Source organism: Candidatus Nitrosocosmicus sp. R (assembly GCF_054408505.1).
On sequence record NZ_CP167090.1, the window covers coordinates 3,123,116 to 3,180,786 of the forward strand.

Sequence of the window (57,671 nt, forward strand, 5' to 3'; positions counted from 1 at the left end):
AGGGGAAAAGTCTATTCTCCCAAAAATGAATTATTTGATCAACAAATAGACAATTGGAAGAATCTCCGATCTGATAACGGAGCGCAATACGATAAGACTTTCTCTATTGATATCGATAATCTTGCTCCTCAAGTTACTTGGGGTATTAATCCAGCTATGACTATCGATGTGGACTCTGCAATTCCCTCTCCTGATGAATATTCTAACGGAAATGATGATGAAAAAAAATCTGCTATTAAGGCCCTCGAATACATGAATTTGAAACCCGGTTTACCAATTACTGATATTTCAGTGGATCGAGTTTTTATCGGTTCTTGCACAAATGCAAGATTAGAAGATTTAATCGAAGCTTCTAATGCAGTGAAAGGGAAAAAAGTATCTTCTACTGTTAAAGCAATGGTCGTTCCGGGATCACAACAGGTAAAAATTGCTGCCGAAAAATTGGGATTGGATAAAATTTTTATGAATGCTGGTTTTGAATGGAGAGAGCCTGGCTGCAGTATGTGCTTAGGAATGAATCCTGATATACTTCAAGCAGGTGAAAGGTGTGCTAGCACTTCCAATAGAAATTTCGAAGGACGCCAAGGTACAGGGGGACGTACTCACCTTGTTAGTCCTTTGATGGCTGCGGCCGCTGCAATAGCCGGAAAGTTTGTTGATGTTAGAGAATGGGTTTAAGTTTGATTTATTACAGATAAAAATTATAGGTGTATTTATGGAACCTTTTAAGAATCTGACAAGTAAGGTAGTTCCGCTTGATATTGCGAATATTGATACAGATCAAATTATTCCAAAACAATTCTTAAAACTTTTGGGTAAAACTGGATACGGTGAATATTTATTTTTTAATTGGCGTTATGATAAACAAGGTTTACCATTAAAGGATTTTGTATTGAACTCTCCTCTATATAGTGGAAGACAGATTCTATTAACGCGTGAAAATTTTGGTATAGGAAGCTCAAGAGAACATGCGGTATGGGCACTTAAGGATTATGGCTTCAAAGTAATCCTTGGGGTATCTTTTGCAGATATTTTTTACAATAATTGTTCTAAAAATGGTGTTTTGGTCATCAAAATGGACAAGAATACAATCGAAGATTTCTTTTCCTCCAAAATAAACGACAACTTTGAAATAGATTTGATACAACAACAAATTAAGATAAATTCTCAAGTCTTTGATTTTGATATTGACCCTACATTAAAAAATTATTTGGTAAATGGATTAGATGAAATTTCTAAAACTCTAGAACTGAAAAATCATATCAAGCAATATGAGAATAAAAATAAAGTTTCTGTAGAATCCGAAAGTATGATATAAAAACATTCAGATAAAATACTATAGAAAAAAAAATAGTTGATTTTACAAAGGGTAAATCTAATTAAATTTATTACTGTAACGATTGAAGAGTTTCTTATAAGATATATAACTACTATTTTTTAAGATATGAAAATAATTACATCAAAATTGACTCTTTTAATCATACTGTCGACAATTATTGTTGTTAGTAGTTTGACGATTTCACAGACTAGTATGGCTGCAAATATTGATGAAAATTCTGTATCTTTACATCCTATTTCTGCACAAAATCTTGATACCCATTCTGATTCAAATCAATATCCTACCTCTTTTGTTTGGTCTAACCCCAGTACTTCTAAAATGACTGATGTTTTGACTGCTAGTTTTACAAATATTCTTGATACCCAAATTTATACCGGTTTAGACAAGATTACAAACTAGCAAAACACCCCCTTTTTTTTTAGATTGACAAATGAATGCTCATAAGCATCTTGTCAAAAATCGATGCGTATTTGTCGAATTCCTTTTGCTCAGCTAGAAGGGAAAAAATATAAATATTATTGTTAATAGTCAAAAAAATCTGTTTAGTTTTAAACAAAAAACCTGCATTTTCAAAGCTGTATGTTATGCTATCAGCTGTTTTGTTTATGCTATCAATATGTATAGTGGATATATTGTCAAATCTAAATCCCTGATTCTGGTCTACAAGTTTCTGAACTATATCTTGTGTATTGATGCTTTCGTTGATTGTAAAGTTATTTTTTGGAATCATAATATTCACGACAATGTTTTCTTGAAAGGGATCTTTGGGGCTTTCTTTCGGTGATAGAAATACTATTATGTCATTGGTCTGATTTTCGTTATTCTTTTTATCTTCAACAATCTTCCAATTTGTCGGATATGCTATGCTTAGTGTGTTATCATCAGTTGTATAATTTGACCAGAAAATTTCTTGGGCTAATGCTTTATTCACCGAAAACAATGAGAGATCCTGTGTGGTTTCTATTAGGCTATTGTGGCCGAACCAACTAAACAAAAACAAGAGTAATACACATGGTAATGCGAAAATTATAGTGTTGACCTTCCTAATAGACATGCTAAATTCTATTACCATATTATAAATAGTATTTTTTACATTTCTATTTATTATTATATTAAATTTTAATCAATAGGTTCATATGATAACCTACCTATGTTCTAAATTATTTGGGTATTTTTAGGTATGACTTGTATAAAAGTCCTAATGTAGGTATATTTGCAAAATCTAACGATAAAATAGTATTACTTCCACATGGTTATGCTGAGACGAAGTTAAAGAAAATAACGGATATTTTAGAAGTGGATCCAATTTTTGTTTCTATAGCAGGAAATAGAATAATTGGTCCTATGGTGGTCCTAAATAATAATGGGATGCTACTGCCTTCAACAGCGTCAGAGGATGAGGTACTACATCTAAAACAAGTAACCGGATTGAATGTGTCCAAACTAGAATCAAAATTGACAGCTATAGGCAATCTAATATCCACTAATGATAAAGGAGCAATTGTGTCTCCATTATTTAAGAATGAATTTGACAAACAAATATGTGATGTTTTAGGAATAGAATCTCACACCATGTCTGTTGCTGATTTCAATCAAACTGGTTCGATGATTGTATCAACAAATGATGGTGCTGCGGTACATCCAAAGGCCACAGAGAAAGAGGTTGAAACTATTTCATCAGTTTTAAAGGTAGAGGTAGAGCCTTTAACCATCAATGGCGGTATTCCATATTTATCATCGGGGATTGTTTGGAACACTCGATCTTTGATTGTGGGTAATCTAACAACTGGACCAGAATTAATAATGTTGAGTAGGGCGTTTAAAATGTAGTATTTTTAACGTTAGGTTGACTTGTTCTAATAAATCAAATTTAAAGTAACTCATTTATTTGTAGTTTTAGAAGATGATGAGTAGATACGCTCTGTTAACTTAAGGATGAATCTTCTCCTCGTTATGGTAATTGACAAACAGATTCAACCAGTTCCGTACATGATTTAGTTTGCAATTCTTTATTTTGCATGGAAAGTAATCATCAAAACTTTCAGTTCGATCTTTGATATACTGCATAGTTCTTTCAATTAGACTTTTCTCAAACGAAGAATGGATGCGGTGTTTTAGTTTTAGGAACCCACATGCTTGTGGATACCATGTGCCACCATCTGTGGAAACTGGATGTTTTCCATGATTCTTTATTACATCTGAGATGAGCCTCTCAGCAACAAACATGTTTCTTTCCTTGGATTTATTAGCTAAGAAAGAGTGCGAGAATTTGCCTATTTTCTGGTTCGATTGCTACCCATAACCAGATGAATTCAAATCCAACTTTAAGCAATGTCTCGTCGATGATAAATTCTGAAATCCTTTTTCTCTTTGATAATATCTTTTTAGGATGATACTTTTGAATCCACTTCCAGATTGCAACATGACTTCTCTTGACCTTGCGGAAACAAAACATGGCTTTAGCAACGTTTCTTGTCGACAAACCTAGAAAGTACAAATACAATGCACGACCAATATATGATGAAGATGTTTTATTTCTTGTACTGGACATACTGGAAATAGACCATCTTTAAGCTATAGATTTATCGTTAAGTTAACAGAGCCCGTAGATACCTCGTCATCTTTAAATCTAATTAACTACTGAATTTCTTTATACTTTTGAGGATGTTCTTGGATGCTTTTTTAATACCTTTTAATTCCTTTAGAACTTCTTTTTCGTAATATGAGAGCTGTTCTTTTTCTTTATTGTCTGATTCTGTTAAAATAGAACTTGATAGGCTTATACTATCCTTTTTTGTAGAATCAACTGCATCCTTATTTTCCTTTTTGATTTTACTAGTATCTACATTTTTTTTATTGTTTTTTGTAGAATCAACTGCATCCTTATTTTCCTTTTTGATTTTACTAGTATCTACATTTTTTTTATTATTACTACCATTTGTCATACTAGTGTATAATCCACCCTCATAATAAATATCTTAATTATTTTGGTTTTTATCGAATTTTACAATGATTATTTCAAAAACATATGATTTGAAAATGAAACTAACCATATTCTTCCAAATTAACTTTGTGATTTTAGTACAGGTACTCAATTCATCCTGGTAGCATATTGCAATATTACACATGAACTAAATTTACAAGAAGCGTTCTCAGGATCCATGCGGATGTTTGCACTAGAAAATAATTGAAACATTGACTAAAAGTTAACTATCCAAAGAAGAGGTGGGAATTCTTTGATCTATATGTCAATAGATCAGATATGTAAAATATTGATATAGATATAGACTATATACAACATAACTATAAGAAATGGAAACTATGTATGAACATGAATCCACAAATGCTCATGGACTTTGAACTTGAAAAATTAAGAGAATTAAAAGATAATTACAAATGGATTTATTCAAATTATGAAGTTTTTAAGAGAAATTATAAGAATCAATTTATTGCAATAAAAGATAAAGAACATCTGGATAATGACATTGATCTTGAAACATTATTACAAAGATTAAAAAAGAATAATTTCAATGGACCTATTGCGATTGAGTATATTTACGGTTAATTCCTCTACTTTACTATACTTTACTTTATAAAAGTACAAAGTTAGTTAATAAATCAACAATTTTACATGATCTAAAGTTTTTATGATTATACGTATTTATTATTAGATATCATCAAAGAATAATACCTGTTGTCATATTCCCTATTTATTCTCACATACTAATTACAAATTTGTGTTTTGGGTTTTTGGTTGATACGAGAGTAATAATTATCACTGTATACTACATCTTCTCTTGGAATAATCAGTTCCTTCACTGATACTATGGCTGGTGACAAATCAATAACATATTTTCTATTACAATTAATGTTATATACGGATGTGTATTCAAATTTTCCTGTTTTCTCAAATGTTATTTCATGTCCATGAATATCCATATAACTTTCATTCAGGATTTCGGATATCTTTAGATTTAATCCGTCAGTCATTTTTTTCATTTTTTTTCTCGTCTGATTACTATTTACTTCTGGCATTATTATCATGTTTCAATATAATGTCCGTAGACTAGAAGATGGTAATGGATTTCATTTCAATTTACTTATATACATCTAGTTTCTTAGAAGGATTAGTATCGTTATTTTCTCCTGTTATACTAAGGCCTCTAGTCATTTCTTTCTTTGACCCGCTACTGGCGTAAACCCAATCTACTACTCTCTTTCTGTATTTGGTTGATCCTATTTGTTATACAATTCTTTAGTAGCGGATTATACCTTTGTTTCTAATTTTTATTATTTGTGTTTTATAACGAATGTATATAGATCGACCTTATTAGCTATCGGCTATCAGTTCATCTATTGGTTAATAGAATCATTTACCATGTGATCAATTCATCTAGATTCTTAAAAATGAAAAATAATGAAAATCTGAATTGTTGACGAAATAAGTCATAAAACTTTAAATAAAAATATTATTCGATTTAAATCAAAAACAAGAGTGACTCCAATCCCTTGTAGTCCTATTTTATTTTATACAGAATGGGAGTAGTTTTTAATGATGATGTCTACCACTCTGACATCTCACCCTGTTGTTACTTTGAATTATCAATGCTAAATCCATATTTTCAAGACTTTTCGTTGTGTTTATATAAATATGATAAAGGAACTATATAGATCTATATCAACTATAATGTATAAATATAAGTATTATTACTTAAAAAGATGACAAGCAAATCAACTACATCGTCCTTACAACTTATTCAGCCTTACATGGAAAATTTTCAAGAAAATTTTGCAGACATAAAGAGTAAAAGTAATTCATATTCAAAAACCAATACTGAGAAAGATTTTTTCGATTTAAACCACGATATAAAAAAATTGGAATATAACCAGTTGGTTTTTCCTAAGAAGATTAGAAATCAAAAAAGCCTTAAAACAATGAGGAAGATCTCTAAATCATTATCAAAAATTGAAAGAGAGCTGAGAGCATATGATTTAGTCGACAAGGAGATTTTAAATAAAAAGGGATCAGGGGGGGACCAAAATTATATAAAGTATTTTGAAAATACACTTAAAGTAAGAAAACAAAATCTGTTATCAAAATCAAATAATATAATTCAAAAAATCGAATCTGTTAATCTATCCATAATAGATATACCGTTTGATGACAAATCTTTACATAAAAGAACAAAAAAGTTGTCTTCTAATGTAGATAAACTAACAAAAGGAATTGGAAAGAGAGTCATGAAGTTTGATACGGATAATATTATCGTGCCTAAAAATAATAATATTTCAAAAAATATATTCAAACTACAAAAAAGATGCGAGAAATTAAAATTAACTCTGGACACTTTAACTCATCTCCCACAACAATCTGATATAAGAGGTGGAGGATATCAGGATACCAATAACGTCGTCATAAAGAATTGTAACAAGATACACCGAATACTTCAAGACATTAATAATATTAACTATGCTACAAGTTTACTTAGACAAGCAGGGTCGGAACATTATTTGATGAAGGCGGTTGATAAAATAAATGATGATTTACAAGAGAAGCAAAGACAGTTTATCGATATGTGTAAGCACTTTTCGGAGACTAAAACCACACCCGTTAATGAAACAAAAGTAGATACCCAGCCAAAAAATGCTTAATTCTAACCTTAATTTCAACAATGTTTATTGGAACTTCTAAGGATTGAGAAAGTTTTGCAAAGATGTTTGTCATCTTTACAAGGCCTACAAAGATGAATATTCTAAAGGATATTATTCAGAGGGACATAAAAGATGTATAGAGTGTAATTTATTTTTGGATTGAGGTGGAATGAGGTGTCTTGTTGTGACCATGTTCTTAGGATAAAACCTCATAATAATCGATGTAAATCACGTTTATTAAAACTCGCTACTAGAATGTGATTTGGTAAACAACAACCATGATAAACTAGGGCACCACACTTTTAGTCAATTTAATTAGAAATCATTTCTCTATGTTTCAAAATCATAATTATATAAAGAATCAACTTTTCATTCAGAATTTGAATTATCAGAATGTAGTTGTTATCTCTTCATCAACCTTTCTCATGACTAATAAATAGGAAATATAAAAAGAAAAGGATATCAATGTTGAGAAACATTACATCTTATGCCCTGTAAAGGTAAATGCGCGAAAGAAAAACCTATAAAAGGCTCTTATAAAGATAATAGCGCTAATTCAAAATGTTCCATGTGTGGAATAAGATATTATTCTGATGCCCGTAGATGTTATTGTTGTAATTCATTATTAAGGAAGAGAAAATCAAGACATCATTCTTTAAGACTTAAAGAAGAGGCCAATTTGATAACGCGTTATTGATTAATTTATTTTTTTGACAATTTTTCAAGTTCCCTATGAATCTTGGATCAACTATGATATTCGATGTTAGTATTAATGAAATGAGATTCTATTTTTCCAAGATCTCTTTTAGTTAGAACAGAATTTATATCATAGTCTCAATTTTTTCTATGAAAATCTGGGGGTTGAATTCCGTCTGATTTGAGAGTGAGGTTAGTTTTGGCCGCTTAATGATGTTTTATAGCAGGCTTATTAGGAGAAACTGTAAAACGAATCAAATTATATTTTATTAATAAGAAAACCAGTGCTGTTAATCTAGTTCTGAACCACATCTAAAACATTTGAGATTTCCAACAATGTATTCACACATCTTAAAACCACATTTAATGCAGTCTATTTTATGTCTTCCATGACTTTCCTTTTCCTCTGATGAATCTTCGAGCTCTTCTAATCTGACATATTGAAACAACAAATTAGGAATGACAATGATTTTCATTCTAAAAATACTACTATTGAATGTCTTTTATTATTTGTTAACATGTTTTAGATGTTCTATATAGTTATGCTGTGAACAAAGTTAAGAACATTAGTCTAGTTAAATTCTAATGCCCGCATCCGTTTATGAATACTGCCTAGATACCTATGTCTATCATATTTGTGGTTATTAATACTAGAAAAAAAATCTTTATCTGCTCTTTCTTTGTCCATATATCTGAATAGAACTGAAGATGGTTATCTTAACTTTTTTTGATCAAAAGATAGTGATTTGATTATTACGAGAAATTCAAAGCAGGTATTATTTCCTTTTGAGATACGTACTCAGATTGCGATCGTAATTCAGGACGTCTTGTTTTTCTAAATTCTAAATTACTTTCTTTTGCACGTTCTAATTTTCAATAGAATAACAGTAACTATATATGATTCACTTAGAAAAACTTTGCAAAATATGTTCTATATATAATATTATCAAACACAATAAATACATCCAAAATTATGATAAGTTGAGAAGTAAAACTTTATGAGTATTAAAATGTTTATCGATTTTATGAAATTGTGCATTCGTGGTGATTGTAGTGCAAGTAATTGGAAATAATAATCCTAATAAAGTTAAGAACGACGATTCGGGAGTCCTTATTGTAGTTGAAGGAATTGACGGGTCAGGCAAATCTACGCAAATTCATTTGGTAGATAGATGGTTAAACTCTAAAGGATACGATGTTTTTTTTACAGAATGGAATTCTTCGGAGACCGTGAGAGAAATTACCTCCAAAGGGAAAAAAAAAGCAAGATTGACACCAATGACTTTTTCACTTTTACATTCAACCGATTTTGCTGACCGATATGAAAAAAATATTTATCCATTGTTAAGAGCTGGGTATATCGTTCTTGCAGATAGGTATATCTACACCGCCTTAGCTAGGGATACAGTAAGAGGGTGTGACAAATCTTGGGTGAGGAATATGTACAGTTATGCTCGAAAACCTGATCTAACTTTCTATTTCAGGGTACCAATCGAAACTGCGGTAAATAGAATTATTTCTGGAAGACCAAAGTTGAAACACTATGAAGCTGGGATGGATCTCGGATTGAGTAAAGATGAATATGAAAGCTATAGGATCTTTCAGGGAAGGATTGTTGATGAATATGAATCGATGGTTGACGACGAACATTTTATAGTAATTGACGGGACACTTGATATAGAAAAACAACAAAATAATGTAAGAAGACACGTCTTGAGGACATTGAAATTGAAAAATCAGATTCAAGGTCATATACTTGAATAATATTGGAAAGGGTTACTAGGGAATAGAAAATGGACTCAAGAACATTAATAAAGAAAACATATTCGTCTAATGATAGCGAAGACAGTAATAAAATTAAATTTATTAACCATTCTGGAATAAAATATCTCAAAGACATTGAAATACATGGATCGTTCATAGTAATCGAGGGGCCCGATGCCTCGGGAAGAAATACTCAAATTCAAAAAATAACCGAGAAATTAGAGGCTGATGGACATGCAGTGGTTAATACCGGATTAAAAAGATCTGATCTCATATCAAAGGGAATAATTGAAGCAAAACGAAACTATCAGGTCGGTAGAAGAACTATGGCACTTTATTATGCAGCCGATTTCGCCGATCAATTGGAAAATAAAATAATTCCTGCGCTTAAAGCTGGTTTTGTCGTAATTTCTGATAGATATATCTACACACTTATAGCGAGAAGCTCGGTTAGAGGAATAAATAAAAATTGGTTACATCAATTACATAGTTTTGCGATCAAACCAGATCTTATTTTCTATCTGAATGTGGATCCATATAATCTGATACATAGAGTTTTTAAAAAGAATAAATCCCTAGATTATTATGAATCAGGAGCGGATCTAGGCATATCGGCAGATATTTTTGATTCCTTTATTAAATATCAATATTTGTTGAAGAAAGAGTTTGTTATTATGCAAAAAAAATATGGACTTATTGATATCGATGGTGATAAGCACATTGAAGATATTTATAACCAAATTCAATCAAAAATTAGTGAATTTCTTAATCAAAATAAGAATAATGGTGCCAAAGTTTAATTATAGAATTGAGCACATTTTGAGTAACTGTTCTTTGTCGTGGAACTAATCTATCTACAGCCTTGTTAATAATTTATGATATGGTTTTCAATGATGCTTATTAAACAATCGAATAGATGAAATGCCTTCAGATAAGATAAGCTTGGTACAACGAAAAAGACGGATTTATCTATATGAAGTTAATTTATGTTATCAATTCCATTTGATTTTGAGGAGATGCGAAGCTGATTCTTGAAATTGATATTTTATTACCCCCTTCTTTATTATGAATGCGTACCAATCAACGAAATCAATCATAATCCTTGAAATTCTAGAATGAATATAGATTTTCCGTTTTCTCTTTATAGCGATGAAATTTTTCATAATGATTTTTTCGTATCAAATCAACTTTTATACTTTAATTTACAAAGATTTTGATTTCTATTTTGCTACGATAGTTATTACATACTCTGGTGTAAGTATATCTCTATAAAGTACATGGTAACTATTAGGACAATCGTTAAATCCTTCATCGAGATAGCTTGTTCATGGTGAACAAGAGCACAAATTTATACTCAGAGGAAGGAAAATTATGTATGGGTTGCTTTCATCAAAGATTTAATCATCGATATAACGTGGGAAAACAAAATAATAGTCTTTTATGTGATCACCCAAAATGCAATTGTATCCAGTTTGTGGAATGGATTTGATCTTCATTAATCATAGTTTTTGGTCGTACCATAACAGTCAGTAAACGAAAGTGCATCTGTAAGTTATTGTTTAAATCCTAAAATATATCCACATCTAAATCTATCTTTTTCTTGCACACTGATCCTACTATTAATAATTTCGATAAAATGTTTTGTTACTTTATGAGATAAAAGATAAATGATTCCTTCGCAAAGGATCGTATTTGATTCTTGTCTATCATGTCTACAATGAGATTCACCACTCACTCTTAAGTATAGATTAATTATAGAAAGATGATATATACATTTTATATAATATCATAAGAAGAGTTAGGCATTCTTGCCTTTCCATTTCTTCTTGCCAGGTTCATATTTTTGCTTGATTGTTTATGTTAGACTATTATAAGCCACCATTCACAACCAATGTTCTTGTAGATTTACCGTAATTAATGAAATCATTAAATTTTGTCTTTCGTACCTTTGTAACATTCGCTATTGTACTTGTAATTAGTGGATTGTTGGATGCTTGATGTTGCCTCAAATAATCCAAGGCAATATCATAGTCGTGGATATCGCCAAGCATTCCTTGAATTTTTTCAAGATGTTCGAGGATCTTGTGATTATTATTGCGAATTAATACATTTGTGTCATCATTTATATTCTTTTTACTAGCATCACTCTCCTCTTTATTTGTCACAAGTTCGATTAAATAGCGCAATTTCTTTGAATCTTTTCTTAGTTCATGTAGCTCCATAATTCTACTATCATCGCCGATTACGATTGGGATCCTCGCTTCTATATTCTTCTTTAATTTTCGAGATATTTTTGCTAATCTTTTTATTGAAATCTCTTCAAAATTCTTTTCAGTTTTATTTTTGTCGTATAAACTTGGGACAACTATATCTTTTAAATCTAAAGCAATTGTTCTGGCTTCTTCAAGTTGATTTTCTCTGTTCAGTACCTAAGGGGTTTTCATAATACTCTAATTGTTGTTCAGGCATCTTGCCTTCCTTAGCCAACTTTTCGAGAATTATATCGATATCTCGTATATTACTATTAATTTTGAACAGTCTTTTACCCACACTGGCAAACTCTTTGATTTTCTTTTTCTTCCGAATTTGTTTAGGACTTGACTGGTAGGTCGCTTCGAGTCTTCGTAGTGATGTTCGCATATGGTGAATGTTATCTTCCGTTGGATTTTCCAAATACTTGTCTAATTTAGTATAAACCCTTTTGATGTTTTGAGTACAGTTATCAGCATATGTATTAACATCAAAATGGATGTAGTAATATTCCAACATATAATACTACACTATTACTATACTATTTTAAGTATTATATACATAACTAAGAGACTTACCTCTCATTTCAAAGTTGATATGTAGACTACCTAAATATACCAATTGTCAAAAAGATAGGATGATACATTTAGCAATAATCATTCGTTTACCCTTAAAAGCAATATATAAACAAGACTAAAAATTCACGCAATTTCTATATTTTATTTTCAGTTTCGACAAGTTGGCAAGAACCCAGTATGATTGAATTATTATTCAATTTTTTTAGGTCTCCAAATATCTACAAGTTCAGATTTAAAATTACAATGCAGATCGATAGATTTCCAATTTTCAATACTTAATTTCAATTGAACGAAAGTGCAGGTTGGTATCCTTATTTTTCTGTTGATCAGCATACCTGCCAATTCTTCTAGATCGGGGTTGTGTCCAATGACCATTAATTTTTGTTTGTCATTTGGTACTGTAGATAGTGCGCTTATGTAAGCGTCAATACCACCTCGGTGTAATGAAAAATTGACTTCAATGAGATTTTTATAGCCAGAATGCCTACACAGGTATTTAGTAGTTTCAATAGCCCTAAGCGCTGAGGAGGTTATGATGGTATCCGGAAATATGTTCATTTTTTTTAGATGTTCTCCCATTTTGATGGCTTCTCGTCTGCCTCTATTATTAAGTGGTCTGTCGTGATCATCCACCTTTTTATCCTTCCAACTGGATTTTGCATGTCTGAGTATTAATAAGACTTTGTTAATATCCTCATCTCCATTGACAGGCATGAAAACATTATCGATAACATACTAAAAAAGTATCCTATTATTTAAATCCCATAATTACCTTATGTGGAATCGACTAATCTCTATCTTAATTATTTCTTATATACATTGCTCCTCAGTCAAAATCATTAACAAATGACCAAACAAGGAATATAGTTTAGAAATGAAACTAGAAAACAAAAATGGTACGTAGTACTAGTTTTACTCTTGTCCGGCGACGTTATTTCCTACAATGCCATTAAATTCGAGGACAACTTTATTGCAGGTAGGGCAATAACATTTTCTGATTCGCAAGATGCTGCTTGATTGGATAAGGATGATTAGCAAGGATCGGGCGGCATTGCTCTCTTTTATAGAATGCACATTATCCGTGAGCCTCGTCGTTATCAAACCAATTTACAAGATTTACTATTAAGAGAATTATTAGTTTATTTCATTATAGCGGGTAATTTCCTAATATGTTTATGAATTGTGAAAAATTATTTGATTAAGATTCGATTATCAATGATTAACACGTTATTAGGTATTATCCTTGTATCTCTTAGTTACCAATTGGGTAAATGATTCGTATGACAAAATATTAAATAATATGGAATCGCCCGGATATGATTAATTATAGATGCGTTATTCACAACAAAAGATTTCATTCAATTAGGAATAGATGTGTAGTGGAATTGCAATCAATAAATATTTCAAGAAAAAGATTCACAATAAATTATCTATTCAGTAATTTTAAAGAAGGTACATGGATAGCTACCAACATTAAGTATTGAATATTTGTGAATTGTTGGACCGAAATAAACTAGTTATTTCTATCAAAGATAAAGGCATCAATTGGAAGTCCACCTGGCGTAACTTTCTCATGCTTTTGTGTATCATAATACCGTAAATCATCATCAAGTTGATTGGGATATTGGTATTAACATCCCTGCTTTACTAGTACACCTATGACATGATTGTAGCCTTTACTTTTCATACGAAATCAAATATCTTGTATGTATGGTTATGTCCAGTTCTAATATAAGGTAGTTGTATATTTTGACAATAGAGCATATATTTCAAACTTATAGAATAGATTAGTTTCCACACCCATAATAGTGGACTACTACTTGGTGTCTTTGTTATGGAAAAAGCTTAATTTGCGCAAAGGATTCCACTATGATAATTCAATGATTCAAGAACCTGTATGTGATGAATGTTCCAAAGAGCTAGAAAGTATGAAATCAATTTAAAAGAACCTTATTGTATTGACCCCACCAATACATTTATTAGTTTAGTAACGAAGATAATGGAAATGTGAAAACCACTAATCGTTTTTAATCATAAAGAATTATAGTAATCATGTTAATTCAAAGAAATTAAATTAGAGGTGTTTGAAAGTAACTCATTTGAACTGATTACTATTTTCAATTTATATAATTTGTCTGCACAAATGATCATTCATTTATTAAATGTTAAGTCGTATAAAATAACTACTTTTATTTGTAATCCATAGCTCTGGATTAGTGAATTAATGAATAAAGGGGTAATAAGGATAGATTAGCGCTAAAAACACATTATTGAGTAACTATATTAAATATCTAAATGCTCCATAGTATTCGATAGACAACGAAATTATTATTATGGTTTCAAATGCAATAACTCGTGCGTGTTATTGTGAAAGAATCATAACGATCTCCTATCATTTTTGATAAAGTATGTCCTACTGCAAAAAGATTGAAATTTCAAAAAAAAGTGGTCGTATTTCATAATAATTTATAACGTATCTTGTTATTATTTAAAATATCAATAAAAATTATGGACAATTAATAAATTAAATCGATAATGATAAATAATAACTGTTATTTGTCTATAGATGATAAGAAAATTGAAAATAACTATTCTATTTTATGCTATCTCGTCATCCAAAAATGTCAAGTCATTTCCTTTTATTATTATCCTTAGATTCTTGACTTACTCATTGAAGAGTCAAATAATATGGTGGATGGAAATGGCTCTATGAGCGATAATCCTGGGGGACTTCCGTTAACTAAATCTCATATGGAGCGAATATTTCCTAAATTAACCGATGAACAGATTAGTCGAATGAAAGAGCATGGTCACAAACGTGCAGTAAAACTCGGAGAAGTCCTAGTCGAGCAGGGATATAGTAACGTTCCTTTCTTTGTAGTAATATCGGGCGAAATAGAGATTCTTCGTCCTTCTGGCGACATTGAGACCCTTATTACCGTACATGGCCCAGGTCAGTTTACAGGAGAGATCAACATGCTCTCTGGACGTCGGGCTCTCTTTCGTGCACGTGTAACAAAATCAGGTAACGTAATTGAAATGGATCGTCAAAACATGATGGCTTTGCTCCAAAGCGACGCTGAGATAAGCGATATCTTGATGCGGGCTTTCATTCTCCGCCGAGTGGAATTGGTGGCGGCTGGAGTTGGAGACGTTGTGCTCATTGGTTCATCCAATTCAGCACGCACGTTTCAGATCAAAGAGTTTCTCATGCGTAACGGACATCCATACAACTACATAGACCTTGAAAGCGATTCAGAGGTACAACAACTATTGGATAATTTCCATATTTTAGCCAACGACATACCTGTCCTGATCTGCCAAGGTAAGTTTGTGCTCCGAAATCCCAATAACCAGCAAATCGCTAATTGCTTGGGCTTTAATGAAATAATTAACCAAACCACAGTGAGAGATCTCGTTATCATTGGTGCCGGTCCCTCTGGGTTAGCTGCGGCAGTATATGGGGCGTCTGAAGGACTAGATGTTTTGGTGATGGAAACTAGCTCCCCGGGCGGACAGGCTGGTTCCAGTTCAAGAATCGAAAATTACTTGGGATTTCCAACTGGTATATCAGGTCAGGATCTTGCAGGTAGGGCCTACACCCAAGCGCAAAAGTTTGGTGCGGAGATACTCATCACCAAAGGGTTACGACTCTCCTGTGATGGCAAACCCTACATAGTTGAAAATGAGGATGGATCCAAAATACCGACACGTACAGTCATAATTGCAACGGGGGCTGAGTATAGAAAGCTGCAATTAAAAAACCTGCAACGTTTTGAAGGTATGGGCGTTTATTATGGAGCAACCTTTTTGGAATCACAGTTATGTAAAGGGGAAGAAGTAATTGTTGTTGGCGGAGGAAACTCGGCCGGCCAGGCTGCCGTCTTCTTGGCTGAGTCGGCAAAATGTGTACACGTTCTCATTAGATCTGCCGGCTTGGCAGAAAGCATGTCGCGCTACCTTATCCGCCGGATCGAAGATAATTCCAAGATTGCATTACATACGTACACGGAGATCATAACACTCGAGGGTGATATTCACCTCGAATCTGTACAGTGGCAAAACAGTATAACTAAGGAGATAGAGAAGCATCAAATTAGTAATGTATTTGTTATGGCAGGCGCTGCTCCAAACACTTCATGGCTTGATGGCTGTATTGCTCTTGACTCTAAAGGCTTTATCAAGACCGGTACTGATCTGACACCAGAATATCTGAGGACTATAGATTGGCCCATTGCCCGTCAGCCATACTCATTTGAAACCAGTTTACCTGGAATTTTTGCTGTGGGTGATGTGCGTGCTGGTAGTATCAAGCGAGTTGCATCGGCGGTGGGAGAAGGATCAGTTGCGATCTCATTTATCCATAAAGTACTTCAGGAATGAAAATAAGTTAAGCAAGCACTAGGATAGAGAATTATTTTCTTATTCTTCCTATATGTGTAACATTTTTCACAAAAGGTGGGTCGAATATCATATCGTTATGTCAAATAGTAATATACTAATCAATTAAAATTAGAAATGAACCGAGAAAAAGAAAAGGAGGAAGAGGAACGACATGTTAGCTGGTTAGAACTATTTTATGATTTGGTATATGCTGCTGCAATTGCTCAATTAGGTCAAAGTCTAAGGCGTGATTTATCCATACAAGGCTTTGTTGAATATGTATTACTGTTTATAATCGTATGTTGGGCTTGGACAGGGGCAGCATTCTATGCCAAGAGGTTTGATGTAAATAATCTCGTTCATAGGATATTAGTCCTCTTGCAGATAGCTCAAGCAGTACCTATAACCGTGAATTCCAATCATGCCTTTGATAAAACTTCATGGGTTTCATAATATCTTATGTAGCAATCAGGTCTTCTCTAAACCAGAATAAATAAGAACAGGGAAAAAATGACTATGAATAAAAGTTTCAAGATTAAATTAAATAATTAAAAAAACAGTTCTTGCTGAAGAGACCGCTTAATCTGAAATATTAGATATTGTTACAAAATCATTCAAGGATTGATGATTGGTGATGTAATATTGGTCATTGGTCCTATCCATGGCAGAAACTATCCAACTAGCTCCTTCACTTTCAATAGTTTAAATGACATGACAAAAACCATGAATATTACTGCAGCAGAAATAAGAAAAGTAGTTGGACCAATTAAATTATATAATAATCCACCCAAGATTAGCCCTATAATACTGGCCAGACTTCCCATGCTGCTTCCGACACCTTGAATTACTCCCTGGTGGACAGTTCCAGCACGCTTTGAAAGTAAAGACATAAAAGATGGCCACATAAGACCATTACCGAGTGCAAACAGAACTAACGCCACATAAACTAATACGGTGCTATTAAACATGAACAGTGCAAAATTTACACCTAAAATGAAACTCCCAATTACAACTAGTTTTTCCTCAGAGAATTTTTGTAGAGCTTTTCTAAGTACCGGACCTTGTACTAGAATCATTACGCCACTCAACACAGAATAAAATATACCCATTTCTGTTACCGTCCATTTTAGACCTGATACTGCATGTATTGGAAAGGAGGTGTAATAGATGTTAAATCCAAGAAAGATAAAAAAATACAATACTAACAAAAAGGATATATCTTTTAATCTGAAGACGTCTAAGAATGATAGATTTTTAGGATTTGGAATCTTGTAGCACTCCTTTGGTTCACAAGAAAAGACTTTTCTAATTGATTCTTTTTCTGAAATTTCGACCAATGAGGCGGTGGTTGTCATCGCTGTCGTCGTTACTTTCGATTCCTTTAGCATAAAGGCTATTACAATTAATGAGATTAAAGAAATAAAGACTGCCGCCAACACTGGTAGTATCTCTTCATAAATAGTAGAGCCTAAAATGCCCGCCAACGCCGGTCCAACAATAAAACCCAAATTAGATGATATTGCCATCTTGCCAAAATTTTTACTTCTACTTTTATCTGTTGATATGTCTGCAAGATAAGCATTTGCAACAGAAATATTGCCGCCCGTTATTCCATCTAATGCCCTTGCTAAAAATAATATTATTAGAGGAAGTGTAATAACAAAAGTTCCGAGAATGATCGAATTAACACTGTAAATATTCCAGACAGGTACAAAAAGTGCAATAAGAAAAACTACCCAACCTACGAATGTACCGCCATTACTTATCAGTAAGACCTTTTTTCTTCCGATAGTATCAGACCATCTTCCTAATAGTGGAGCTCCAATGAGTTGAAACGCAGGATAAATTGCCGCCAATATCCCATACACAAGAGAATTGCCTCCAAAATCTATAACTAAAAATACCAAAAAAGGCAAAACTATGCTAAAACCCATAGTTCCAATAAAATTCGATAATAATAATGGAAAAATTGAAACCTGCTTATTTACAATGGCCATTTTGAGTTTAAGACGATAAGAAAGTTGTTGTACTTAAGGTTATGATAGAACCATGAGAAATTATCATATGTCTTTTGAATAATCAATACTTTACCATCATTGAGCATATTTCTTATCCAAAATTAAATACATAAGCTTGAAATCCTTTTCCTTTAACATCTATTATTAATGAATGAAAGTCATCATCATATGATTGATGATTTACTATGTTGTACAACCTAGGGTAATCAATCGCGAATTGAGAATCACTTTCTGTATCTACACCTCTGGAATAATTTGATAACAAGGAATAATCCTCATTAACTATTCCTTGACCTTTGCCTCCTGCTACCAAGTTTACAGACTTTGCAGAATAGAGTAAACCAATGCGGCCTGAGTCACTTTGTAATTCAACATTATCATGATTGATTTTCCATTTTCCTTCGAGATATATTGTATTAGGTTTGATTGATCCATTCAATGATGGTATTGTATAGGTCACCGTTTGTCCAGCATGAACTCCTTCGGAATTTCCTATTGCTGAATTTGACCCTTGATTTCCAAAATACAATTCTGGTGTTTTAATTTTTGAAAATTCAACAGGCTGTTTAAGAAAATTATTAATATTATTGGTAGAATTAAATTGAGATTTGTTCTCATAGGGGAAGGTTGTATTTAGATCGATATTTTCTATTTCTTTGTTACCATTTCTTTCAGCTAAGAGTGATTGAATTACCTTTTCTGTTTGATTGTACTCTCCCTCGCCTATTTTGTTATACACTATATACCCTTGAGGATCGACAATATACATCCTGGGCCAATAATTATTCTCATAGGCATTCCAAATTTTATGGTCATTGTCTTGTATTACTGGATATTTTATGCCGTATTTTTGTAATGAAGTGTTTACATAATCAATATTTTTTTCAAATTCAAACTCTGGTGTATGTACTCCAACTATTACCAGTCCTTTATCCGCATACTTTGTATTCCAATCTATAATATGCGGAACGGTTCTTAGTACATTAATACAACTATAAGTCCAAAAATTGACAAGTACCACTTTTCCTTTTAAACTAGTCATAGTTAGCGGCTTACCATCATTGATATTGATGATATCTATACCTTCACCAGGTTTTTCAAATTCAGGTGCAATTTCATATTGAGATTTATTGCCTGATACTTTCTTTTCGTCAATCTGTGGTATTAATGTAGCATACTTTGGAAAAATTTTTCCATCCGAGTTAGTACCTGCATTAACAGGGAGTAGAAATGGGGAGTATGTCAAATAACTAATAATTAAAGTACATACTATAATTTCAGTTATTAAAATAATGATATTTTGTTTAAATTTTAATCACTTTTTCCTCATTCATTTCATAGTAGTATTTTTTTAAAGGACTTTATCTTGTTTGTTCTTGTCTCAATATAGAGATACTTGCTGTTGACAAACATATTTGTTGATCTAAATCCTATAAATATTATAAAAAAAGTTTGTATAACAATTAAACGTGTTCTACTTTCTCCATAATTTTTCATGTATAATGACCCATTTATCTAATATTTAAGATAGATGAATTCTGTAATTAAGAATTATTCGTTAGACCCTGAATATGGACTTTTTTGATAAAATGACTTTTGTTTTAAGAAAATATGAAACTCAGCCGGGAAATAATATCTTAATAAATGATACTTCATATCAATACATAAAGAATGGAATTGTGGTAAAAATCCATACTAGAGATTAGTATCAAACGCCAAGATCATCCATCTTATATATCCAACTAATTATGAAATTCCATTACCTAAATACAGAAACTATACAAAATTAACATGATGATCAGGAACTAAAAAGAAAGAATTAGATTATAAAAACCTTTTAAGGACAGAAATACAGATTCTTATTATGAGTCTTGAGGGCAACTCACAACCGAGTCAAGAAATACTTGATATATGCAATCAGTTACAAGCGAACTATAATCCTAAAAAGACCCATTGGACTATGGATGAATTATATAATAGAATATTTGACGATACAAGGCTAAAAGAAGGCAGGCTGAGTTCTAAACATTTCGTAAAGGATATGGATTGGATAATAAAACTTGGTTTGATCTCTTTTCATGACGGTATGGTGAAATTGGACGAATTTACTAAAAATAGACTTGTACAATATTTTGATGAACATACAGACACCGTGGAAGACTAAACTTTCCAATACAAGAGGCAATAGTCATAATCTTCTAATCTATTCTAATTTGTATTAAGGATACCATACAAAGCCATATTGTAGACACATTGTTTTAGATGGTTTATCAAACCGTAATAACATAACGCCTACATCACGGATATTATTACTACAATCAACACAATAAACTTTACAAACAAGTCTTTCTCTTACCCTTTTTTCATCCCACTTACTCATGGCATATCTATCGTCTTCATTCAAAGCGGAATACAGGTTCCCGATAGATGCAGGATCTTTTTTAGAAACATAGATCGAAGAATGATCTTATGCAGAATAAAAGATATCTTTCTTCATGACAAACCATGGTAATAACATTATTTGAAGTTTCTCACTAGTTTGACGTTCCTATCAATAGTAGAAAAGGTACCTCTAATATCATACTCAAACCTCACTTCATTTGAGATTTTTCTGTTTACTGCTTTCAATTTGGGTTGTTAATTCTATAATCCCGTAAATTTTATTGTAATCATACTTATTCAAAATAAACTCCTGAATGCGGTTCCACCTACCCGTTTGATATCTCTTACTTTTTAGAACCCTAGTATTAATCTATTCAGATAATGACATACATTTTCTACAACGTCACATTAGCCGGAAAATGATAAACAAAGGACAAGATTATTTTGAAGTTTGAATAACAAAAAATATGATACAATATGTAAAATCTAATAAAATCCTATTAAAACCAGGTAAACGAGATCATAGTACCAAGGCGATTTCAGAATTTTTCAAAAAGCTTCAAATACAAGAAAGTAAAATGAAAGGATTTATAATAATGGATAGTCTAGAAGACCCATCTGAATCCATAATCCTTACTTTTTGGGAAACTAAAGAAGAGATGACTAATTTTTATCAGATAGATAATCACCTTTTATCTGATTTAGTTGAAAAACTTAAACCTATTTTTGAAACATTGCCTGAAAGAAGAGGTTATAAGGTATCTGATCTTCAAATTTAGTTGCCAAGACAATTCGGAAATATTTTTTGCTTATGAAATATGTATAGATTTTATAGATACAGTAGTAAGTCAAACATCAAGTAATAAGATTGTTAATTTTGATTTTACCTAATTTAGCAGATATTTATACTATACTTGGAAAATACTACTATGACTAGGGATAAAAGTCACCAGAGTATTCTTGGAATACACCATATCACGGCTATAGCCGGTAACCCCCAAAAAAATATTGACTTTTACACCGGTTTTTTAGGTTTGCGACTTGTAAAATTAACCGTTAACTTTGATGATCCACAAACATATCATTTCTATTATGGAGATGATATAGGAAGACCAGGTACAATCCTGACATTTTTCCCTTGGCAGAGCATGCCAAGAGGTTTTAGGGGAACGGGCCAAGTAATTACTACATCTTTTTTGATACCTGAAAATTCCATAGAATATTGGGTTAACAGACTAAAAAGTCAAGGGGTTAGTTATACCGGTCCGACCAAGAGGTTCGAAGATGATACTGAACAAGTTATTACACTTTGTGATCCAGATGGTATGGAAATAGAACTCGTTGCACATAAGGACGCTGAGACTAAAAAAGATCATGTTTGGAGAAGGGGCCCCATTCCAGAAGAATATGCGACTAGAGGATTTTATTCAGCAACTCTTTCCTTGGAAGGATATGAACGAACAGCCGATGTCTTAACTGAAAACATGGGTTTCTCAAAAACTAAGACTGAGGGAAGTAGATTCCGGTTTGAAATTAAAGATAAAGAAAAAATAATAGATAATTTCTATGGTAACAAGCAAAAAAGAGAACTTGATCTTTTGAATTCTCCATCTACTGTGGATCTCGTATGCCTACCCTATACTCAACGAGGTTCTATGGGAGTGGGTACTGTCCATCATATTGCATGGCGAACTCCAACTGATGAAAGCCAGTTAGATATGCGAAAAATAATAGTTAATACCGGTTTGGATGCTACCCCTGTAATTGATAGAACATATTTTTATTCAGTATATTTCAGAGAACCTGGCGGTATTCTATTTGAAATAGCAACTGATCCGCCTGGTTTTATGGTAGACCAAAAAGAGGAGGAACTGGGACAAAAGCTCTTACTACCTGAATGGTTAGAACCTGATCGCAAATATCTTGAGAAAGTGCTTCCAAAAATTAGTACACCATCACTTGATAAATTTTCTTCTTCATCTAATCAAACTAGTAATACTCAGAAAGTGAAAGATGATGAGTGAACCTGATTTTAAATACCGCTTTATTCCTTCCCCATCACAGCAGCATGCTGTAGACAATTCTGATCAAGCATATGCACCCAAAGATGATCAATCAGAAACTTTGACTTTATTGCTGCTTCATGGTACAGGTGGAAATGAGGAAGATTTGATACAAGTTGGTCAAATGATATCACCTTCTGCATCATTATTAAGTCCTAGAGGAAAAGTGTTGGAAAATGGAATGCCTCGATTTTTTAAGCGTCTCGGTGAAGGTGTATTTGATTTGGAGGACTTGAAATTTAGGACCAGAGAATTGGCTGATTTTGTTAAGGAGGTATCGAGCTTTTACAGTTTTGATTTAAACAAGATAATTGCAGTAGGCTTTTCTAATGGTGCAAATATAGCAGCAAGTCTCCTTCTTTCTTATCCAGGAACCTTAATGGGTGTGATCCTGTTTAGAGCAATGGTTCCTTTTATACCTGATTCTCCACTCGATCTATCTGATAAAAAGGTACTATTATCTGCAGGAGTGTTTGATCCTATAGTATCAGAAAGACAGACGCGAAGCCTCTTTGATATTCTAGAAAAAAGTAGAGCAAATGTAACTTTGAAATGGCAACAATCAGGTCATAATCTTACAAAGTCAGATATATTAGACGCAAAAGAATGGTTGTCTGAAAACATTCATTAGTATAAACCAAAGTCAATTTAAAAGGAAACATTGGATGCATATTTCTCTTTACGTAGTACTTTGTCAATTAGCCGACCTTAATCTTGTACCGTTAACGATATAAATCTGACCATTGATTTTGAACTTTCCAGAATGAATATTGTTAACTGATGGTTCCGGACGAGTATGATTTATTGTCCTAAAAATATTTTCTACTAATAATGATCATCTAAAATTCTACAATTAAATTATAAAGCTACGAAACTGTCTTTATTATTAGATGAATCACTTATCTTCTACATGTTTTTAAATAACTATGATATTTTAAAAACGGGGAAGATTTAACGATGAGCATAACCGGTATTCAGGAAGTTGATTTTTTAATAAATATTGGCTTGTCATTAATTGCCGGTGTATTAATTGGTGCAGATAGAGAATTGAAGGGGAAAGCCTCTGGAATAGGAACACATTGTTTTGTTATTGGTGGTTCAATGATATTTACTTATCTTTCTGCATTAGTTGATCCAAATTCTACAACAAGGATTGCTGCCCAAATCGTAACAGGAATTGGGTTTCTTGGAGCAGGGATAATACTAAAGGATGAGATTTTTGATAAAAAGGATACGGTTGATTCTAGTCATACTAAAGTATTGAACTTGACTACCGCAGCAAGCATATGGTTTTCTGGTGCAATCGGAATGGCAATAGGGTTTAACTTTTATTTTGTAGCAATAGTTTCAATAGCTTTTGCCGTAGGCGTCCCTCATATTCCTAAAATCAGACGACAAAATTAACATGTTCAAATATGGTACCCATGTGATGTTGACTAGATACCAATAGTCGTGACTGATACTATGAGGAACTATAAATATTATCAATCAGAATTTAGGTAATGATCAGATGATTATATATCGAATGAATTGATACTTTCTATAAACAATTCAGAAATTGTACCTATATTATTATTTAAGCAGAAATAGCCTTGGTTACATCTACAGTAGGAAAGCAATGGTAGAGAATTTAACAATAACTATGGATGACAGTAGTGAGAATAAGATACAACATGCAATGACATAAGGTAACAAGGTAATACAATCTTGATGAATAATAACAACATTACATCTGTATCCCGTAGCACCTATAATTGAAAAAGATAATAAATTAACGAAAATTAATCAATATATGGTTGCAGATAGGAGTGAAATTCAATTCATTTTCTAATTACGTATTGTAACATTTAATCAATGAGTTCTTTTTGATAAATATTATACACGTTTATCTTTACTGGAAATAGATTAATTTACCTCTAAACATTCAGATAAATCAAATGCTAAGGTCCACAGAAATGCGTTGGTTTTTTGAAGGTAAGATACCCATTAGTGTAACTAAAATTTTGGAAGAAACTGGTTTGGATATTTCTGAAAACAGAACTGATCATTATTTACTAGTGCAAACTTGTGACAATATTGGCATAAAAGTAAGAAATTCTAGACTGGAGATTAAGTGGCGTCAAGATGTACAGCCTCATGACATATCCGAATTGAATATTAGTGGCAATATTGAACGGTGGGAAAGTTGGGAGTGGAATGATAAAACAGCGTGCATAGAAATTGAGCAATCAATCTATAGGGATGATGAAAATCCATGGATAAAGGTAGACAAGAAACGATGGCAAAAGAAATTTAGTGTTGTTGATAAAGTCTTGCTCCCTGTTCCTTCTCAATCACTGTACTCTGATCTTGCTATGGAGATTACCGAATTGAAATCAAATGGCAAATCGTGGTGGACCATTGGCTTTGACCTGTTTACCGAACAGGATCATTCTTTTTTTGACCAACTTATTGAAATCTTTCCTGTGCTACAAATTGAAGTAGATTTGAAAAAAGAGTGGTCATATGGATATCCTCGATGGTTATCTCAGGTTGTCATGTATAATAATCAACAAAATATATAATTCATAACAAATACATAACCCAGCCAGCACAGAATAAATTACTCTTTTAAAGTTTCATAATTATAAAAGAATACGAAAGGTAGATGTGATGAATGTGGTATTGAAAATGTAGAAGTAATGAGTATAAAAAAGAACAACAAAGATGAAAAAACCACTTGGAATAGTCAAACAGTTTACTCTAGATGTTTCCACAAATAATTGGCAATACTTTGATCATTGGTATTTGAAGTTCATGATGGAAAAATTTGATATTAGCTTTGATATACTATTTTTGTATTCAAAGATAAAAGTTAGGTTACATCAAGAAATTTTAATGTTAAAAATAATGAGAGATTATGTTACCACCACTTTACCTCCACTTACTAATTCTAAAACATCCAAATGCAATATGAAATAAAGGCGAGAGATGAATTATTACTATAGCTATACCGGTTGTACTTCTATTCCCTCATTTTCATTTAGAATTTTTAGTGTTACTGCTTTGGCACTTGCAAAGCTTGCATCTGCTAGCATTCCCTCTTGTCCAACCCAATCACCAATAATGTATAGATTATTGACTCCTGGAACTTTTATATCGGGTCTTTTTTCCATAACTCCTTTACTATTAGTGAGAACTGTATTAGAAGCTATCATATTTGGCAGAAAGCGATGCCTTACTACCATTTTTCTCCAACCGGGCTGAACCGTATCTAGGCGTCCCTCCAACTCCATTCTATTTCGAACTGGATTTGGTTCGGTAGAATAGTCCAAATACTTCATGGCATGAAATAGAATCCCATTTCCATCAGCCGACAATTTAGCAAAGGCAGAATGTAACGATAGATACAAAGGGGCATCCAACCCATATGCACCATAAACATTGGGATCGGGAAGCCTACTTAATACTAGATCTAAGGTCGCTACCTTTGCGGGTCTATTCATTTTTTCAAGTTGATTAAGAAAAGAGGTTTTGATTAAGGTGTTTTCTTTCAACAGACTATGCACATGAGAAGGATTGGTTGCAATAATCACCTCTTGATATGAAAATGCCGCATTATCAGACAATCCAATTTTCCACAATGGTTGTTTATTTTGTCCATTAGTTTCATGATTCTGCTCGATAGAAACCACACTCTTGCCATATACAAACACTGTTCCATTCCTTTTTGCAATATCAAATATCTGATTTACTAGGGTTTGCCACCCTCATCTATATAAATAACACCTCCCGCAACAGCTTTTTTTATTTGATCTAATGCCAACTTGGCACTCACGTTTTCTGCATTAAAAGTATATGTTGCAATCCTTCCTAGCATTTTTACAAAATCTTTGGAGTCAGAATTTTTAAAATTCTGGTCTAACCAGTCTTGGAAACTTATCTGATGCAGTCTATCAAGATTCATTTTGTTCAACTTTATAAAAAATCTTATAGTCTCAATCTTACTACCTAAACCCTTTAGTAATTTGGTCGTTAAAAGTTGGTTTAACTTTACAAGGGATTGATTCTTTTTTCCTTTTTTTATTATAAAATATTTGGAGTAGTCAACTTTGTTACCTTTATATTTTACATTTAATTCCTCTAAAATCTTAAATCCAATTCCATCAGCATACAAAGCATGAGCTCCTTGATTAAAGTAAAATCCATCCATGACTGTAGTTCTAGCTCTACCACCAAATTCACTAGATTTTTCTATAATAGTAACATTTTTCCCATTTCGAACTAGAAATACAGCGGCAGTAAGACCGGCTAAACCGCCTCCTAATATTGCTATCTCGCCTGTCTTGTTTTTCGATTCATCCCTTGTTACTTTCATAAATTGGTTAGTCATCCAACTTACTAATTAACAAACAAGTTTATTAATGTTTGGTTGGCTGTCCGACTAGATTTATATTAATCGATCATTTATTTACTATTAGATTGAGTGAAAGCAAAGAGCAAAAGATAAATGAAATTTTGAAGAATTCACTTACGGTTCTTGCTAAAAATGGATATGAAAATACAACAATAGCAAACATAGCTAAGGAATCGGGCGTAAGTAGAGGTATATTGCATTACTATTTTTCGGATAAGGAAGATTTAGTTAGCAAAGTCTTGGCATATAGCTCTGAAAATATTATTCAAGCCACCATTAGAGGTATTAGAGGAAAAACCGCAGAAGAACTAGCGGATAATATCATCAAGGACAGTATTGTAAGCTTTAAGGAAAATCCTGACTTTTATGCATTTTTATTTGAAATGTGGTGTGCATCACGGAGAAGCAATAAGATCAAAAATGAGTTAATTATTTGCAGTGCTAAAGTAATAAAATCAATTAAAAAAGTATTGGATGAATCAATTGAAAATGGACGTTTAAAAATTAGTACAAGAAATACCGAGGAAATGTCAAAAGTACTTTTGGCTCTGTTTAATGGGATTGCCTTTGAAATGTTGATGGACCCTGGTCGAAATCTAGAGGATAGGAAGTATTGGATACAGGTTAGGTATACAATATTGTCAATCCTAAAATCACAATAAATTATATGATTGAATGAATACTTGAACATCGTGATTACTAGGAACTTGATCCCGACGGATGAGAACTGTTATCGAAAAACAACACTTGTCCATCAAATTTAGAAAACTAATATAAATGATAGTGATAAGAAATAATCTGCTGTTCCAATTCTACAATTCCCCATTAACTTCAGAAGGCGTTCAAATTTTTAAGAATAAAGCGTTAAGACGTTGATGGTCTTTTTATCTACCCGTCTATTAATGCTAATGCTAGATTATATGATTTTGTTGGTTCATCAACAATTTTTGGTTAGGTATTATATTATTTGATCTACTATAGAGGTTATGCCTGAACAACAGAAAATAGATGAGACAATAGAGACTACAAAGAGCCTAAATAAGAAAAAATTATCAAAGATTGAACAATCATCTACATCTTTGGAAAATCAACAAAATTCTACTTCAGAAGTAAGCTCAGAAGATATTGATAATAATACCACTAGTACTTTAGAAACTCAAGATGACGAATTAAAAACGTAATCAAATAATAATTATTTGAATAATCAAATCGGGGTATAGAATAGACAGGGTACAAAATATTATTACATTTCTTTGCTACTTTGATTAATGAGAACTGTTGCTGACAAATGTTCTTAACCCGTCATAACTCGATAGATAGATAGATGATTATGATTGTCCATGATATAGAAGTAAAGGAATTACCAAATTTATCATTTCTTGTGATGAAAAGTCGTTATAATTACAACCACATAGTATCACTAAACTAATTTGTTTGCCGGGGTTAAACCCTATTATACTTGAAAATCCATCTATCGATCCAGTATGCCAAATAACTTCTTTCCCAAAATCCGTTGTTATAGTCCAGCCTAAACCTATGTAGTCTTTAAGAGATTTATTTTCAGAAGACTGACCAAATGCGTGTCTTATTGAATGAGTTTCTTGTATGGAATCATTAATTTTAGTTTGTATTAGCCCTATATTTGCTGATAGATACTTTAGCAAATCATTGGTCGAAGAGTACATAGCGCCAGCTGACTGAATTGTTTCTGGTATGAATTCCAAGTTAACTTCTTTTCCTGATATATGACCTGTAGCATATCTAGATTTGATATCCTCAGGAACCAAAATTCCTGTAGTATTCATACGCATACCTGTACTATCCATCGCAAGAACATTTAGAATTTTATCATTTACAAGTTGATCAAATGAAACACCGGCCCTCAGAGATAAAATATGGCCTAAAAGACCCATCCCAATGTCAGAATAGTTTGCTTTTGTGCCTGGCTTGTTTGACAAAGTTGTATTTGATACAAAGTCATAGACTTGCTGGGTGGTATAACTGTGGTTTCTAATCCAACCCGTTGGAAAATCAGGTAGGCCCGAAGTATGGGTTGCTAAGTCCTCAAGTGTTATCTTGTGTCCATTATACAATGGGACCGTCACATTATCTACGGGGAGATACTTTTCTATAGAATCATTTAGGTTGACCAATCCTTGATTTACCATATCTGCCAAAATAATTGCCACAAAAGTTTTTGATATGAATGCTATATCAAACACTGTATTTCCATCAACCTTTTGTGGAGTTAAAGTTTGATATGTTTCCATATCCTGCAACCTGAGTGCCTTCTGGAGATAAGATACCAACAACAATTGGTACTGAAATACTTGAATTAGAAACAGCACTATTGTTATACGAGGAAGAATTACTGGATGATGCATGATCGAATACTATCTCCTTAAACTGTTCCAAAAGTGTATTTGATATGCCATTTTCAGCATAACTATGGGAATTATTCAATAGAGGGATTTGATGATGTTGAGCATGGGCCAACTGAAATTGATTCTGAAAAATGTTAGAAGAGGCAAAAAAAGATAAGATAACCAAAGTCGACAAAAACGCACATAAACAAAATTTCCTGTAAATCAAATATCTTTAACATTTCATTTCACATATATAAAAATTCATGATCTCATAAGGATATATTTAGTATCCTTCACAATGAGAAATTGTGAACTTGCATAAATTGTATTAGAACCTGATTATAATTATCCATTCTTCTTGTTTCGTACTGTTATTTCAAAAGATTGAATTTGAATTAGTTGATACAATTTAATGAATAAACATCTACTAGAGTATAAGGATTCGAGAGTAAACGGTTGGAGAACGTTATAAATGTCAGCAAATGAGGATAATTATTATGAGAGCTCTTGTTTTCCAAGGTGGAGGCGCACTGGGCGCTTACGAAGCGGGCACTTACCAACAAATCTATAAAAAAGCAAGGAAGGAGAGTTTGGACGGAAGTCTGTTTGATATTGTAGCGGGGACTTCAATAGGTGCCATAAACTCCAGTGTTTTGATGGGTCATTATTTAAAAAATAACAGTTGGGAGGGTTCTGATGAGACTCTTTTAGAATTCTGGGATGGTCTTATGTGTTCATCAATAGCAGACAGTCTATTTCACAAAAATTCAATCGTTCGTTACTCATGGGATTATATGAAGATATTCAATCAGGATTTGGCAGATACAGAAAATGCAAGGAGATTTTGGTCCATTTTTGAATTTGCTTTTACTCCACGTGGTGTTCCAAATATGTTTAAATCTGTTCCCCATGTTGGTTCAAAATTCTTAAACCCTTTTACAGATTTCTTACCATGGTGGAAATATGATTTTACACCATTAAAGAATTATTTATGCAAGTTTGTAGACTTTCCCATAAAGACTCGACTAGAAGAAGGACAACCAAGGCTCTTACTCACAAGTGTTGATATTCAAGACTTTAGCTCGACTGTAGTGTTTGATAGTTATGAGAAATTACATGATGCACCTATCAAAAATAATAGACTTGAAGACAAAAGCTTGGATAAGATAACGAATAATGGTAACACCAATTTAGAAAAAGAAGATAATAGTAAGAATATTAAAAAAGGGAGATGGTATTCTGAATATGGAAACTCTGACAATAGACACTTGATTTTCTACGATGGGATAGGAGTAGATCAGGTGTTGGCAAGTGCTTTGGGTAAATACGCTATGAATCATCCTCATATTGAGGATTTTACTACTGGGACATTCCGCCAACTTTGGGATGGGGTTATCTTAGTAATACTCCATTAAGGGAACTCTTAACAGCGCATAAAAATTATTGGATAGAATATCTACGAATTGATCAGAATAAGAAAGAGAATGAAAATTGTACTGAATTGATAGCCCGCACACCTGAGCTTGAGGTGTTTATAGTCAACTTGCATCCTCTTACACCAAAAGTTATCCCTACAGACAAGGACCTGGTTGATGATAGAGAAACTGATATCTTTTTTCACGATAGAACTTCATACGATGAGCAGGTAGCATATGCATTTACCGACTTTGTCAACATGACTAGAGATCTAATAGATCTTGCAAGATCCAAAGGTCTTTCTAACGAAATAAATGAGATCCTAAATAAAAAAGCTAAAACAATAGGAAGGATAGATGAGTACAAGTTTATAACTAATAGAGATCTCTTTTTAGGAAAACCTAGAATATCTAGAGTATGGAGAATTGATAGACTAGAAACACCTGAAGCAACATTTGGCAAAGTTACTGACTTTACTCCGGATAGTGTCAGAAAATTGATACGAGCGGGCCAATTTGATGCTAGGATCTCAATTGACAGAATGGAATTAATTTTTGGAATAGAAGAATTAATTTCAGAAGGAATTATGTCTATGGAAGAAGGCGATGAAATCATTAAGGAGGTTAGAGAAGTTATTACAACCGAGAAACTATTGTATAAAATGAAAAAGGAGGAGGTATTAGATGCATACACTGAATACCAAGAGAAGATAAACTCTAAGAATTTACCAATGGCGTGTAAAGAGATATTGTTAAATCCTGGAAGAGATATTGTTAAATTAGTTTATGAGACAAATAATACGCCATAGTATAGCATGATCATAGAAATGTAAATTTCATGAAATCATTCTTCTTTGATGGTTTTATGTAATGTTGTTATGAATGCATTTTTTTGACAATACAATCAACAGATCTAGTAAAAAATCTTACCTATATGTGTTTTTTAGGACTTTTCCAAATATCATCAATAGTAAAAGAACTGTGATATTTGTCTTTTCCTTATACATTACGACAATTCTAGAGACAATGGATAAAAGATATCTAAACAATGTTTAGAACATGCCATTTAGAGAATTGAGTATCAAAATAGGACAGAAAGATGTTCATACAAATGATGAACGATTTCAACTTGATGGGATACGAATTGGTATTCTTGGGAGAGATGATATTAAATGTGATTATCAATTAGCAATGACAATAATAGTCAACGAATCTCCATATACTATTACCATAGAACCTGAAGGAATGGCTTCTGAAACTTTGACCTTATTCATGCATGATTTAGTAAGTAGATATAATCTAACTATTTGGGAGGTTATTGACACTGACCGGGAAGGACATTTTCCTTCTCCAAAGAATCTCATATTCCGATTAAAATATACCCGATATACATAATCAAAAGTAAAAAAATAAACCGGATCTTTGTAGAACTCAAACCTTCAGGTTAAAACGATCAAATGAGAAAAGTAATTCTGAAAAAGAAATATTATGTCATGGAAAAACTCTGATTTCGAAAGTTTCCTCATCTATCCTTCTACTTTCTGTTAGACTTTAATTTTAGGATAAAATCAATGATGATATTTATTAGAAGGTACTACTATTTTCGGTTTTGTTGACATGGATGACAGGAGTGCCACGCAAGTTAGGTCCATAACCTGTAATAACCGTTTGAAATGTTCTCACGCGATCAGTTCATCTCTAGTATAATTCTAGGTAGGTGCCTGATCAAGATTAGTGCATAGAATCTAGATGCTACTAAGATTAACGTAATAATGACTAATCAATTATTTAAGTTGATTCAATTATTCATTCAAAATACTAATATCCGGATTCTTTAAAGCAATATAATCCGGATATTTCTGATCAAAATCTATATGAATTACTTACACACGTTTTATAGATGACTGATTTTTTAGTTCATTGAATGCGATTAAAAATAAAGGTCATAGACGAAAGTGACACATTAACCGAATCCTTTAAAATCGAATTTATCATTGTAGGGTAGGTTCTGAGATATATGAGATGTATGGAATGATTACCTCTTCTGCCCTTGTGTCAGTCATCATGTTAATCTCCTGTTCCACAGTCTACTGACGATAAATAGCAACCCGATTATTATGATTAGAGACATCTCTAATTGTATTAGCTTTAACAAATTTAATTCTCCAAAAATTTGGATCAAAACTATGCCCATTATATTTCCGCCGATAAGCGCGAGAAAGAGAATCTTGATAATATCTCTTTTTTTCATGTCGATATTTCCATCTTGTTTTTATTCAGTCTTTCATTGCTTTTCTTAATACCTAATTAAAATCATCGGTTGTGTTCTCTATTACCAATCACTATGTTAGTATTTCCAATGTATAACTATTTATTTTCTGATCTTGAATATGTTAGCATATTTTTAGATTAAAAAACGATTGATTCTTGACTACAAAAGAAAAAATTGAAAATTGAAAATTTCGAAAGTGCGTTTGAGTTTTAGTTTATGGTGTTATTTTACTATTGTTTACATCTGTAGAATTGTCAGTTTCCATTTCCATGGTCATATTGTCCATTTGATCCATCGACATTGACTTATTGTCCATTTCCATGGTCATGTTTTCTTGAGCCATAACGAATGAGTTTTGTAATCCTCCAGTAGATAATATAGATCCAACCACAAATGCACTAATAATTGCAAACACTAAGTATTTGTCCATCATGAACCATTAAAAAATTCAACTTATAACTATTTCTTATAGTAACTTAGTATGTTCCATATAGTATACCTTATACATATAGTAAATTGATTAATAAGGGTTTTTTAAATAAATAAGAAGAAAGTTTTTCACTAATTTTAATATAAAGTATCTCGATATTGATAATTTTATTATTGGTAACATTCTCTACAACTTCCGCAATTGCTCAACAAGTAGTAATCAATAGGGCTGCAGCCTACTTCTCATTTCCCTTAATTGATGCATGGAGAACAGAGTATCAAAAACTAGTCCCAGAAACAAACATAAATTATCCTTCAATGAGAAGCGGAGGTGGAAATTGTATCGGATCATTTTGTATTTCCATGATTATCAAAATTAAAATTTAGAAAAATCGTATTTCATTTAGATACTTTAGTATAAAGATAAAAGACAAAATTTGTTAAGTAAGATAAGCCTCGGCTTTACCATAGTTGCTCTACTTGACCATGGGATAGGATTGAGGGTTTGCTATGACCTCTACCTAAGATCCTCATAACCTATCCTTTTTCATCATTTAGTAAGGTAGATTTTCGAAGACCAGAATTCAATTATTGATTCATATTATGTATGTAATTGTATCTACATATTTTCAGTCTCTGTTCTAATATCGATACATCAGGAAACATGGTCTCATTGTTGCTAAATTCATAAATTCCCACTACGTATGTATGACATGTTGGACAATATTGATAGTATAACTTGTGCCATAATCGTGTATTAATATTATAAGTTGGTTCGCAACTTAGAAATTGAGGAACAAACTCTACTTCACAATTAAAGCATTGCACAAAGATACAATTACCTTAGGGTTAATAAACCGTATCATGGTATTGGTAAACTCTGAAGATCTTATATTTCATTTAGATTATTTAGAATAATGATAATAGTCTGTATGTATTTATCCACATGGATAGTTCTCTCTCTCTCTGCGGCATTATTACACTTTGGATAAGGATTGGTACTGGGAGACCAATTGGTCTAACCCTAGCCCGTCCAAACTATTTTTATGTTGTGATAAGAACTAAGTAAATATTATAAAATTAATTATATATTTCCAATATCCTATCTTATGTTATAATTTCAAGAAATAGAGGGACAAACCAATAATATAACTTATCAATAGTATTCGTATCTTTTGTTCGTAAGATTATTCTGCTCCCTAATTACACTAGTTTATTATATCAATTAATACACATTTGACGGGTCTCTGACCCAGCTTACTAATAATACTGTTACTTAGAAATATTATGGCCATAGTAAGAGAATAAATGAAATCAATTTTGACTATTATATATGTGACCATGAACCGTACATAAAATCCTTGGCTGATCAAAACCTCAAATCTCGGAAATCTACTCGTCGAGTTGTCCAATTGTTAGAGATTCCAATAGGAATCGTCATAACTATTATATTAGATTGACATCTATCGACATTCTGGTTATCTATATTGATATAGACCATGGCCAGTAGAAGTCGCACAGAACTATATAAACCTGTATGGATTGTTTTCATACAAAAGAAGATCATCTATACTATGAAAGCCAGGATAATAAACACCCATGCATGAAACTTGGATGTAATTGTAATCAGTACAATTATAATCTTAAATAATATTTGATGATTTTCAATCCATCTATTTCTTGACTAAAAAATAAATTCTACGTAAAAGATCGATATAATTAATGTACTACTTTAAGTTAAAACTTAGCTATTGTGGTCAATTTGTATTGCCTCAACTCCTAGTTATTGTACTTGCCTATATTTTCAAATGAATGAATTACTGTCCTAATATTGATATCTGAGGGGTCTTTTAGAGCTGTTTTGCAACTTTGCTTCCCCGAGAACCGGTAGTCCAGGTAAATAGAATCTTTTCACTCATGTACAAATCGTTGTCAAGAATTATTTATTTTTGGCGATAATATATTGTGGAAAATGTAAACATTTTATAGCAAATGAGTAATCACTATCACCCAGTAGATAAAAAATGACGGTGGATATCGTGCAATCTTTAATTTTGGGAATCGTGCAAGGAGTAACTGAGTGGTTGCCAATATCTAGCTCAGGACATCTTGCACTAACCCAATTATTACTAAATATTCATGTGCCTGTTTTCTTTGATTTGATTCTTCATATAGGAACTCTAGCAGGTCTCATAGGGTTTTATCGAACTGATTTGTTAATGATTCTCCGGTCTGTTTTCTATTCTCGCTCCATGTCTTTGCAAGCTGTCAAAGAATATAGAAAACTATTAATGCTTATAATAATTGGAACCATTCCAACTGCAATTATCGCATTTGCACTAAAGTCCTTCTTCGAATTTTCATTTTATGATTTCTTTCTGTTATCTATAGGATTTCTGATAAGCGGTATATTCATTTATATCACTAAATATTTCAAGAAAGGTTCCAGAGATATCAGTAAGATTGATGCTGTTTTGATCGGAATAGCTCAGGGGTTCTCTGTATTCTCAAGCATTTCTCGAAGCGGTATTACAATTTCTTTAGGAATGATAAGACAAATTGATCATACTCAATTGGTCCGGTTTTCATTCCTGTTATCTATTCCAGCCATTGTAGGTGGATCTGTATTTGATTTTGTTCTAATGGATACAGCACAACTATCTGCGATAGGGGAAATCCCCTTTTCTTCTTATATAGTTGGATTTTTATCATCCGCAATAATTGGGTATTTAACAATCAAACTGTTAATAAATATCATAAACAGAGGAAAGCTTTACTATTTCGCATATTACTGTTTAGGACTAGCCGCAATATTATTAATATATTCATTCATGATAGCTTGAAATTCACCTGATGACTTTCAAGAATATTATAATATTTTGAGGTACAATATGACCTTTAATAAGGGATCATTCATATTCAAGTCTGTATTGAATTTTTCATCAACAATAATCCTTGGGTCACATTAATATCGAATGGTAGTCTTCTAGAAGAAAAAAACCGTGAATTTCACTCCGCCTTTGATTTGATCAAGACAAATTATACTTTATAGAGGGGTTGCCTTTTGAACCGATTTCATTTAGATACTATAGTATAAAAATAAAAACAGATTTGCAGAATAGGTGATCTCTGGTTCAACCGGCTCAGACCACCTCCAGTATTAGGATGGGATATAGAGTGATTGTTATCTCAATCTGTCCACACTCTATTTACTATCCTATTTCTAATCTATGATTTCTATCAGATGATATGTCTTATATTCGATTATTCCATATTATTCAATGAATCTTGTTATTATTTCTATTGAGGTTATTTAATAATAAAATACCAAATTCATCATAGTGATGTGGTAACAATATTAAAAAGTAGTATCTGGCAATATTTTATGTAATATAGATGCAATTTTTTTACTACTCCATCGACACGGGGCTAAGAACAAAACCGAAAGGTCATGCGTGTATATGTGTGCAATTGCTGACCTGATTTAGGAATAACAACCTACATATAAGAAAACAAGTTTTCGGTGTTAATATTTCATTTAGATAATATAGGATATGGATATATCCTATTCCTTGTATACTCATCTTACTCAAACTACGCGATGATCTTGTGGAAATAGGATAGGACCTCATCTCGCAAACAGGTCGTCAGACTATCCTATTTCCATTTCGATTTAATTTATATTTTCAATAAGATGAATACTAAAATAAAAAAAGAATCATGAACTCGAATACTATAATTCATGATATTGATATTCTAATAGTGTTAATAGATCCGAACAAGTAACGAAACTATAAAAAATGTTTTAGGAGAAATAAGAATTATGGGGGATAAGTGACCTCATTGTTAAACGTTATTACATTTTGAAAACCAATCAATAGTTTGTGTCGTATGAAAGCTATCTTATACTAACTGAAGAAAATAACTTGTTATGTGAAATGAGAGAAAATGATTGTAGTATACTCTATCGAAAACTGATTATTGATATTATGGTTGTAAATCCAAACCGTTTTAAACCAGGCCAAGAATGAAATCTCCAACTTATTGATCAAAATCAATAAGTCACATAATCAATTATTGATGTTTTTGAAAAATTATTCTCAATATATTTGGATCATTAGTTTACAATATCGATATTTTCTTTACTCCTTGGAAGTGGACCATTAATGTTGAATATCGATTCATATATCCATGAGACCTTCACAGGCTACATGATATTACAATAGCCCTTACAATATCAAACTTTTAGAATTTAGGTTGCAGAAGAATCGTTTTTAGCATTAAATCATCGATCCATATACTATAGTGAACATTTAGATAAATAATTAATATATTATAGAATAAGATCGGATATGGAAGAAAGACAATTTCTCCATAGATTGTGCACTACTGCACTTCATGTTGATGTTTCTATACAATTTGCCGGCATTATTGACTCTAATGGAAAATTGCTAGTAGGGAAATCAAGAAATATCCTTCATAATCCCCATTTCTCAAAAAGGAAAATTACTCGTTATTCCTTTAAAAATTCCAACCATTATGATAACCCACCTTTTAAAGACAAAACCTTGTCATCAAATAATATAAAAAGTATAGTATCTCTCCAATCCAATTTGATTAATGAAGATGCAGAATTCAGACTAATTAATCTATACGAAGATGTTTTTTTGGCTTATATCCCAATAAATGAACTAAACGATCGCTTCCTCTATATCTATTTTAGAACTGATGAATATTTAGAAGATGTTCTCTTAAAACTCGATACTACTTTTTCATAAAAATGCAATTGTCATATTAAATTACAAATACGAAAATATGAAATATGAACTATGTTATTATCATATACAACATATAAAATGCGTCACTTTGTAGAGTTATTGCCTTGATCGATTTTACAAAATGCAAAAAAAGTAGGAAGAGTCAAGTTACTAACTAGTAGTATTTTTTACATGAGGGAAATAATACCCATATCTATTTTCTTTTCTGATAAGTTCTAGAATTTTTCCGGCTCTGTTGCTTGTTCTCCTCAAATAATCAAATACTAGAGTACAGGATATTTTTTCTATAATTCTTATTATTGAATTGTAGACTCGTTTGATAATCTCGTCCTTCACTTTTGACCTTTTGTTGAGTTGTTCTATTGTAGATTTTGAATCGCTTCTAATAACTATTATTTTTCTTTTTCCTCTTTTTTTTAGCTTGGTCTTAAATATTTTGAGATTATCTGAAATTGCAAAATATATTGCTAGCATTTCCATTCTCTGAACGCCATATCTTTCGTTCTTCTTGTAAGGTTTTAGTGTTCTTATTTTGCTTTTGTTTTGAAAATGGTTATGCCAGGAAATGTATCCCGATGGTGATCCGTCTACATCAATTGCGATTTGTATCTTGCGCAATCTACTTTACTATAATCCATGTCATGATATAATCATTATCTATATAGTTACTATAAAATGTATGAACTTTCTATCGATCTTCGAGGTGATTGTTGATCGATGATGATCATGAATTGTACTGAAATAGGGATAACACTGACGAGAATCGATATTTATTAAGCTCTGCTATCGTTTTTGATAAACAATGAACAAATGAACAATGTATGATGAACAATTTATGGCGTGTCAAAGTTGAAGTAGAAAATAGTGACCCTTCGACGACATGGGGGAATGGTCAGTGTGATTGCAGAAGGAAAAAGATAATTTGATTTTTAATGCAGTCAAACTTAAGACTTGTTATAGTTTTCTATATAGAGATAGTTCTTTAATATTCACAAAAGCTGTTATTGGATAGTCTGTTTCTTGTTTTCAAAACACGATCTCTTGGATGGTTGGCAGTAATAAGATCAGAAAAACTTGTTTTACTTAGAAATTATTTATGGGTGTTAATGTTATGATGACCTTTATATCAAGAGCGATGATATTTTATAATATAACGTCTTACAAATATTTTTTTTATACTACATTAATCTATTCTATATAGTGTATGAATAATATATAGACAATTGATTAATAATTATATAATTATACAAACTTGATGAGTAAATTAATCAACTATAGGATATTAGGTTTATCACTTTTAGCCGTATCACTATTAGTCCCAGTTTATGTGAATTCAGTACATGCACAAAAAGGTTCTATTAATGGAGCTGGAGCAACCTTTCCATATCCTTTAATAGATACTTGGAGAGTAGAGTATCAAAAAGTAAATCCCGATGTTAATCTTAATTATGCTTCTATTGGTAGTGGTGGAGGGATTAAACAGTTCACTGAAAAAACAGTTGACTTTGGTGCTTCTGATGCCCCTCTTTCGGAAACCGAATTCCAAAAAGCAGGAAGTGCTGTTCACATTCCAGAAACCCTAGGTTCTGTTGTACTTGCATATAATATTCCAGAGGTAACTACACCTATCAATCTTACAGGTCCCGTTATTGCAGACATGTTTTTAGGAAAAATCACTAAATGGGATGATCCAAAGATAAAAGAACTCAATCCGGGTGTTACTTTGCCCTCTGAAAACATAGTTACAGTCCATCGTTCTGATGGTTCTGGTACGACATTTGTATTTACTGATTATTTATCAAAAGTAAGTCCTGAATGGAATCAAACTGTTGGTAAGGGCAAATCGGTGCAATGGCCATCTGGTATAGGCGCACCAGGAAATGAAGGTGTGGCCGCATCAATTCAAGGAACACCTTATACCATTGGATATGTCGAATTAGCATATGCCTTAACGACACAGATGAACTATGCATCAGTACAAAACCAAGAGGGTAACTTCATAACTCCATCAGTTAATTCTACCGCAGCAGCAGTAAGCGCAGAAGCATCTACGTTGCCTAGTGGTTCTGAATCTTGGTCTAATGTAACAATAACAGATCCATCAGGACCTGATTCATACCCAATATCTAGCTTCTCCTATCTTTTGCTCTATAAAGACTTGAGCACTAATCCAACGATAGATGAACAAAAAGCAAAAGCAATAGCTGAATTTGTGGAGTGGGCCATAACGGACGGACAACAGTTCGCAGAACCATTGGGATATGTTCAATTACCTCAATCTGTCGTTGATGTCAATGAAGCAACATTGAAATCATTGACTTTTAATGGAAACCCAATACTCACCAACTAATTTTTATTTTTTTCTATATAGAATATATCTTCTATATTGATTATATATGTAAAATATATTATTCAATAGTTTTACTTTACTGATATACTTTGCCTCCAAAAGATTCTAAAAATACGCATGCCGAGCTAGTAAAGAAACTAGATTTACAATCGCGAAAATCGTTTATTGGAGATAAATTTTTCAAAGGATTGGTAATTGGGGCATCTGTCTATACTCTGTTTATGGTTGCCCTTGTATTTTTTGCTTTAGCTGACGGCTCTGTACCTATATTTCTTAAAGAAGGCATTAACTTTGTAATAGGAACTGATTGGAATGCTGTTGAGGGGCGAGAGTCCTTTGGAGCCTTGCCTTATATAATAGGAACGCTTGTTAGCTCAACAATTGCAATGGCTATTGCGGTTCCTATCAGCATAGGAATAGCCATATTTATTACAGAAATGATGAAAAACAAACTGGGAACCATTTTATCATTTATAGTTGAGCTCTTAGCAGCTGTCCCCAGTATTATTTATGGTTTGTGGGGATTATTTGTATTCAGATTCTGGATTAGAGACTACATAGAGGAACCTCTTCATAACACACTAGGAGATTTTTCTCTTTTTGCCCAAGCTCCTTTTGGTTTGGATGTTTTTACGGCCGGAATAATTCTTGCGATAATGATTATTCCTATCATTACAGCCGTATCGAGAGAGGTCATTAAGGCTATTCCTCATTCACAGAAAGAAGCCGCGTACGCACTAGGTGCAACACGATGGGAAATGGTCAAAACTGCTATTCTACCCTCTTCAAAAACTGGTTTGATGGGAGCAACATTTTTGGGATTGGGAAGAGCTATTGGAGAAACCATGCTAGTTACACTGGTTATAGGAAATGCAATTGGTTTGGCTGCTATTCCGACATCTTTGTTTTCTCAAAGTCAAACTCTTTCCAGTATTATTGCCAATGAATTTAATGAAGCATCAAACGATCTTCATCTTTCAGCATTAATTGGTTTGGGGTTGGTACTTTTTGTAATTACTATTTTCATAAATGTTGCTGCTATCTATATAATTTCAAAAGTTTCCAAATCCTATTCTAACTTGAGGGAATAGTATGATCAAAGAAAACAAAACTAAAGATTATAAATCAATCATTCAGGAACGTATTGCGAAAAATTCCTTTAAGAGAAAAGTCTTTAATAATTTTATGACCGTTTTGTTATTTGTTTTTGTAATAATTGCGATCATACCTTTAGCCTCTATTTTGTTTGAAGTGTTTAAGAATGGTGTTGGAGCTCTAAGTTTTGAGTTTCTATTCAGTCCTCCGGGTGCATTCGGTTCAGGCGATGGGGGTATTGGTCCAGCCATCCAAGGAACTTTGATAGCTGTAGGACTTGCCTCTTTAATTGGAGCCCCTGTTGGAGTTCTGGCAGGGGTGTACCTTTCCGAGTATTCTAGCTCCAGCAGATCATTTGCATATTTCCTTAGACTCTTTAATGATGTGTTGACTGGTATTCCGTCTATCGTGATAGGAATTACGGGATATATCGCGCTTGTACTAACTCTTGGCTCATTTTCAATCTTGGCAGGAGCCTTTGTTTTATCCATAATAATGATTCCTATTGTTGCAAGGGTCTCTGAGGAAACATTGAAACTAGTGCCAAACACTCTAAGGGAGGCAGCATATGGTCTAGGCCTTCCAAAGTGGAAGGTGGTATGGCATATTGTGATAAAGGGATCCAAAAGCGGTATATTAACAGGCATCGTACTTGCCGTATCTAGAGTCGCTGGTGAAACGGCACCATTAATAATGACTATTTTAGGAACCAGCCTATTTTTCAGCGGCTTTAACTCCCCAGTTGACGCATTACCTTTGAGAATTTGGAGATTGGCTTCACAACCATATCCATCAGCTCATGAACAGGGTTGGGGTGCTGCATTGGTGCTTATATTGCTTATATTGGCCTTAAGCGTTGCCTTGAGGATGTTTGCTCAAAAAAGGAGTGTGTTTAAATCGAATACATGATAATTCCTCTACCTTATCTATATAATACTATATATTTCATATAGAAAACAAATATTATGATTTTTTGGTTTAGTAAAGATATCTCGTGGGTAACTTGGACAACTCCTTAAAGTCTTCTATTAAAGATGAAATTGATGCTATTTCAGAGTACACTAAAACCAAGGCCGAAACTGATACTACTACTACCACCACTACTACTACTGAAGATGGAATTTCACCTTCCGATAGAGCCAAAACTGAGCACAAATTTAATTCAGACTTTAAAATAGAGAATCCTAAACTATCAATCCAATCTCTGAAAGCCTGGTTTAGTGGCAAACTAGCTTTAAAGGGTATTAATCTTGATGTTAAAGAAAACTGTGTCACCGCATTAATCGGTCCATCTGGATGTGGTAAAACAACCCTGTTAAGATGCATTAATAGGATGCATGATTTAACCCCAAACGCAACAGCTAATGGCAAAATTATTTTAGACGATTTAAATATTTATGATAAACAATCAGATCCTGTCCTTATAAAGCGACGAATGGGAATGGTATTTCAAAAACCAAATCCATTTCCTACTATGAGTATATATGATAATGTAGCAGCTGGCTTGAAACTCAATGGCATTAAGGATAAAAATTTGATAAAGGATATAGTTCACGATAGTTTGAAGGGAGCAGCATTATGGGAAGAAGTAAAAAATGATCTTGATAAACCAGGAATAAGTTTGTCCGGTGGCCAACAACAAAGGCTTTGTATTGCCAGAGCCCTTGCGATGCAACCTGAAATTCTCTTGATGGATGAACCTACTTCTGCCTTGGATCCTATTGCATCTTCAAAAATTGAAGAGTTGATGAATGATCTTAAGAAGAATTTGACTGTGATAATTGTAACTCATAATATGCAACAAGCGGCCCGGGTTTCTGATTATACTGCATTTATGTATTTAGGAGAGTTAATCGAATTCGGTCCAACCGATCAAATATTTAAGTATCCGAAGAAAGAATTAACTGAAAGATATATTTCCGGCAAATTCGGATAGGCTTATTTAATAAGTTTTTGACGTATTAATCAAAGTGGTACGCTTACTTGATTTGGGGCTAACTAAGGTTAACAGCATTATTTTTGATATGGCTGGTTTAGCTGAAAATACAGTGTCCAAGGCTATTACATCCTATAAGGATGATGATACTTCCACTAAAAATCAAATATTTGAATCGTCTGCAAAATTGAGGTTTCTGCAGGATGAAGTATCGGAATTATGTATAGAACTAATCGCTAGATTCCAGCCTGTGGCAACAGACTTGAGATACATAAAATCTTGCATGGAGCTATCTTACGTTTTTTCAAGATTCGGTAGATATGCTTTTGATATTATTACAGTATTAGAAATTCTTGGACCGTTAGAATTGTGCGACAAGTCTTCAGTAATGCGCATGTCAAAACTTGTTTTAGAGATGATGGATCTTGGAATATCTGCATTACGATTACGGGATAATTCTATTTTAGCCAAAATTTATGAAATGGAGGAAATGGTTGATGTGTTATACAAAAAAAGTACGCGTGAATCATCTCAAATTGTCACCACAAATAATTATTCAGATAACCGATGCAATATCTCCACTGCTTTGATTCTAAAATATTTGGAACGCATTTCTGATCATGCATGCTATATTGCAGATTCAGTTAATTATATCGAAACTGGTATGGCTAGTCCAAGAAGATAGATAGCTTTGCTTTTATTATGACTTTTTCTATCAAACGTCTTCTTGTAATCATATTCACATCGAACTTATATCATGTTTTTTCAATGAAGAAACATAAATCACATCGTATTACGTCATCCGCATAAATTCAACCCTTGGATTTTCTCATCGTCAATTTAATTATTATCAAATAAATTTAACTATCTTGATGAATTGGATATATTGAATAGGTTTGAATAAAAACAATAAGAAATGCATAATCTGTGGATGCTCTGGTCATTCTCTTTTCGGCTGTTTTTCTCATTGGACGGGTCATAAGGAAAATAACGGTATCTGTAATAAACCATAATCGCTAGTCTCTTACTTTAATTCATAAAGTGCTATCACCAATTTTAACAAAATTTTTTCGTTAGTTGTCTCTGCTAATGGTACAAAATATTTCTGAGTTTCCTCCTTAGTTCTTGCTATTTTGTCCTTCCTTCTTGAATTTTTCAAAGATCGAAGTTCATCTAGTCGTTCAGCCAAGATAATGTTTTTTATCATGTTGTCTGATTGCTTTATCTTGCCGAACTGTTTTTCTATTTTTAATTCTTCATTTTTATTGGATTCTAAATTGATATATTTGTTAAAAAACGATACTGTTGTAAATGTTTTTTCGCTAATTTCCTTTTTTATATAGTCTTTCGTCTCTTTGGATACTTCTTGTTTATTGAAAATATCATGGAGTAGTGCGGAACAAACTAGATCTGAACTATTTGAGTTCATTTCTTCGTTTAGAATTAATGCTACTCTTAGTGAATGATTTATTTGAGGTTCAATTTTATCATATTGATATTTTCTCGTCATGCTACTGTAGATCCTCAGTGCTAATCCGAAGGCTTTCGAAATTTTTTCTACTTCGTTCATTGAATCCTCAAATGGTTTTAATAATTTGGTAAATCCTATTTTAATGAAATTATTTTTATTATCATTATCCTTAGACATTTCTAGTAATTTGACCTAAGACCTTTGGCATTTCATCCATTAATGTACTTTTCATCTACTTCCTAAACTACTTTGATAAAAGTTCATAACAAGGGTAATAGATATACATTCATAAGTTTATAACATTTTATCAGCTTATTGAATATATTTACATGGTTTACGATGATCCAAACAAGAATAATATTGTAAATATCTCAATTCAATATAACGATATAAAGGTGCAATTTAGTGGGGAGCCTGAGAATGTTCTTCTGTCTACTATTTCTTTTCTTACCAAAAATATTCCGGAGATACGCTTGGCTCAGAAAATTTCATTAAATTACTCTGTGTCCGAATTAATCGAGAAGTATTCATCTATAATCAAAATTACCCCCGAGGGGCCCAAAATATTACCCAACCTTGGAGAGATTCATAATAAGAAATTTTCCGATAAGGAAATAGTCATGCTATTTTTGTTAGGGTCAAAAATAGCATTCGAATTGGACCAGATTTCGGAAAAATCATCTCCTATCTCCGAAATCCAATCTACTACAAACCTAAATCCAAAATCTATTAGTTCAAGATTGTCAGAATTAGTTAAAGTTGGATATGTTGTAAAAAGTGTAAGTAAGGAAAATCAATCAGAATCAGTAGTGTATGGGATTACCACTATAGGAATTAAATGGTTGAATGATATTATGGCAAAAAAATTACTCTAAAATAGTTACTTTTCAAACAATGGTTTTTTCTGAATATATCTGTAGTTCCTTAGAGTTCCTACACGAGTTAATATCCCTTCTCTTACCATGTCACTTAAAGAATGTGATACTGCTGTTTTATCGTAATTATATCCAATTCTTGACAACTCTTGGTGAACCTCTATAAGTAGTCTCTCACTTTCAAAAAATTTTTCATAAAAGATCTTTTCCATCAAACTTCTACACGTATTTCCATTCTTTGCAAGCTCCTTTAATGAAACATTGTTTCTTCTTTGATTCATATTTTGCAAATTACTGTCTCCATCAATTTTTGATTTTAATAAATCAATTTCAGTCTTTAATTTTTCAATTTCACTATTGGTATTTGTACTTGAGAGCGAGGCGATATCTATTCCGGTAAGGACATTCTCCACTACATTCTTAACTTTATCTTCTACGCATGTAATTTCGACTTCCCACTCTTTATATTTCAATTTTATCTTTGTCTCCAGAGATAGTTTCGATACCGCTTCACTCATGCTTAATATTTGTATATCTTCCTGTCTGATAAAGGTGTTGTTGAACAACATGCGCATCATGAACAACATTTATTAGCATCTTGTTGTTGTTGAACAACATGCACAATCAATTAAATCTCCATGATCTGGAATCAAATATAGAGAATATGAAAAAATCTTTAATTAACAACTTTAGTAATTCCTACTTTTGTAAGGACTATAGAAATTTAATTGAAAATAAAAAGCTGGTTTTCGTAGACGATGACGAGGGTGTACCCATACAAAATTGGGGAATTCATTCAGAAAGGTATGCTAACCAGAAAATAAATGAAATCGAATTAGTGCAAAAGGAAAAGTTAGTTTTTGGTATTGATTCTAGCTGTATTAAGGTTGCAGAAGTAGAAGATGGTGGATTATATGCTGTAAAGGGATCCATATGTATATCTTTTAGGGGCAAACCTGCTGCTCACTTAAGAATAGGCCCTTTAATTTTTTATCTTAACGAAGAAGCTCTTCAGAATCTTCGACTTGAGCATAATGTATCCAAACTAATACTCTTTAATGATGATTATGCAAAAAAATTCTTGAGAGTAAATATAGAAAGGTATATTCAGTTTTGGTTATCAAAATTGGTTTCAAACTCTATAGTACTCATTGATGGTTCATTGAAATCTTCAATATTTGAGAATCAATTTTATGATATTTCAAAAACCATAGAAAATTCTGTTATCAATAAAAATTCATTAATTGGAATAAGTAAAAACTCCAAAATAAAGATATTAAAGTATTTGTCATATCCTTTGATAAGATCTAAAGTTTGTTCCTTTGTTGATATAAACCTAGTTATTCGAAGCTTGATATCTAGGATACATGGAGAACATCTTCTAGTAAAGTTATCTAACAGTCAATACTCAAACATACTAAGGGCCGATGTAGTATCATATAATAATGATGTGAATAGTACTTTAGGAACTTTACTATATAACGAATTAATTCATTTTGGTTATCCAAGCACTCTCCAACTTTCACATTATGTCTCTGTTTTTTCAAATACGGACTTGGCAAGTATAAAGAGTTTCATAAAGTCTAATTATTCTGTTAGAGAAATCTCTCATGAGAATGCTAGATCATCCGTTTTAGGGACTGCCTGGAGATGAAAATTCTATCAAAAACAGGTGATGAAATTCTCTTACTCGCGGTAACAAATGATTTTGCAAATAAGGGTGACTACTTCGTTATTGAAGATTTTAACAATAATAAGAAACTACTAGTTCAATTCTATGACGAAGAGTATTTTTCATCATCGTCCCTTGTAGAGGAGATAATTAAAGATGAGGTGATTTCTAAATTTAGTGCTGAAAATATTTTTGATCCTTTGGAGATTACCAATCTATCTCAAACAATACGGGATGTCAGGATCTTTAAGACTAAAATAAGGGCTTCTATTGACAATGACAATCAAATATCAACCGATGTAGACTGGGTACCATCAAGAGTAAACTCCAAGATTGTCAAAATTGGTCTAAACGAGATAAAGGCTTTATTAAAGAAAAACATGCGATATCCAATTTCCTTAGGTAGATGCGGATCTGATAATCAAAAATTTGAAATTTTTGCTGAAGATCTAGATGGTAAGTTAAATATAATCACGGGCAAGAAAGAAACCGGTAAATCTCATCTTTCAAAAATACTGATCAACTCTCTCATACAGTATGGAGCCTATGTAATGGTATTTGACTTAAATAATGAGTATAGTGGGCTATCCTCTAATGTTGATGGTACGCCCTCATCTATCAGTGATAAGCTTCTTTTGTTAAATCCTGGAAGAGAATTGAAATTCAATTTAACATATTTTGGAAAACCTTCTATTTCTAATATGTTAAAAAATGCATTAGATATGCCTTCTGCTTCACTAAGAGAATTTTTTAGAATATGGGATTCGTTAGAAAATAAAAAGATACTTAGTCTATTTGAGCTTGGTAAAGCTTTTGGAACTTGGACTATTAATGAATTGGTTAGGGATGCACTATTATCCCGATTTCACATGATTAATTCTTCTCACCTTTTTTCATCCAATGGTGTTAACGAAAGAGGGTTTCAATTTGAGGATGTAATAAAAACCAAACCAAAGGGTGCTGCTATGATAGTGAATATGAGCAGGATATCTCCAGTAGTAAGACGAATGATTGTTGAGCTAGTGATGAATAAATTAATTGAATTATTAGAAAAATCTCTAATTCCACCAATTTTTATATTTGCTGAAGAAGCTCAATTATATATTCGTGATACATATTGGGAAGATCTAATAACAAGGATGAGACATTTTGGAATTTATTCTACATTTATTACAAATCAGCCAGATGCTATAAATGATACCATATATAGACAGGTTGATAATATTTTTTTATTCAATTTTACAAACGATTCTGATCTAGAAAAAATTTCAAAGGTGTCGTTAGTAGACTCCTCAACTATCAAGTCCTTGGTCAAGACACTTTCCCATAGAAATTGTTTAGCAATCGGAAAGGCCGTATCAAATTTGCCAATGGTGATTAAAATAAATCCAGTTGATATGATGACTCTGGGAGAAACAAAAAAATTTTTCAAATAACTGGATTACCTTCAATCGATAATATGAATTCGTTTTCAGAGATTTTCTCAAAATGATACTCTATAGAATTGAGCCTTCTAATCACTTCCAAATTTGTTAATAGGTGTGTTGTTATTCTTGATATTTTGTACCTGGATTTCCCATCAACAAAGCTTAATGGCAGGACTAGCATATCCGCTAAATGTTGATCAATACATGCACGAAATTCATAATCGTCTACGAATTTCTTTGCAGCTATATTGCCTATTACTTCTGCTTTGATGCCCTTCTCGCCGATAGAATCCGCCCCCAAATATATACCTGATTCTGAAGTAGTATATACTAGAATTGAAGATCCTGGACTCTCTGAATTTTCTAAGATAGATTTGTGTTTGGAGTATCTTATGCCTTTTTTCTCCAAAGTTGCTATTGCACTTCCAATTTGTCTCTCTGGAACGTGTTTTGGCAATCTTGCTGCTATGCTTATTATGTTTGGTTCAATTTCTTTGAAATTACAAAACTCTATTGGATGAAGATCGATGGCTTTTCTTATTTTGATTTCGACGACTCCTTGTCCTCGGGGATAAAATCCTCTTTTTAGGACATTTATGTCAAATACGATTCCAATTTTGGAGTATGCATCTCTTAATACATATTTTATGTAATCTATGGTTGGACTAAATTTCACATCGGTTCCGCCTGACAATCTAATTACCAAGTCTTTTTGAGAAATTGCTACTGTCGGAATTAATGTCTGCAATAGTAATGGTATACTGCCCGCAGTTCCAATGTCTGCAATTATGACATCATTTGCAGGTTTATCATATTCGTTGAATCTACTATCTTTAGATGCTTCAAACCTGATCCATTCCGAACCCAAACTTACATTTTCGGTATGTACATTAAATATTCTTGAAAGTAACTGAATTGTTAAGACATGCTGATGCTTCAAACCAGGATCCTTTCTATTTGATCTTATATTTGTCACTTTTATTGGCTTCCCGATTATTGTTGAAATAGTTATTGCACTTCTAAGAATCTGTCCACCTCCTTCCCCGGTTGAACCATCTACTGACAACATTTACAACTATTTCCTCAAAACTCCAACCAATCTGACTTAATGATAATATTCTGTGGTAACACGTGATTTTGTTAGGTTGTATAAATTCTTTACCCTGTCTACCCCCTCGATTTCATTAATCAGTTTTATTGTGGGAGTGGGTACTAACTCTTTCCAGTTTTTGTCACTTGCAATCCTGTGCCTTACTTCTGTGGCAGACATGACTTCTCTACTAATTAAGTCCGGATGTATGATTTCAATTCCCCTTTCCTTATATAACATACTAGTAAAGGGATCGTTTGTAAATACAGTATTGTATCTAGGAACTAATAGATCTATGTTATATGTCCATAGTAAGTGTACTCCTACATCTGGAACTGGGATAAGGATGATTTTATCACGTTTTTCTCTTATCCCAGCGGTTATATTTTCTCTAATTATTTCTATTCTTTCTCCAGCGGTGAAAGGATTTCTTAATTCAAAACTTTTATCTGAGCTTCCCACAGCAATTATTAATTCATCTACCCTATCGCTGCACCATTTGAGCGAATTTAAGTGCCCTTTGTGGAATGGTTGAAATCTCCCTATATACAATCCTCTTTTCAATAATTTTTTTATATTCTTTTTGATTAAAAGTATATCTACATTACTCGTAAACTTGTAATACGATATTGCATTATTTTATTGATTAAAAAAGTTATTATAATTTGACTGCTAAAAAATTCTAGTTTTGTCTTATAGTGGATTTGGACGCGAAGCAGAATATGCTGCCGGATCATGTCTTACTAATTATGGTTGGGCCGTATTTTTTTCAAAGGGTAGTAGAGGACCAGCTGACATAGTAGCCAGCCGGAACAACACCTTCTTGTTGATCCAAGTAAAATCTAGCACAAAAATACCAAAAATTCGTGGAGATGAAATACGTAATCTTATACAAATGTCTGAAAAAATAAGTAACAGCTATCCATTGCTTTCGTTTGTTCATCCTCATATAGAATGTAATGTTAACAACAATTCAATTATTTTTGGAAATTATATAATAAATTTCTTCATTTTACCTCAATGGGAAAGCGTTGATTTTCTAAAATAAAAATAAAATGAACACTTTCAACTTTTGATTAACAAATTAGCATACATGTGATCGGAATCATTTATTACTAAAAATTTTCCAAAATTCTTCAACCATTTTTTCATTCATTCTGATAGAAGTTATTGCAAACTCCTTCCAAAATTCAATTAAATTAGAAATATAATTTTGCCATGGGTTTTCAAATTGACCTGGATCTGTTTGGCCTTTTTGTCCTAGATACTGAGACCCTGATTCATTTTGAAAACCTGTTATATTGTTGGAAACCAATTTCATTATCTCCTCATTATTAATCTCGTTATCGGTTCCAAAAATGACTGTTTCTTCGCCCATAGGCAAATTATATAATTTCATTTTGTCATATTCGAATATTACAGACTCCAAATTTCCCAAGTCCGTAAACCTTTTTCCAGCTTCCAGTATAATAGGCGTTTGAATCATACTTAGTTTAACATCATTCTCATCAATTTTGTTATCTTGGTTAAAACTTATATCTTGGTTACCATTTTTTAATATTCCAATAAATTTTATTCTTGAATCACGCTGTAAAATTACATTGGGGTCTTCTCTCACGCTCATCGCTTTATTTTTTTTACAATTAGGACTATATTTAGATTCTTTTATTGAATGAATTATTGTCGGATTGGATTGGGGAGTTTATCAATTCATATTAATTCCTCAATCTTTCTTGCTAATATTATATCATTTTTACTTATACCGTTTATGTCATGCGTTGTTAGATCGATATGAACACTATTATATGATATTGTAATGTCTGGATGATGATTCATCTTTTCAGATATCATTGCAATCCTCGTAACAAAACTAAAAGCTTCAATAAAATCTTTAAATTTAAAGTTCTTACTTAGTTTATTAACTACTTTCTCCCATCCTGCTAAATCCTTTATCTCTTTTTCAAAGTCTTCCATGAAACTTTAAGGGTGCAAAAATTATTAAACATTGTTGAACCGTTAACCCCGGTATTTTTAATTTGGAATTAATCAAGTAAATAGATCAATAATAACATGTACATGTACCTTTGATTCACGGAGTGAGATATCTTAATACTATTTTTTGAGACGAAAGTAAGGATATAATAGTAGATGATTTTTCAATTCTTTGAGTGAATTTAAGTCAACTAATTCTATTCACTGACAACTAATTTAATATTAAACTTCATTACTCTTTTGTATGATTATGGTAAGGGTTTCGATTGTCCAAATGAAGTCGTCACCAGACAAAGAAGAAAATCTGGCTTTCTCTTTGGAACAAATTGAGCAATCTGCAAGAAAAGAAGCGAAGATTATTTGCTTCCCGGAATTCCAGATGTCGTTTTCTCCCCAATCACAATCTAGCAAAGAATTGTTTTCGATTTCCGAATCCCTGAATGGTAATTTTGTTAAGCAATTGAAGAAAAGCGCCAGAGAAAACAATATCTTTATTGTTGGCTCCATTTATGAGCATACAAATCTAATAACAACCAATACAAAGCAGGAGAAGGATAGTAAAATTAACAAAAATTCTTATCGTGTTTATGATACAGTGGTATTAATAAATGAACAAGGAAAATTAATTTCTTATTATAGGAAGCTGCATCTTTATGATGCACTAGGTTTTAAGGAATCTACCAAGTTATTGGCAGGAAATAAACTATTTTCTCCTGTTATTTCTCCTTTGGGTAAACTTGGAACTTTGATTTGTTATGATTTGAGATTCCCAGAGCTTTCTCGAATCCTTGCCATTAAGGGCTCTGATGCATTGATAGCTCCATCTGGTTGGGTGCAGGGAACAATGAAAGAAGATCATTGGTTAATAATGTGTAGAGCTAGAGCAATAGAGAACGGAGTTTATCTGATTGCCCCTAACCAAATTGGCAATATTTTCTGTGGTCGCAGTTTAGTTGTTGATCCTTTTGGCGTTGTTGTTATGGATATGGGTAATTCAGAAGGCTTTGAGTTTATAGATTTGGATCTATCTAGGATTGGCGTGGTTAGAAAAAGCCTTCCATTGTTAAAGAATAGGCGAAAGGATTTGTACCATATACACTAGATAGTAATTGAATTGACGGTATCAGAGACTTTCTGAATTAGGATTAATTGTGTAAAACGTTACTGAACTTGACCCAAGTAATTTTCTCTTTTCTTGAGTTACATGTAATATGTGAAAACAAATTTAAATCTGTTACCAAAAAAAGGTCACTACAATGGACGTTTCCGATTATTACTTAGGTATTGTTCAAATAAAAACAAAAACAGAATCAATCATTTTGAGATTTTATGCATCCACTTTACATTTTTATTATGCTAGAGCCCTTTCTAATATATGGGTGAAAAGGTCTATGTACTTGGTGCTGGCAGTACAAAGTATGGCAAATTACATGAGAGTATTATTGAGATAGCCTTGAATGCTTCAAGAGATGCCATTGAATCAGCTGGTATAACTCCAAGAGACGTGAAAGCAGGATATATTTCAAACGTCTTTGGTGTGGCTGATAAACAGGTTCACATGGCTCCGGTAATTATGAGTAACCTTGGGATCCCTGATGTACCTGGTCTTACTATTGAATCTGCATGTGGTTCTGGCTCTGTAATGTTTAGAGAAGCATTTGCAAATGTATCTGCTGGATTTTATGATTGTGTTTTAGCACTGGGGGTTGAAAAAGTAACTCATACCAGTACAGTTGAAAGCACAACACTCTTTTCCTATTGTTCTGATTTTTTTTATGAGGGGGGTAACGGAGCATCATTTCCCGGTCTTTTTGGTTCGATGGCTAGAGCATATCTGGCTACTTATAAAGCGACAGAGGAGGATCTGGCTAGAGTCGCTGTTAAAAATCATGAAAATGGTTTTCTTAATCCAAAAGCCCATGTTAGGAAGAAAATTACTATAGAAGATGTGTTAAAATCTCCTGTGGTCGCATCTCCACTAAAGTTATATGATTGCTGTCCTTTCTCTGATGGTGCCTCAGCTGTCATACTGTGTAATGAGGAATTCGCAAAAAAAAGCGGAAATCCGTATATAGAAGTAGTGGGTTCAGGTCGGGGTGCATCACCCGCTTCAGTCCAATCTAGAAAAGATATTACCACGATTCCAAGTACCGTTGAAGCATCCCGTCAAGCTTATAAAATGGCAAATCTGTCTCCAAAAGATATTGATTTTGTTGAGGTGCACGATTGTTTTACCATTGCCGAATTAATAGACATCGAAGATCTAGGATTCTTTCCCAAGGGATCTGCTGCTCAGGCTGTTAGAGAAGGACGTACCAAATTAAATAACGATATTACTGTTAACCCATCTGGAGGTTTAAAATCTAAAGGTCATCCAATAGGAGCAACTGGTGTTGGTCAAGTTGTAGAAGTATTTGAACAATTTACGAATAAAGCTGGAGAACGAACAGTTAAAGATGCTGAGATAGCTATGACTCATAATTTTGGTGCTACCGGGGCTAGCGCAGCTGTACATATATTCAAGAAAATAAAATAGACGGTGATATTGTAATTGACCCAATCAAAGTCAAAAAATCAAAGCTCCCGAGACCGGTTCATCGAATTTGCGAAGAATGGGAACATAATTCTTAATCAGTGTAATAAATGCCATAATATTATATTAGAAACCATATATTATTGTGATAAATGTTTTTCTAGCTCTTTTAAACAAATATCATACAGCGGTAAGGGCACAGTTGTAACATTTACAATCCAAGCGGTAGCACCAGAAGGATTTGAAGATGTCAATTCGTATGCTTGGGTTATTTTTAAATTAGATGATTGTGACATAAATGTCTCCGGGTTTCTGCCTGGAATATCTTCACCTTCTGATCTACCATTGAGTTCTAAAATCAAAGTGATTGATTTCCACGAAAAACATGGTTTAATATTGCAAAAATATCAATAGTTTAATGTCGTAACACCCTAGCTAAATTTAATCCTCCTTTTTGTTTACAGAGTTTAACATTTGTTTTTAACAAATGTCCTGATTACTGATGATTTGATGGAAAAAAGTGGCCAGTTCTATTATGATGTTAACAGCGCTATCTCTGTGATAAATACGCAAATTTCGCAACTCAAATTAATGGATAAAAAATTTTCTAATATTGATGCTAATTTTAGCTCCAAAATAACTCAAAATATAAAATCAGGAAATAATGCACGTGCAAATATCATTGCAAATGAGTTATCTGCTATGAGGAGACTTAGAAAGAACACTCACAATGCAACAACGGCCTTAGAAGTCGTTGCAATCCGATTCACCACAATAACCGAATTCTCAACTATTATGGATACAATTAATCCGACTGTAGAAATGCTCCAAGATATTCAGAAAGATCTTTCAAAGGCTGTTCCGTCTGCAACTGATGTTTTGAATGACATTCATACACTAACTGGTGATGTATTAATTAATTCTAATATTGACACCGATGCTGGTAAAATAGCATCTGTGATCGATAAAGATGCTTTGGCCATATTAAGTGATGTTCAAAATAGTTTGGAAGACGAGGCAAAAGAAAAACTACCCGAAGTTCCAGTTTCTGTCATTTCAAAGAGACCTAGTATTAATTTAAAGGATGATATACTTAACAGCGGACAAGTGTTGTTAGAAAGCTAGATTCTCATCAAACCAGAGCATCTTATCCTTATCCTGACCGATAGTTTTATTTATATACTAATAATAAGACTGCTCTTTGTAGTTGAGGTATACATATCTGCCCCCATCCGAAACTAAACGCGGAGTTTTGGAATCCACATCCAAACGAGTAAGAATGATTTTTTCAGTAATGGCCAGTCCTAATCGAATTGATATCTTGCGCATTCTTAATAATAAAGGACCTCTAACCTACTCTGAATTAAAATCACTAGCAGGATTTAAATCAAAGAAAGAATCTGGGAAATTTGCATATCATTTAAGAAAACTATTGAGACAATCATTGGTAGGTCTAAATAAGGGTGAAAGGAGGTATACCATTACTAATCTAGGTAAATTGGTGTTAAACTTGGCTAGACAGATAGAAGAAAAGTCTATAATTGAAAGTGGGAAAATGTATGTTAGAACCAGCCATCAAACCATCGAAGAATTCAATCCACACAAAATAATTCAATCCTTGGTTAGAGAAGCAAATATGTCATTAGAACAAGCTACAAAAATTACTGAAGAGGTGGAAAATAAAATATATAAACTCTCAACCTCTTACTTGACTTCTAGACTAATAAGAGATTGTGTAAATAATGTATTGTTAGAACATGGTTTAGAGGAACAAATGAATAAGTTAATTAGAATCGGAGTTCCCATTTTTGACTTAAATAAAAAATTCCATCATAATGATAATTCATTAAGAAATGGCATAAATGACCTAATTACAGATATTTCGGAAAAAGTTTTTTCTGATTATTTTGCAAATAATTTTCAAAAAGATATTATGGATATGCATTATAGTGGTGAGGTTCATTTAGATGCATTAGGTCATTGGGGTATAGGCGCTGATACTATTTTTGTTGATATCGAGCAAGTAAACAAGAACTTGAATCTCAAAAGCCATTTTCTTTTTTTACCTAGGAATACACATGCTCATAAATTAAATATCACATTGCCTATCATGGTTTCATTACTTCAAAGAGAGGTTTCCAGAGAGATAGTCATAGAAAACATCGATAAAATTTTTAGTGATTATGCTATTGATAAAATATCTGATTATTTTTCATTTTCACTGATTTCATCTTCTGTTTCAATGCAGTATGCAGGATCTCCATTTATAACGCTAGTTTTGAGTGGAAATGAAAATAGCGAGCGTTTGCTTCAAATGCTAAGTGGATATTTGTCTTATATAGAGCAAGTATCTCTGCCCAATTTTGGACTTTTTATAACTTTTGCAAATTCTTTATCTAATGACTTGTTGTCCCTTCTTACAAAGATCATAAAGTTAGGTGGTCGAATA

Annotated in this window: 63 protein-coding genes (2 of these 63 running past the window's edge); 38 read left to right on the top strand and 25 right to left on the bottom strand. The window is 32.7% G+C overall.

Annotated elements, in window-relative coordinates:
• The 3 genes from leuC to AAGU22_RS16205 all read left to right on the top strand — a co-directional run.
• Positions 1-678 carry the 3' portion of a 3-isopropylmalate dehydratase large subunit gene (leuC, locus tag AAGU22_RS16195; protein ID WP_458720123.1) on the top strand. 738 nt of this gene lie to the left of the window's left edge, so the window shows 678 of its 1,416 coding nt (coding positions 739-1,416); the start codon falls outside the window, past its left edge; it ends in the stop codon at positions 676-678.
• Positions 659-1,318, top strand: coding sequence for a 3-isopropylmalate dehydratase small subunit (gene leuD / locus AAGU22_RS16200; protein WP_458721809.1), 660 nt, complete (start codon positions 659-661; stop codon positions 1,316-1,318). The genes leuC and leuD overlap by 20 nt, the downstream gene beginning before the upstream one ends.
• Before the next feature lie 213 nt (positions 1,319-1,531).
• Complete coding sequence (locus tag AAGU22_RS16205; protein WP_458720124.1) at positions 1,532-1,738, top strand: hypothetical protein; 207 nt, start codon at positions 1,532-1,534, stop codon at positions 1,736-1,738.
• A gap of 19 nt (positions 1,739-1,757) precedes the next feature.
• Here the strand turns inward: AAGU22_RS16205 and AAGU22_RS16210 are convergent, their stop codons facing one another.
• Entirely contained in the window at positions 1,758-2,393 is a 636-nt protein-coding gene (locus AAGU22_RS16210; protein WP_458720125.1) for a PsbP-related protein, read from the bottom strand.
• Between the two features lie 131 nt (positions 2,394-2,524).
• Here AAGU22_RS16210 and AAGU22_RS16215 point away from each other — a divergent pair, with 131 nt between their 5' ends.
• Entirely contained in the window at positions 2,525-3,169 is a 645-nt protein-coding gene (locus tag AAGU22_RS16215) for a translation initiation factor IF-6 (protein ID WP_458720126.1), read from the top strand.
• Positions 3,170-3,268: 99 nt separating this feature from the next.
• On the opposite strand, the gene AAGU22_RS16220 is transcribed toward AAGU22_RS16215, so the two are convergent.
• From AAGU22_RS16220 to AAGU22_RS16230, 3 genes are all read right to left on the bottom strand, one after another.
• Positions 3,269-3,565, bottom strand: a complete 297-nt coding sequence (locus AAGU22_RS16220; RefSeq protein ID WP_458720127.1) for a hypothetical protein — start codon at positions 3,563-3,565, stop codon at positions 3,269-3,271.
• A 19-nt stretch (positions 3,566-3,584) separates the two neighbouring features.
• Entirely contained in the window at positions 3,585-3,890 is a 306-nt protein-coding gene (locus AAGU22_RS16225) for a hypothetical protein (protein ID WP_458720072.1), read from the bottom strand.
• An 82-nt stretch (positions 3,891-3,972) separates the two neighbouring features.
• A complete protein-coding gene (locus tag AAGU22_RS16230; RefSeq protein WP_458720128.1) occupies positions 3,973-4,284 on the bottom strand; it encodes a hypothetical protein in 312 nt (103 codons plus the stop codon).
• Positions 4,285-4,664: 380 nt separating this feature from the next.
• On the opposite strand from AAGU22_RS16230, the gene AAGU22_RS16235 reads away from it, so the two are divergent.
• Positions 4,665-4,904, top strand: coding sequence for a hypothetical protein (locus tag AAGU22_RS16235; RefSeq protein WP_458720129.1), 240 nt, complete (start codon positions 4,665-4,667; stop codon positions 4,902-4,904).
• 158 nt (positions 4,905-5,062) lie between these two features.
• Here AAGU22_RS16235 and AAGU22_RS16240 read toward each other — a convergent pair whose 3' ends face one another.
• Positions 5,063-5,383, bottom strand: a complete 321-nt coding sequence (locus AAGU22_RS16240) for a hypothetical protein (RefSeq protein ID WP_458720130.1) — start codon at positions 5,381-5,383, stop codon at positions 5,063-5,065.
• A gap of 675 nt (positions 5,384-6,058) precedes the next feature.
• Here AAGU22_RS16240 and AAGU22_RS16245 point away from each other — a divergent pair.
• Positions 6,059-6,991 carry a hypothetical protein gene (locus AAGU22_RS16245; RefSeq protein ID WP_458720131.1) on the top strand — a complete coding sequence of 311 codons (933 nt, stop codon included), beginning with the start codon at positions 6,059-6,061 and terminating at the stop codon, positions 6,989-6,991.
• Between the two features lie 986 nt (positions 6,992-7,977).
• On the opposite strand, the gene AAGU22_RS16250 is transcribed toward AAGU22_RS16245, so the two are convergent.
• A complete protein-coding gene (locus AAGU22_RS16250; RefSeq protein ID WP_458720132.1) occupies positions 7,978-8,163 on the bottom strand; it encodes a hypothetical protein in 186 nt (61 codons plus the stop codon).
• A 577-nt stretch (positions 8,164-8,740) separates the two neighbouring features.
• Here AAGU22_RS16250 and tmk (AAGU22_RS16255) point away from each other — a divergent pair.
• Both tmk (AAGU22_RS16255) and tmk (AAGU22_RS16260) read left to right on the top strand, forming a co-directional pair.
• Positions 8,741-9,451 (top strand): dTMP kinase, encoded by a 711-nt coding sequence (tmk, locus tag AAGU22_RS16255; RefSeq protein ID WP_458720133.1) that lies wholly within the window; start codon positions 8,741-8,743, stop codon positions 9,449-9,451.
• Positions 9,452-9,480: 29 nt separating this feature from the next.
• Positions 9,481-10,251, top strand: a complete 771-nt coding sequence (gene tmk / locus AAGU22_RS16260) for a dTMP kinase (RefSeq protein ID WP_458720134.1) — start codon at positions 9,481-9,483, stop codon at positions 10,249-10,251.
• A 1,068-nt stretch (positions 10,252-11,319) separates the two neighbouring features.
• Here tmk (AAGU22_RS16260) and AAGU22_RS16265 read toward each other — a convergent pair.
• From AAGU22_RS16265 to AAGU22_RS16275, 3 genes are all read right to left on the bottom strand, one after another.
• A complete protein-coding gene (locus tag AAGU22_RS16265; protein ID WP_458721810.1) occupies positions 11,320-11,877 on the bottom strand; it encodes a CHAD domain-containing protein in 558 nt (185 codons plus the stop codon).
• On the bottom strand, positions 11,855-12,220 hold the full coding sequence (locus AAGU22_RS16270) for a hypothetical protein (protein ID WP_458720135.1): 366 nt from the start codon (positions 12,218-12,220) through the stop codon (positions 11,855-11,857). Before AAGU22_RS16270 ends, AAGU22_RS16265 begins: the two co-directional genes overlap by 23 nt.
• A 248-nt stretch (positions 12,221-12,468) precedes the next feature.
• Positions 12,469-12,993: a SixA phosphatase family protein gene (locus tag AAGU22_RS16275; RefSeq protein ID WP_458720136.1), complete on the bottom strand. Its 525-nt coding sequence runs from the start codon at positions 12,991-12,993 to the stop codon at positions 12,469-12,471.
• Between the two features lie 1,995 nt (positions 12,994-14,988).
• Between AAGU22_RS16275 and AAGU22_RS16280 the strand changes: the two genes are divergently transcribed.
• Both AAGU22_RS16280 and AAGU22_RS16285 read left to right on the top strand, forming a co-directional pair.
• Positions 14,989-16,662, top strand: coding sequence for an FAD-dependent oxidoreductase (locus AAGU22_RS16280; RefSeq protein ID WP_458720137.1), 1,674 nt, complete (start codon positions 14,989-14,991; stop codon positions 16,660-16,662).
• Between the two features lie 135 nt (positions 16,663-16,797).
• The gene (locus tag AAGU22_RS16285) at positions 16,798-17,115 is read left to right on the top strand and encodes a low temperature requirement protein A (protein WP_458720138.1); all 318 of its coding nucleotides are present in this window, start codon (positions 16,798-16,800) and stop codon (positions 17,113-17,115) included.
• A gap of 218 nt (positions 17,116-17,333) precedes the next feature.
• Here the strand turns inward: AAGU22_RS16285 and AAGU22_RS16290 are convergent, their stop codons facing one another.
• Together AAGU22_RS16290 and AAGU22_RS16295 are read right to left on the bottom strand one after the other, a co-directional pair.
• Positions 17,334-18,659, bottom strand: coding sequence for an MFS transporter (locus AAGU22_RS16290; RefSeq protein ID WP_458720139.1), 1,326 nt, complete (start codon positions 18,657-18,659; stop codon positions 17,334-17,336).
• A 112-nt stretch (positions 18,660-18,771) separates the two neighbouring features.
• Positions 18,772-19,926 carry a thioredoxin-like domain-containing protein gene (locus AAGU22_RS16295; protein WP_458720140.1) on the bottom strand — a complete coding sequence of 385 codons (1,155 nt, stop codon included), beginning with the start codon at positions 19,924-19,926 and terminating at the stop codon, positions 18,772-18,774.
• Positions 19,927-20,544: 618 nt separating this feature from the next.
• Here AAGU22_RS16295 and AAGU22_RS16300 point away from each other — a divergent pair.
• The 7 genes from AAGU22_RS16300 (at position 20,545) to AAGU22_RS16330 (ending at position 26,086) form a co-directional block, all read left to right on the top strand.
• Positions 20,545-20,844 carry a hypothetical protein gene (locus tag AAGU22_RS16300; RefSeq protein WP_458720141.1) on the top strand — a complete coding sequence of 100 codons (300 nt, stop codon included), beginning with the start codon at positions 20,545-20,547 and terminating at the stop codon, positions 20,842-20,844.
• Positions 20,845-21,529: 685 nt separating this feature from the next.
• A complete protein-coding gene (locus AAGU22_RS16305) occupies positions 21,530-21,841 on the top strand; it encodes an antibiotic biosynthesis monooxygenase family protein (protein ID WP_458720142.1) in 312 nt (103 codons plus the stop codon).
• A gap of 150 nt (positions 21,842-21,991) precedes the next feature.
• Positions 21,992-23,086 (top strand): ring-cleaving dioxygenase, encoded by a 1,095-nt coding sequence (locus AAGU22_RS16310; protein ID WP_458720143.1) that lies wholly within the window; start codon positions 21,992-21,994, stop codon positions 23,084-23,086.
• Complete coding sequence (locus tag AAGU22_RS16315) at positions 23,079-23,756, top strand: alpha/beta hydrolase (RefSeq protein WP_458720144.1); 678 nt, start codon at positions 23,079-23,081, stop codon at positions 23,754-23,756. The genes AAGU22_RS16310 and AAGU22_RS16315 overlap by 8 nt, the downstream gene beginning before the upstream one ends.
• Before the next feature lie 326 nt (positions 23,757-24,082).
• On the top strand, positions 24,083-24,529 hold the full coding sequence (locus AAGU22_RS16320; RefSeq protein ID WP_458720145.1) for an MgtC/SapB family protein: 447 nt from the start codon (positions 24,083-24,085) through the stop codon (positions 24,527-24,529).
• 533 nt (positions 24,530-25,062) lie between these two features.
• Positions 25,063-25,689: a hypothetical protein gene (locus AAGU22_RS16325; protein ID WP_458720146.1), complete on the top strand. Its 627-nt coding sequence runs from the start codon at positions 25,063-25,065 to the stop codon at positions 25,687-25,689.
• Positions 25,690-25,831: 142 nt separating this feature from the next.
• Positions 25,832-26,086 (top strand): hypothetical protein, encoded by a 255-nt coding sequence (locus AAGU22_RS16330; protein ID WP_458720147.1) that lies wholly within the window; start codon positions 25,832-25,834, stop codon positions 26,084-26,086.
• Between the two features lie 26 nt (positions 26,087-26,112).
• Here AAGU22_RS16330 and AAGU22_RS16335 read toward each other — a convergent pair whose 3' ends face one another.
• Complete coding sequence (locus AAGU22_RS16335) at positions 26,113-26,820, bottom strand: hypothetical protein (RefSeq protein WP_458720148.1); 708 nt, start codon at positions 26,818-26,820, stop codon at positions 26,113-26,115.
• Between the two features lie 38 nt (positions 26,821-26,858).
• Positions 26,859-27,482: an oleate hydratase gene (locus tag AAGU22_RS16340; RefSeq protein ID WP_458720149.1), complete on the bottom strand. Its 624-nt coding sequence runs from the start codon at positions 27,480-27,482 to the stop codon at positions 26,859-26,861.
• Between the two features lie 104 nt (positions 27,483-27,586).
• On the opposite strand from AAGU22_RS16340, the gene AAGU22_RS16345 reads away from it, so the two are divergent.
• Together AAGU22_RS16345 and AAGU22_RS16350 are read left to right on the top strand one after the other, a co-directional pair.
• Positions 27,587-28,183, top strand: coding sequence for a TetR/AcrR family transcriptional regulator (locus AAGU22_RS16345; protein WP_458720150.1), 597 nt, complete (start codon positions 27,587-27,589; stop codon positions 28,181-28,183).
• 324 nt (positions 28,184-28,507) lie between these two features.
• Positions 28,508-28,702 carry a hypothetical protein gene (locus AAGU22_RS16350; RefSeq protein ID WP_458720151.1) on the top strand — a complete coding sequence of 65 codons (195 nt, stop codon included), beginning with the start codon at positions 28,508-28,510 and terminating at the stop codon, positions 28,700-28,702.
• A 147-nt stretch (positions 28,703-28,849) separates the two neighbouring features.
• Here the strand turns inward: AAGU22_RS16350 and AAGU22_RS16355 are convergent, their stop codons facing one another.
• Positions 28,850-29,791, bottom strand: a complete 942-nt coding sequence (locus AAGU22_RS16355; RefSeq protein ID WP_458720152.1) for a serine hydrolase domain-containing protein — start codon at positions 29,789-29,791, stop codon at positions 28,850-28,852.
• The gene (locus tag AAGU22_RS16360) at positions 29,754-30,071 is read right to left on the bottom strand and encodes a hypothetical protein (RefSeq protein WP_458720153.1); all 318 of its coding nucleotides are present in this window, start codon (positions 30,069-30,071) and stop codon (positions 29,754-29,756) included. Before AAGU22_RS16360 ends, AAGU22_RS16355 begins: the two co-directional genes overlap by 38 nt.
• Positions 30,072-30,384: 313 nt before the next feature.
• Between AAGU22_RS16360 and AAGU22_RS16365 the strand changes: the two genes are divergently transcribed.
• The 3 genes from AAGU22_RS16365 (at position 30,385) to AAGU22_RS16375 (ending at position 32,697) form a co-directional block, all read left to right on the top strand.
• Entirely contained in the window at positions 30,385-31,302 is a 918-nt protein-coding gene (locus tag AAGU22_RS16365) for a patatin-like phospholipase family protein (protein ID WP_458720154.1), read from the top strand.
• Complete coding sequence (locus AAGU22_RS16370; protein ID WP_458720155.1) at positions 31,269-32,111, top strand: hypothetical protein; 843 nt, start codon at positions 31,269-31,271, stop codon at positions 32,109-32,111. Before AAGU22_RS16365 ends, AAGU22_RS16370 begins: the two co-directional genes overlap by 34 nt.
• A gap of 250 nt (positions 32,112-32,361) precedes the next feature.
• Positions 32,362-32,697, top strand: a complete 336-nt coding sequence (locus AAGU22_RS16375) for a hypothetical protein (protein WP_458720156.1) — start codon at positions 32,362-32,364, stop codon at positions 32,695-32,697.
• Positions 32,698-33,364: 667 nt separating this feature from the next.
• Here the strand turns inward: AAGU22_RS16375 and AAGU22_RS16380 are convergent.
• Complete coding sequence (locus tag AAGU22_RS16380) at positions 33,365-33,553, bottom strand: hypothetical protein (RefSeq protein ID WP_458720157.1); 189 nt, start codon at positions 33,551-33,553, stop codon at positions 33,365-33,367.
• A gap of 235 nt (positions 33,554-33,788) precedes the next feature.
• The gene (locus AAGU22_RS16385; RefSeq protein ID WP_458720158.1) at positions 33,789-33,989 is read right to left on the bottom strand and encodes a hypothetical protein; all 201 of its coding nucleotides are present in this window, start codon (positions 33,987-33,989) and stop codon (positions 33,789-33,791) included.
• A 188-nt stretch (positions 33,990-34,177) separates the two neighbouring features.
• Here AAGU22_RS16385 and AAGU22_RS16390 point away from each other — a divergent pair, with 188 nt between their 5' ends.
• The 3 genes from AAGU22_RS16390 to AAGU22_RS16400 all read left to right on the top strand — a co-directional run bounded on the left by AAGU22_RS16390 (position 34,178) and on the right by AAGU22_RS16400 (position 38,781).
• Positions 34,178-34,390 carry a hypothetical protein gene (locus tag AAGU22_RS16390; protein WP_458720159.1) on the top strand — a complete coding sequence of 71 codons (213 nt, stop codon included), beginning with the start codon at positions 34,178-34,180 and terminating at the stop codon, positions 34,388-34,390.
• A 1,652-nt stretch (positions 34,391-36,042) separates the two neighbouring features.
• Positions 36,043-36,846 carry an undecaprenyl-diphosphate phosphatase gene (locus tag AAGU22_RS16395; protein ID WP_458720160.1) on the top strand — a complete coding sequence of 268 codons (804 nt, stop codon included), beginning with the start codon at positions 36,043-36,045 and terminating at the stop codon, positions 36,844-36,846.
• Between the two features lie 1,509 nt (positions 36,847-38,355).
• Entirely contained in the window at positions 38,356-38,781 is a 426-nt protein-coding gene (locus AAGU22_RS16400; RefSeq protein ID WP_458720161.1) for a hypothetical protein, read from the top strand.
• A 150-nt stretch (positions 38,782-38,931) separates the two neighbouring features.
• On the opposite strand, the gene AAGU22_RS16405 is transcribed toward AAGU22_RS16400, so the two are convergent.
• Positions 38,932-39,399 (bottom strand): reverse transcriptase-like protein, encoded by a 468-nt coding sequence (locus AAGU22_RS16405; RefSeq protein ID WP_458720162.1) that lies wholly within the window; start codon positions 39,397-39,399, stop codon positions 38,932-38,934.
• A 637-nt stretch (positions 39,400-40,036) separates the two neighbouring features.
• Between AAGU22_RS16405 and pstS the strand changes: the two genes are divergently transcribed.
• The 5 genes from pstS to AAGU22_RS16430 all read left to right on the top strand — a co-directional run bounded on the left by pstS (position 40,037) and on the right by AAGU22_RS16430 (position 44,847).
• The gene (gene pstS, locus AAGU22_RS16410; RefSeq protein WP_458720163.1) at positions 40,037-41,131 is read left to right on the top strand and encodes a phosphate ABC transporter substrate-binding protein PstS; all 1,095 of its coding nucleotides are present in this window, start codon (positions 40,037-40,039) and stop codon (positions 41,129-41,131) included.
• Positions 41,132-41,220: 89 nt separating this feature from the next.
• Positions 41,221-42,222 (top strand): phosphate ABC transporter permease subunit PstC, encoded by a 1,002-nt coding sequence (gene pstC / locus AAGU22_RS16415; protein WP_458720164.1) that lies wholly within the window; start codon positions 41,221-41,223, stop codon positions 42,220-42,222.
• 1 nt (position 42,223) lies between these two features.
• Positions 42,224-43,135: a phosphate ABC transporter permease PstA gene (gene pstA / locus AAGU22_RS16420; protein WP_458720165.1), complete on the top strand. Its 912-nt coding sequence runs from the start codon at positions 42,224-42,226 to the stop codon at positions 43,133-43,135.
• A 265-nt stretch (positions 43,136-43,400) separates the two neighbouring features.
• Positions 43,401-44,162 (top strand): phosphate ABC transporter ATP-binding protein PstB, encoded by a 762-nt coding sequence (gene pstB, locus AAGU22_RS16425; protein WP_458721811.1) that lies wholly within the window; start codon positions 43,401-43,403, stop codon positions 44,160-44,162.
• A 34-nt stretch (positions 44,163-44,196) separates the two neighbouring features.
• Positions 44,197-44,847 (top strand): phosphate signaling complex PhoU family protein, encoded by a 651-nt coding sequence (locus tag AAGU22_RS16430; RefSeq protein ID WP_458720166.1) that lies wholly within the window; start codon positions 44,197-44,199, stop codon positions 44,845-44,847.
• A 339-nt stretch (positions 44,848-45,186) separates the two neighbouring features.
• On the opposite strand, the gene AAGU22_RS16435 is transcribed toward AAGU22_RS16430, so the two are convergent.
• On the bottom strand, positions 45,187-45,810 hold the full coding sequence (locus tag AAGU22_RS16435) for an HD domain-containing protein (RefSeq protein WP_458720167.1): 624 nt from the start codon (positions 45,808-45,810) through the stop codon (positions 45,187-45,189).
• Positions 45,811-45,962: 152 nt separating this feature from the next.
• Between AAGU22_RS16435 and AAGU22_RS16440 the strand changes: the two genes are divergently transcribed.
• Positions 45,963-46,508 carry a hypothetical protein gene (locus tag AAGU22_RS16440; protein WP_458720168.1) on the top strand — a complete coding sequence of 182 codons (546 nt, stop codon included), beginning with the start codon at positions 45,963-45,965 and terminating at the stop codon, positions 46,506-46,508.
• A 5-nt stretch (positions 46,509-46,513) separates the two neighbouring features.
• Here the strand turns inward: AAGU22_RS16440 and AAGU22_RS16445 are convergent, their stop codons facing one another.
• A complete protein-coding gene (locus tag AAGU22_RS16445) occupies positions 46,514-46,981 on the bottom strand; it encodes a hypothetical protein (protein WP_458720169.1) in 468 nt (155 codons plus the stop codon).
• A gap of 143 nt (positions 46,982-47,124) precedes the next feature.
• Between AAGU22_RS16445 and AAGU22_RS16450 the strand changes: the two genes are divergently transcribed.
• Both AAGU22_RS16450 and AAGU22_RS16455 read left to right on the top strand, forming a co-directional pair.
• Complete coding sequence (locus AAGU22_RS16450) at positions 47,125-48,162, top strand: DNA double-strand break repair nuclease NurA (protein ID WP_458720170.1); 1,038 nt, start codon at positions 47,125-47,127, stop codon at positions 48,160-48,162.
• Complete coding sequence (locus AAGU22_RS16455; RefSeq protein ID WP_458720171.1) at positions 48,159-49,616, top strand: ATP-binding protein; 1,458 nt, start codon at positions 48,159-48,161, stop codon at positions 49,614-49,616. The genes AAGU22_RS16450 and AAGU22_RS16455 overlap by 4 nt, the downstream gene beginning before the upstream one ends.
• On the opposite strand, the gene rtcA is transcribed toward AAGU22_RS16455, so the two are convergent.
• Both rtcA and AAGU22_RS16465 read right to left on the bottom strand, forming a co-directional pair.
• Positions 49,609-50,676: an RNA 3'-terminal phosphate cyclase gene (gene rtcA, locus AAGU22_RS16460; RefSeq protein ID WP_458720172.1), complete on the bottom strand. Its 1,068-nt coding sequence runs from the start codon at positions 50,674-50,676 to the stop codon at positions 49,609-49,611. The genes AAGU22_RS16455 and rtcA overlap by 8 nt on opposite strands.
• 36 nt (positions 50,677-50,712) lie before the next feature.
• Positions 50,713-51,261 (bottom strand): nicotinamide-nucleotide adenylyltransferase, encoded by a 549-nt coding sequence (locus AAGU22_RS16465; RefSeq protein ID WP_458720173.1) that lies wholly within the window; start codon positions 51,259-51,261, stop codon positions 50,713-50,715.
• Between the two features lie 124 nt (positions 51,262-51,385).
• Between AAGU22_RS16465 and AAGU22_RS16470 the strand changes: the two genes are divergently transcribed.
• Complete coding sequence (locus tag AAGU22_RS16470; protein ID WP_458720174.1) at positions 51,386-51,745, top strand: PDDEXK family nuclease; 360 nt, start codon at positions 51,386-51,388, stop codon at positions 51,743-51,745.
• 57 nt (positions 51,746-51,802) lie between these two features.
• Here AAGU22_RS16470 and AAGU22_RS16475 read toward each other — a convergent pair whose 3' ends face one another.
• The gene (locus AAGU22_RS16475; RefSeq protein WP_458720175.1) at positions 51,803-52,315 is read right to left on the bottom strand and encodes a hypothetical protein; all 513 of its coding nucleotides are present in this window, start codon (positions 52,313-52,315) and stop codon (positions 51,803-51,805) included.
• 92 nt (positions 52,316-52,407) lie between these two features.
• A complete protein-coding gene (locus AAGU22_RS16480; protein ID WP_458720176.1) occupies positions 52,408-52,671 on the bottom strand; it encodes a 4a-hydroxytetrahydrobiopterin dehydratase in 264 nt (87 codons plus the stop codon).
• 268 nt (positions 52,672-52,939) lie between these two features.
• Here AAGU22_RS16480 and AAGU22_RS16485 point away from each other — a divergent pair, with 268 nt between their 5' ends.
• Together AAGU22_RS16485 and AAGU22_RS16490 are read left to right on the top strand one after the other, a co-directional pair.
• On the top strand, positions 52,940-53,791 hold the full coding sequence (locus AAGU22_RS16485; protein WP_458720177.1) for a carbon-nitrogen hydrolase family protein: 852 nt from the start codon (positions 52,940-52,942) through the stop codon (positions 53,789-53,791).
• Positions 53,792-54,064: 273 nt separating this feature from the next.
• Complete coding sequence (locus AAGU22_RS16490) at positions 54,065-55,225, top strand: thiolase domain-containing protein (protein ID WP_458720178.1); 1,161 nt, start codon at positions 54,065-54,067, stop codon at positions 55,223-55,225.
• 137 nt (positions 55,226-55,362) lie between these two features.
• Here AAGU22_RS16490 and AAGU22_RS16495 read toward each other — a convergent pair whose 3' ends face one another.
• A complete protein-coding gene (locus AAGU22_RS16495) occupies positions 55,363-55,584 on the bottom strand; it encodes a hypothetical protein (protein ID WP_458720179.1) in 222 nt (73 codons plus the stop codon).
• 112 nt (positions 55,585-55,696) lie between these two features.
• Here AAGU22_RS16495 and AAGU22_RS16500 point away from each other — a divergent pair, with 112 nt between their 5' ends.
• Positions 55,697-56,347, top strand: coding sequence for a Snf7 family protein (locus AAGU22_RS16500; protein WP_458720180.1), 651 nt, complete (start codon positions 55,697-55,699; stop codon positions 56,345-56,347).
• Positions 56,348-56,429: 82 nt separating this feature from the next.
• On the top strand, positions 56,430-57,671 hold the 5' portion of the coding sequence (gene nrdD, locus AAGU22_RS16505) for an anaerobic ribonucleoside-triphosphate reductase (protein ID WP_458720181.1). 810 nt of this gene lie beyond the right edge of the window; the window shows 1,242 of its 2,052 coding nt (coding positions 1-1,242); it begins with the start codon at positions 56,430-56,432; its stop codon lies beyond the right edge, outside the window.

Excerpts from the sequence above, each read along its gene's own strand:
- leuD (WP_458721809.1), top strand. The coding sequence starts at position 659 with ATGTTAGAGAATGGGTTTAAGTTTGATTTATTACAGATAAAAATTATA.
- AAGU22_RS16205 (WP_458720124.1), top strand. The coding sequence starts at position 1,532 with ATGGCTGCAAATATTGATGAAAATTCTGTATCTTTACATCCTATTTCT.
- AAGU22_RS16210 (WP_458720125.1), bottom strand. The coding sequence starts at position 2,393 with ATGTCTATTAGGAAGGTCAACACTATAATTTTCGCATTACCATGTGTA.
- AAGU22_RS16220 (WP_458720127.1), bottom strand. The coding sequence starts at position 3,565 with ATGTTTGTTGCTGAGAGGCTCATCTCAGATGTAATAAAGAATCATGGA.
- AAGU22_RS16225 (WP_458720072.1), bottom strand. The coding sequence starts at position 3,890 with ATGTCCAGTACAAGAAATAAAACATCTTCATCATATATTGGTCGTGCA.
- AAGU22_RS16230 (WP_458720128.1), bottom strand. The coding sequence starts at position 4,284 with ATGACAAATGGTAGTAATAATAAAAAAAATGTAGATACTAGTAAAATC.
- AAGU22_RS16235 (WP_458720129.1), top strand. The coding sequence starts at position 4,665 with ATGAACATGAATCCACAAATGCTCATGGACTTTGAACTTGAAAAATTA.
- AAGU22_RS16240 (WP_458720130.1), bottom strand. The coding sequence starts at position 5,383 with ATGATAATAATGCCAGAAGTAAATAGTAATCAGACGAGAAAAAAAATG.
- AAGU22_RS16245 (WP_458720131.1), top strand. The coding sequence starts at position 6,059 with ATGACAAGCAAATCAACTACATCGTCCTTACAACTTATTCAGCCTTAC.
- AAGU22_RS16250 (WP_458720132.1), bottom strand. The coding sequence starts at position 8,163 with ATGAAAATCATTGTCATTCCTAATTTGTTGTTTCAATATGTCAGATTA.
- tmk (WP_458720134.1), top strand. The coding sequence starts at position 9,481 with ATGGACTCAAGAACATTAATAAAGAAAACATATTCGTCTAATGATAGC.
- AAGU22_RS16270 (WP_458720135.1), bottom strand. The coding sequence starts at position 12,220 with ATGTTGGAATATTACTACATCCATTTTGATGTTAATACATATGCTGAT.
- AAGU22_RS16275 (WP_458720136.1), bottom strand. The coding sequence starts at position 12,993 with ATGCCTGTCAATGGAGATGAGGATATTAACAAAGTCTTATTAATACTC.
- AAGU22_RS16280 (WP_458720137.1), top strand. The coding sequence starts at position 14,989 with ATGAGCGATAATCCTGGGGGACTTCCGTTAACTAAATCTCATATGGAG.
- AAGU22_RS16285 (WP_458720138.1), top strand. The coding sequence starts at position 16,798 with ATGAACCGAGAAAAAGAAAAGGAGGAAGAGGAACGACATGTTAGCTGG.
- AAGU22_RS16290 (WP_458720139.1), bottom strand. The coding sequence starts at position 18,659 with ATGGCCATTGTAAATAAGCAGGTTTCAATTTTTCCATTATTATTATCG.
- AAGU22_RS16300 (WP_458720141.1), top strand. The coding sequence starts at position 20,545 with ATGAGTCTTGAGGGCAACTCACAACCGAGTCAAGAAATACTTGATATA.
- AAGU22_RS16305 (WP_458720142.1), top strand. The coding sequence starts at position 21,530 with ATGATACAATATGTAAAATCTAATAAAATCCTATTAAAACCAGGTAAA.
- AAGU22_RS16310 (WP_458720143.1), top strand. The coding sequence starts at position 21,992 with ATGACTAGGGATAAAAGTCACCAGAGTATTCTTGGAATACACCATATC.
- AAGU22_RS16315 (WP_458720144.1), top strand. The coding sequence starts at position 23,079 with ATGAGTGAACCTGATTTTAAATACCGCTTTATTCCTTCCCCATCACAG.
- AAGU22_RS16320 (WP_458720145.1), top strand. The coding sequence starts at position 24,083 with ATGAGCATAACCGGTATTCAGGAAGTTGATTTTTTAATAAATATTGGC.
- AAGU22_RS16325 (WP_458720146.1), top strand. The coding sequence starts at position 25,063 with ATGCTAAGGTCCACAGAAATGCGTTGGTTTTTTGAAGGTAAGATACCC.
- AAGU22_RS16330 (WP_458720147.1), top strand. The coding sequence starts at position 25,832 with ATGAAAAAACCACTTGGAATAGTCAAACAGTTTACTCTAGATGTTTCC.
- AAGU22_RS16340 (WP_458720149.1), bottom strand. The coding sequence starts at position 27,482 with ATGAAAGTAACAAGGGATGAATCGAAAAACAAGACAGGCGAGATAGCA.
- AAGU22_RS16350 (WP_458720151.1), top strand. The coding sequence starts at position 28,508 with ATGCCTGAACAACAGAAAATAGATGAGACAATAGAGACTACAAAGAGC.
- AAGU22_RS16355 (WP_458720152.1), bottom strand. The coding sequence starts at position 29,791 with ATGGAAACATATCAAACTTTAACTCCACAAAAGGTTGATGGAAATACA.
- AAGU22_RS16365 (WP_458720154.1), top strand. The coding sequence starts at position 30,385 with ATGAGAGCTCTTGTTTTCCAAGGTGGAGGCGCACTGGGCGCTTACGAA.
- AAGU22_RS16375 (WP_458720156.1), top strand. The coding sequence starts at position 32,362 with ATGCCATTTAGAGAATTGAGTATCAAAATAGGACAGAAAGATGTTCAT.
- AAGU22_RS16380 (WP_458720157.1), bottom strand. The coding sequence starts at position 33,553 with ATGAAAAAAAGAGATATTATCAAGATTCTCTTTCTCGCGCTTATCGGC.
- AAGU22_RS16400 (WP_458720161.1), top strand. The coding sequence starts at position 38,356 with ATGGAAGAAAGACAATTTCTCCATAGATTGTGCACTACTGCACTTCAT.
- pstS (WP_458720163.1), top strand. The coding sequence starts at position 40,037 with ATGAGTAAATTAATCAACTATAGGATATTAGGTTTATCACTTTTAGCC.
- pstA (WP_458720165.1), top strand. The coding sequence starts at position 42,224 with ATGATCAAAGAAAACAAAACTAAAGATTATAAATCAATCATTCAGGAA.
- AAGU22_RS16435 (WP_458720167.1), bottom strand. The coding sequence starts at position 45,810 with ATGTCTAAGGATAATGATAATAAAAATAATTTCATTAAAATAGGATTT.
- AAGU22_RS16440 (WP_458720168.1), top strand. The coding sequence starts at position 45,963 with ATGGTTTACGATGATCCAAACAAGAATAATATTGTAAATATCTCAATT.
- AAGU22_RS16450 (WP_458720170.1), top strand. The coding sequence starts at position 47,125 with ATGCACAATCAATTAAATCTCCATGATCTGGAATCAAATATAGAGAAT.
- AAGU22_RS16455 (WP_458720171.1), top strand. The coding sequence starts at position 48,159 with ATGAAAATTCTATCAAAAACAGGTGATGAAATTCTCTTACTCGCGGTA.
- rtcA (WP_458720172.1), bottom strand. The coding sequence starts at position 50,676 with ATGTTGTCAGTAGATGGTTCAACCGGGGAAGGAGGTGGACAGATTCTT.
- AAGU22_RS16480 (WP_458720176.1), bottom strand. The coding sequence starts at position 52,671 with ATGGAAGACTTTGAAAAAGAGATAAAGGATTTAGCAGGATGGGAGAAA.
- AAGU22_RS16485 (WP_458720177.1), top strand. The coding sequence starts at position 52,940 with ATGGTAAGGGTTTCGATTGTCCAAATGAAGTCGTCACCAGACAAAGAA.
- AAGU22_RS16490 (WP_458720178.1), top strand. The coding sequence starts at position 54,065 with ATGGGTGAAAAGGTCTATGTACTTGGTGCTGGCAGTACAAAGTATGGC.